The organism is Streptomyces sp. NPDC058000 (genome assembly GCF_042886435.1).
In the GTDB taxonomy this organism is placed as follows: Bacteria; Actinomycetota; Actinomycetes; order Streptomycetales; family Streptomycetaceae; genus Streptomyces.
The window spans coordinates 1-57671 of record NZ_JBHVQS010000051.1 but is presented as its reverse complement, the minus strand read 5'-3'; the positions used below and the strand labels follow the sequence as shown (position 1 = coordinate 57671).

Sequence of the window (57671 nt, the reverse complement as noted above, 5' to 3'; positions counted from 1 at the left end):
CCGGATGTCCTGAAGACGCAGGGCAACGCGTTTGTCCACATCGGCACCGATTTCGCCAATGCATCGAAGAAGCTTCAGAGCGACCTTGAGCACCAGGGGAGCCCTTGGAAGGACTGCGACTTCGGCGACATCTTCGAGACGATCTACACCCCCGTCCGAGACGGCATGTTCAAGTCGATGGACTCCCTCGCCGAGCGCCTCGAAGGCATCGGTCACAAGCTGGACACCATGGCCCGCCAGTACAGCCAGTCCGACGAGCAGGGCGTCCACACCATCAGCGCGGCCGGTAGCGCGCAGATCTGACGCACCCCCGCTTCCCTCTCCTTCACTTTCTCCACCCACCAGTAATCGACTACCACCGCGCGGGGGACGATCACCGTGTCATTGACACTGCCAAGCGAGGTCAGCTGGGTGCTGAACCTCCTCGGCTACAACTGGCCGGGCGCCGACGAGGACAAACTCCACGAATGCGCCCAGGTCTGGCGCAACTTCGCCGAATCGGTGAACCAGGCGCAAGAGCAAGGCTCTCTGGCGGCCAACCAGGTCGTCTCCGCCAACAACGGTGACGCCATCGAGGGCTTCACCAAGGAGTGGGGCTCCTACGGTGGCGGCGGCGCCGGCGGCAGCAGCGGGGACCACTATCTCCGCGACGCCGCGATGGCCGCCGAGGTCATCGCCGACGCGTTCGACGCGGCAGCCATCGCCGTACTCGCCGGCAAGATCGCGGTCATCGTCCAGCTCGTCATGCTGGCCGCCGAAATCATCGCGGCCCAGGCGGCCGCGCCCTTCACCTTCGGCGCGTCCGAACTCGCCGCGGCCGGCGCGACTCAGGCGACCCGCCTGATCGTTCGGCAGATCCTCGACAAGATCAAGCGCGAGGTCATGCAGGCGGCGACCAAGGCCATGGAGCACGCCACCATGGACGCCATCAAGAAGCTGGCGAAGAAGGCGATCTCCAAGGAGACCCGCAAGGTCGTCACCGACTACGCCAAGCAGCAGATCAAGGAAACGGTCAAGGACACCGTCAAGGAAAAGGTCGTCGACGCGGCCAAGACGAAGGCCAAAGAAGCCGCCACGGAGATGGGCCAGAACATCGCCGAGCAGGGCATCGAAACCCACTTCGGCGAACGCGACGGCATCAAGCTCGACGAAACCGCCGACATCGCCAAGGAGAAGGCCAGCGATTACGTCAAAGGCGTCAAGAAGGGCGCCGAAGAACTCACCGATCCCTCGACCTACGCCAAGCACGCCGCCAACGACCTCACCAGTCGCGGCGTGGACGCGGCGCAGAAGGGCGTCGACAGCAAGACCGGCAATTACGCCAGCAACCACCAGGGCGCCACGGACGGCGTCAAGGGCGCCATCAAGGAAAAGGCCGGCAAGAGCATCGAGGACGTCTTCGGCTGATCCCCGACCTTGATGGGCCTTTATGGCCTTCTCCTCCAGAGCCGCTGCACTCCGACCGCCCAGGCCGGAAGCGCAGCGGCTCTTTCGTTGGCTCTCTCGCTGCGGCGCTGGCCAACTCCGACCGTTTGCCACGGACTTCCGCTGGCGCCCTCTCGCCTCCTCACCTCCTCGACGTATCCGCCCCGGCGACATACTCCGCCCAGACGGTCTTGCCCGGACCGCCGGCCGACCGCGGAACCACGCCCCAGCCGGCTGCCAGGCATCCAACGATCAGCAGCCCGCGCCCGCTCTCCGCGAGCCCGCTGCCCTGCTCCGCCCCCGCCCCGGTTACTCCGCCCGAGGTGACCGTGGACAGCCTCTCGCTACGGGTATCGGACACCTCGACGCGGAAGCGGAGAGTGCCGCCCGCCCCGGACACCGTCAGCCGCAGCGCGAAATCCCGTCCCGGGACATGGCCGTGCCGTACGGCGTTGGCGGCGAGTTCACCGACGATGGCGGTGACGGACTCATTGATCTCTCCGTCGTAGCCATACCCCCACTCGTCGAGGCGGTTCGACGACAGCCGGCGGGCCAGCCGGGCACCGCGCGGTGTGGAGGTGAATCGCATCGCGAACTCGCCGTTTCCGGCGTGGGTTTCGCGGATTCGGGAAGATGCCCCGGAAGAGCGGACTGTGCTGTTCATGGGCCCAACCCTCGCGTCACCGACGTACCTTTGACGAGGAGTGATGCGCTGACCACCGTGCGTTGTACGTTTCTGGGAAGCGCGGGTACGCGACGGAGGCAACGGACATGGACGTCGACGGCCAGCAGACGGACGACGATGAGCAGGCTGAGCACGAGCCCGAGTCGGGCATCCTGAAGGTGTTCGGGCGCCAGCTCAAGCGCCTACGGGAATGGGCGGGCATGGAACGCGCCGAATTCGGCGCGAGGACGGGCTACTCCCCGTCCACCATCGCCTCCTACGAGCAGGGGCGGCGCATCCCCCCACCCGAGTTCATCGACCAGGCGGACGGGGTCCTAGGGGCGCACGGCGTACTCATTGAAATGAAGGAGGAGGTTGCGCGCGCCCAGTACCCGGCGTTCTTCCGGGACGCGGCACGGTTGGAGGCCAAGGCGGTCGAGTTGCATGTGTACGCGACTCAGGCCGTACCCGGGCTGTTGCAGACGGAGGAGTACGCACGGGCGGTGTTCGGGATGATGAGGCCGCCCCTGGACGAAGGGCCCCTCGAACAGCGTGTGGCAGGACGCCTCGCGCGGCAGGAGATCTTCGCCCGCCGTCCGACGCCCCTGTTCAGCTTTGTGATCGACGAGTCCGTCCTGTTGCGCCCCATTGGGGGACGGGACGTACTCCGCGGCCAGTTGGAGCAGATTCTGCTCATCGGTCAGATGAGTACGGTCGAGATCCAAGTCATGCCGCTCAGCCGAGAAGAGAACTCCGGGCTGGCCGGCCCCTTCACCTTGATCGAGACCAAGGAGGAACGCAGGATCGCGTACGTGGAAGTGCAGAACGTGAGCCGCCTTCGCACAGACCGGGATGCGGTCCGAGCTCTTGAGAACAAGTACGGGGTCCTTCGCGCTCAGGCCCTCCCCCCCAGAGAATCACTGACCTATATCAAGAAGGTGCTGGAAGCGACATGAACGTCGATACGACCATGCAGGACCCGTACCAGCTGGCCTGGGTCAAGAGCAGCTACAGCAGCGAAGAAGGCGGTGAATGCGTCGAGTTCGCAACTGGTGCCTCCACTGTGTACATCCGCGACTCGAAAGACATCACACGGTCCGCGGTGACAGCGCCCCCTTCCGCCTGGACCGCATTCGTCGATTTCGCCATAACTCACGCATCCTGACGGACGCGGCCGGTGCTCTACCCCTCTGAGAACGCAGGGCAGAGCCCTGCCCGCACCAGGTGGGACAGCCTGAACGCTCGCTTCTCTCGAACGAATTGGGGTCCGCAGCCCGAAGGCTGCGGACCCCAATCCATTTCCGCTTGCTCTACGTCAGAGCCTTACTGGCCAGGCGGCTGCGTGGGCGGCCCCTGCGGGTAGGAGCCGGGCGCACCAGGCTGCTGCTGGTACGGCGCCTGCTGGTTCGGCATAAAGCCGCCGGGACCGCCCGGCCCACCGAAGCCACCCGGAGGCGGGCCGTTACGGCGCTTCTTCTTGGCCACCATCACCACGATCAGGACGATGACGACGAGGGCGAGCACGCCCACAAGAATGAGGAAGGGGACAATGCTCTTGTGGCTCTGGATCTTAAGGTTGGCGTTATTGCCGCCGTCCGCGTTGCTGGGGTCGGCGGACGAGCCAGACGAGCCACCGCTCAGCGCGGGGAACGGACCGTCCTTGGAGCCGGCAGGAATGTCCTTGGTCAGGGCACTGAGCGGGTTGATGGAGCCGTAGCCGTAGTGCTGGTCCGGAAGCGACACGCCCTGCTGGTCCGACGGAAGGCTGGCCGTCTTGATCAGACGGTTCGCGATCTGACCGGCAGAAAGGTCCGGGTACTTGGCACGGAGAAGGGCGGCGGCAGCAGAGACGTAGGCGGTGGAGTCAGAAGTACCGTCGGCCCGGCGATACTTGCCATTGACATCCACAACGGAGCTTGCCGACCTGATATTCACGCCCGGGGCAATCAGCTTGAGGTACGGCCCGAAGTTTGACTTTTTCCAGACCTCTCCATGGTCGTCCGAGGCTCCCACCGCAAGAACGCCTGGCAACCCTGCTGGGATTGGAGGAGTACTGACACCGTCGTTACCTGAGCCAGCGACTAGAAGCACATCGTGCTTACGCGCGTAGTCAACCGCCTGTTGTTCTTGCGGCGAAGCACTCGATTCGCCAGTGACAAACGACATGTTCACCACCTTGGCGCCTTGGTCGACGGCATACCTCAGCGCTTGGGCGAAGTTATCCCCTCCCACACCAACCTGACCAGCGTCGCCCGGAACGGCAACAGGCAAGATCTTTGCATCTGGGGCGAGCCCCTTGACACCGTCGACTCCACCCGCCCCATGTCCATGACCAGCGATAATCGACGCCATCGCTGTGCCGTGGTCTGCGTTATCGCCAGTCCCCTGGTCCGCGGGACTACCACCCACGATGAAGTTCTTGCCCGGGAGGACATTGCCCACGAGGTCCGGGTGACTCCCATATACCGGGCTGTCAAGAACGGCGACGGTAACGCCCTTACCCGTTGAAACCTTCCAGATCGACTCAGCGTCGAACTGTTGCAACGGCCACTGGTCGTTTCTCATCGCGTCTGCCGAAGCAACCGGCGCGGTGCCGAAGAGCAGCGCCCCCGCCACTACCGCGCCGCCCACCGCACGTAGCGTCCGCGTGAAGCTCATGCCATTACACCTTCCTCACAGGTTGGGGCCCGCAGCCCGAGAGCTGCGGGCCCCAAGCGTGTCTGCCGATCGCTTGTCCGGCCGGTCCTACTCGATGACCCGGGGAGCCACATTACGCTCCGGCGTCCAGGTCTCCTCGTCCTCCACAAGATAATCGGGACGGTTTCCGTCCTGCCCCTTGCCCTCGCCCTTGCCGCCCTGGGCACCATGGGCGCCGCCCATCATGCCTGCCGGGCGGCGTCCACCGGAGTTGGTGCCAGCCGCGGTTCCCCCGCGGCTGCGGTGCAGACCGGAGCCACCCTGAGCTCCACCGCTGGCTTTACCACCGGTCTTCCCGATGATTCCGCCCTTCTGCCGAGCTTGCGGACCACCGGCGCCGCCGGCCCCCTTTGCGGCCCCGCCCTTGCCTGCGCCAGCGCCGTGGGCGCCGCCCATACCGGGCATACCGGCGCGGCCGGAGCGAGATCCAGCACCAGCGGCACCCGCCCCCCCGGCTCCCGGCTTCACGCCTCCTGCTCCACGGCCACCCATGCCTGCTCCGCCGGTCATACCGCCAGGCATGCCACTAAGGCCGCCGCCTGTACCACCGCCGCTAGGCATGTGGAGGCTGGCGCCACCACCACCGGGAAGGCCGCCCGTGCCGCCGCCGGGCATCTTGAGCCCGGGACCGCCGGAGCCACCACCCTGGACACCCTCCAGACCAGTCGTCACATCGGGCATCTTGGGCTTCATCACACCCATTCCGCCATTAATGCCCGGCTGGTCCGGCATTTTGGGAGTCTCAGGCATCTTGGGGGCGGCCTTCATACCCCGCGTGGGGATCTTGAGGCTGCCCCCGCCCCCGCCGCCGCCTCCCGGACCATGGCCCATACCCATGGGCATGGGCATGCCACCTAGATCCTTCTGCTCGGAGTGATCGTCACGCCTACCGTCGATTCGCTGGCGCCCCGCCCCCGGCCCCGCCTTCAAACTCGCCGCCTGCCCCCGGTAAGACGTACCGAGAGTCTCCATGGCCACCGCAGCCTGAAGCCGATGCTTCTGGTGGCCCGTCAAGTTGTCCTTGTTCGCCTCAAGGACTCCGGCGGTGCTGGCACCCTTCTTCAGCAAGTCGTTCAGATCGTCGTCGTCGATGGAGTCATCCCAGGGCATATGACTCCAGACGTTATCGTCCCAGTTCCAGCCGTCCTGGACCGGACTCACCTTGTCGATGGCGTCCTGAAGACTCTTGGCTGTCTGGCCCATGACCTGCGCCGTCTGAAGGGCGTAAGGCGCTCCGTTCTGGAAGTTCTGGACGACTTCCTGGGCCTTCTTCTGGAAGCGCTCGGCCGCTGTACCGTGCCAGGATTCCATCACCTTGTTCACCGCGTCGGTGAACCGCTTCTGAATTCCGCCCTGGCCGTCCTCCCCGACCAAATCGTCGTGCAGACCTTGCCAGTTGGCCGCAACGTCCTTGACCGTCCGGACGCTGGCACCGTCCAGCATCTTCTTCAGTCCGTTGAAATCGTTCAGATTGAACTTGGTGTAGAAACTGGTGTCGTGGTACCCGCCACCAGTCGGCGCGCCGCCCGTGTTTCCGCTCACTCCTCGTCCCCCTTCTCCTTCACCTAACCGTCAACGCCGTCACTGCTGTTGTCAATGATGCATCTTGTTGCGCTGCTCGGCGTCGTCGTAGGCTTCCTTCGTCTTCTTGGACTTCTTACCGAACTCGTCGATCAGGTCCGTGATCTTCTTGACGATCTTTTCCTGGATGTACTGCTGCATCTCGGTATGAGCGTCGTGCAGCTCATTCAGCTCTTTGAACGAGTTCCCCAGTGACTTGTCCGGCAAGTACGTCTGGTTCTTGGCCCGGTTGTTGGGCCCGCCCATGTCCTTCAGGATCTGGTTGAGTTCCTTGACCAGTTGGTCGAGGGCGTCCAGGTCAACGCCGTATTGCTCATTAGCCATGCTTGGCCTCCCCGTGTGATGTCATTCCGGTCTTACGGCGCCAGTCGCGCAGAGCGATCGACGAGCCCACGACCGCGCCGACGGCGAGGAGTCCGCCGCCGACGATGTAGATGCCGATGCGAGCCTGTCGTTCCTCGGACGATTCGCCGAGGGTGAGGACGGCCGGCTGGATGTTGGAGCCGTCGGCCACTCCGGAGAATTTATCCGGAGTGGGTTCGGCGGTCGGACGGGTGTCGTCCTTGAGGGCGGCAACCGGGTCGATCACGCCCCAACCGATGTTGTCGTCACGGCCCCTGCGGACCCGGTCGGCGGTCTGCTCCAGGTGCCAGATGACCTCGCGGGGCGTCCACTTGTCCTTGCCGTCCTTGTGCTTGGCGACCAGGAGGGCCGCGGCTCCGGCGGCGTACGGGGCGGCGAAGCTGGTGCCCTGGTCGACGCAGTTGCCGCCGAGGGGGACGGTCGAGACCATGTCGACGCCGGGTGCGGCGATGTTGACGAAGGATCCCGGCTGGGAGAAGGGGGCGCGTTCGTCATTGCGGTCCGAGGCGGCGACGGCCAGGACGTTGTCGTAGCTCTCGCTGAACGCGGCGGGGTAGATGTTCTTCTCCTCGCCGCTGGCGCCGCTGTTGCCGGCGGCGGCGACGATCAGGACGTTGTGGGCCTTGGCGTTCTTGACCGCCTGCTCAAGCGTGGACAGCAGTTGCTTGTTGGCCGCCGTGCCCTGCGAGATGTTGATGATGTCCACGTTGGCCGCGACCGCGTCGTTGATCGCCTGGGCGAGGGTTTCGGCGGTGCCGGCCTTCTCGTCGCTGGTCTGCTGGAACGGGACGACCTTGGCCTCGGGGGCGAGGCCGTAGAAACCGGACGTCGAGCTGCGGTGGGCCGCGATGATGCCGGCGACCTTGGTGCCGTGACCGACCTTGTCCTGGGTGGGCTTGCCGCCGACGTAGCTCTTGCCGGGGCCCTCGATGGCGCCCTGGAGCTGCTTGTTGCCCGCGTCGATGCCGGTGTCGATGACGGCGACCCGGATGCCCTGTCCCTGCCCGCTCGCCCACATCTGGTTGGTGAGCAGGCGCTGGAGGGACCAGGGGGTCTCTTTGATGTCGTCGGTGCCGAACTTGCACTCACCGCTCTGCAGCGGAGTGTTCTCGTCCGCTACCGCCGGCGCGGCGGCGGCACTCGACAGACCGACGATGCAGGCCGCCGTGACCAGAGCACCCGTCGCGCGGCGGCGGTGCCCGGTTCGTAGACCAATGGCGCGAGATCCCACGGGTTTTCTGCTCTCCATTGTGTTTGGGAGGGGGCGGGTTGAAGCGGGACGAGAGGTTGCAGGAAGGGGGGCGAGAGACGGCGGTGGCGGCGGGTTTGGAACGTCGCGGGTGAGGAAGTGGTGACGGTGGGAGGAGAGATGGTGAAGACCTCACCGGAGCGCGCGGCCGGACGGCAGAAGGGCGAGCGCACTGGTGCAGCGCGCTCGCCCTCATTGACCACTGCGCGAGCCATCGGGGGCTGCTCAGCCGTGTGCCGTCCTGCCGTGCCTACTCGCGCGATGCGAGGTCGGCCCTACTGCCAGATGCTGGCGTTCTTGCTCTCAGTGCTCTGGTAGTTCTGGGCAGCCGTGTCCAGCGCCTTGGCGATGGACTCAAGCGTCTGCTGCAGGTGCGCGGCACGCTGGTCCCACTCGCGCTGGCGGGCCTGGTAGCCCTCCTGCGCTGCGCCTTCCCAGCTCGCCGCGACCTTCTTGACTCCCGACTCAAGGTCGTCGAGCTGCTGGCGGATGTTGTTGGCAGTCTGACGTACGTCGGAACTTGCCTGGCTGATCGTGTGGAAATTGACCAGGATCTGGCCGGACATGGGGTCTCCTCAGGAGTTGATGCTGGCTAGTCGAATCACGTGCCGTGGTGGCGGACCGGACCTGTCCGGCTGACCGGACCGCGGCGGGTGGGCGAATGCGCCGGGTCAGCGGCGCGGCCCCATCATCCGAACGGGGAAGCCTGGGCGGTGACGTGCGAGATCGACTGGGCCTGCTCTTCTTCGGAGGACTGGTAGTTCCCCGTGGTCTGGTCGACCGCTTCCTTGATCTCAGCCAGCAGCTGGTTGATCCGGGTGCCGTCCTCGTTCACCTGCGACTGCAGCTGGTGGTACGAGGAGGCCGCCTGGCCCTTCCACCCCGAGGTGATGGTGTCGACGACCGTGTTCAGACGCTGGAGTTCGCCCTGGATCGCCTGGTTGACCGAGTCGATTTTGCCGCTGAACGCGACCATCTCCTCGTGAGTGAGTGTGAACTGACCAGCCATGGTCAACGTCCCCCATGAGACTCGTACGTCGGCCGCGCGGTGCCGGTGAAGGCTGTGCGCGGATGGCGTCTCCTGCTGACGCCTCCTGCCACATTACCTACTCCACACGCCTGTTCCCAACAGGGGGACGGCTGTTGTGACGGGATCACAACAATGTCAACTGGGCCTCGGGAAACCGCCGTTCATCAGAAACGGTCAGATGGGGCGATTTCAGTCAACCGGTAGTGAAGATTCCGGGGAGGGGTAATGGCTCTGGGGCCGGCGACGGGCGGTGCTCGGAGGGCGGCGGGCGAGGGGTGGTCGGCGTCCTTCCCGGGCAGGAGGGGCGGAGCGCACCGAGGCCGCGCCGGGAACCCGTGAAACGAGTCCCGGCGCGGCCTCCTGCGGTGCGTGCGCCGCTACCAGCGGCCTCCCTGAGCCGTCAGGAAGCCTGCGGCTTGGATGCGCTCGCCACGTCCAGCTGCGGCCCCGCGGAGAGCAGCTTGGACCACGACGCCAGGATGAGCGGCGGGTGCGCGTCGCCGTAGCCGAGGTGGATCTGCGCCTGGTCCTGCTCCTGCTTGTCGCTGCCGGCCTTGTTGGCGGAGTCGTTGTTCCGCGGGATCGAGTAGCGCAGGCCGGTGTCGGTGACCAGGAAGAGGCTGCCGGAGTTCGCCTTGGGGGTGGCGACCTCCTGGTAGAGCAGGCCGCTGCCGGGGGTGACATAGGTGGTGGAGCCGGGGGCGATCTTGGCCGGGTAGTCCTTGCCGACCCAGGTGGTCATGTCCGGGAGGCCGTTGGGGAAGCCGAGCTTGTCGGTACCCGGGTACTTGCTGTTGGTCCCCTTGTAGACGCTGCAGGAGACGCCGTTCGAGGTGGGGGTGGACAGGCCGCCGGTCTGCGAACCGTGCGCGAAGTCGTTGGCCGCGTTGACCGTCTCCTTGGGCCACGGGTTGTCCACGTCCGTGTTCGCGACCTTGCCGTAGAAGGTGACCGGGTGGTTGGTGGCGTCCAGCTTGGGGCTCACGCTGCCGGTGGCGACGTTCACCGGCAGCAGTGCCTTGCCGGGGACGCCGTTCACCTTGTCCGCGTTGTCACCCTGCTCCAGGAGGTTGGCCACGAAGCTCGTGACCTGCTCGACGCCGTCCTGCCGGACCACGTACTTCACGCCGTCGCCGACCTGAAGGATCGCGCCGACCTTCCGCGCCTCGACGGGAATCGCCGAGTTGGAGACCGGGGCGCCGGCGCCGGCCACCTTCGGCATGCTGATCGCGTACGGGCTCTTGATCAGCGTGCCCATGAAGTCCGCTGACACCTTCTGCGGTTCGGCCTGGGAGCCGAAGATGATGCGGCGCAGAGCCCGGTCGGCCTCGGTGTCGACGTGCTTGGTGTTGGCCTGCGCCTCCATGGCGGCCTGCGCCTCGTCGGCGATCATCTGGAACGCGAAGCCGCTCTGGTCCACCAGCCACTTCACGCCGTCCGGGTCCTCGACGTACAGCGCCTGGTGGAGGTCGAGCTTGCCCTGCTTGGTGTCGTCGATCTTGTCCCGGTCCTTGCCCGCGAGGACGAACACCGCCTGCTGCGCCTTGGTGTTGACACCGCTGCCGGGGCGGTCGCACACCGCCCAGGTCTTGGCCTTGTCGACGTCGGAGGAGTTGGGCAGCCGGTCCGGGGCGTAGGGAATGCCGATCGCCGCGCCGCGCGAGATCTTTCCGCTGTCCAGCTCCGATTCCTTGACCTTGAGGACCTGGAACTTCTTCGGGTCGAGAAGGAGCTTGGCCGAAGCCAGATTCAGAACGGGATGCAGCAGCTTCTGCTTTGTCCCGTTCGCGTCCTTGCTCGGCAGTACCACATAGCGGGTGGTGGATTCATCGCCGACAAGGACATTTGCCCCCACGGTGTCCCATCCCGGCGGGGCGACCGGCTTGAGAATGCCGCAGGCCCCGAATCCCACGAGCACCACGACCCCCATCACCACACTGGGCAACACTGCCTTCAGCGGCTTGGGCGCGCTTTCGATGGAGCCATTCGGCAGTGGCTTCAGAAATGCCGCATTCGTACGCTTTCGAGCAAACGAATACGCATTCAGCTCGTCCCGACGTGATGCCATTGTTGCTTTCTCTCCCCGCCTGTTGGATCCACATCGACCGCCCCCGGCACTCACGCCGTAGCGCCCTCTACTATGCCGTGTATCGATCGAGCCGTACGGTACGGGTGCCACCTTCCAACGCACCAGTCTCAACGGCGGCCGATACGCCTAGAGGCACCACCACCAGTAGAGGAGCAGGCCGGGGGATGTCCAGCGCCACCAGGGCTCGACGCCGCAATGGGCGGCAACAGCAGCAACAGCCTTCCGCTGCACCGCAATCCGCGGGAAATGGGGGCCAAAACGGCACAGCTCCGGGCAGCAGAGGAAATGGCGGTCGGGCCGCGGCCGGACCGGTATCGCCCCGACTGCGCCAACAGGCCGGGACCATCGGCGGCGTCCGGGTCCAACAGCTGGCCATCATCGAACTCGCCGCGGCACTGGTCCTGGTGGGCCTGTCGATGCATCACCCGGTGGCGCTGACCGTGGCCGTGGTGGTGGCGGTCGTCCTGGTCATCTTCGCGCTCGGCCGGCGCCGGAAGATTCCGCTCCCCGAGTGGATCATCACCGTGCGTGCGATGAACCGCCGAGGCAAGACCGCCAGTGACAACCTCACCGCCACCCAGGGCGTCGACCCCGCCTTCGCCCCGGTGGTGGAGTGCGACCCGGCGCTGCGCACCTACGAGTACACCGACGGCGAGCAGCGCACCATCGGCTTCGTCGGCGACGGCACGTTCCTGACCGCGATCGTCCAGGTGGACGCCCGCGACGAACCGCTGCGGCCGCAGCGCGGCAGCCACATGGTCCCGTTGGAGCTGCTGCACACCGCTCTGGACATCGAGGACATCCACCTGGAGTCCGTGCAGTTCGTCCAGTACACCCAGCCCGCCCCGGCGCCGCACCTGCCCGAACAGGCCGTCGCGGCCCGCTCCTACGCGCCGCTCCAGGCCCAGTCGCAGACCCCCGCGGTGCAGCTGACCTGGATCGCGCTGAAGCTGGACCCGGAGCTGTGCGCGGAGGCGATCGAGGCCCGCGGCGGCGGCATGGACGGCGCCCAGCGCTCCCTGCTGCGCGCCGCCGACCAGCTCGTCAGCCGCCTCACCGCGCACGGCGTGCGCGCCAAGGTCCTCGACGAGCGCGAGGTGGTGGCCGCGGTCGGCACCGCGGTGTGCGTCAGCCCGCGGGCCGCGAACGGCGCGATGGGCCGGGACGGCCGGGTCGCCCGCCGCACCCAGGAGACCACCCGGGCGATGCGCTGCGACGACCGCTGGCACACCACGTACTGGATCGGCCGGTGGCCCCAACTCGGCCGTGGTGGCGCCCCGTTGGCCGCCATCACCCAGCTGCTGACCAGCACCCGGGCGATGGCCAGCACCTTCGCGCTGACCGCGACGCACGGCGGCGGCCGGCTGCCGGCCATCTCCGGCTACATCCGACTGTCGACCCGTAGCGACAACGAACTCGACGCCGCGCAGAATGAGTTGGAGCGCCGCTCCGGCTCCGCCAAGGTCGGGCTGGTCCGGCTCGACCGCGAGCAGCTGCCCGGCCTGCTGGCCACGCTTCCCCTCGGAGGTACCCGCTGATGGGCACTCCCACGTATCAGCCCCGTGTCAACGTCAGCAGCGACGGCTGGCGCACCCCGACGAACCAGGGCATCTCCGGCGGCCGGCTCTCGCACCAGCCGCGTCCGGACGAGGACCAGTCCGAGTCGACGGGGCCGAAGCCGCGGCCCGGTTTCGGGCTGCGCGGCCCGCGGCGCAACCCGCACGTCTTGACGGCCGACGCGCTCGCCGCGCTGACCCTGCCGGTCGGCGACGACGGCGTCATCATCGGCATCGACCCGCAGAACCAGCCGGCCGTGCTGAGCATGGTGCGCCCCGCGCCGATGGAGATCACGCTGGTCGGCAGCATGTGGATGGCGCAGGTGCTGGCGCTGCGGACGGTCGCCACCGGCGCCCGGGTCGCGGTGGAGAGCGCCCGGCCGCCGGCCTGGGGCCAGATGGCGCAGGCCGCCGGCGGCGGTCAGCAGTGCGTCTCGGTCTTCGACGTGCGCCAGATCGCGCCGCAGGGACCGTCGGTTTCCAGCCCCGTACTGGTCGTCCGCGACATGGGTGCGCGCCCGCCGCGCAACCAGCTCGCGCCGAGCCCCTGGCAGACCGTGTTGACGGTGTTGCCGTTCCTCGGGCCGCGCTCGCCGCAGATGCTCAGCCGGTCGGACCTGGTCGGCCTCCAGCGGCTGTCGCCCGAAGAGGCGGAGGTTGTGACGCGGATCATGCGCCTGCCGGACAATGTCGGTGCGGTGCTGCCGACGCTGAGCGACAACGCCATGCTGTGGTGCCGGCGGGACGGTGACCACCAGTTCGTCATGACCCAGCCCACCGAGGCGGAGACCAACCTGCTGGGTGGGCCGCGCCGCATGGACTGACCGCTCCCACCGGCCGGTTGTCCGCGGGCACCGTGTGCGCCTGCTGCACGACCGGCCACCGGGCACGAGCTACGGGCGCATCCACGGGGTGCGCCCGTAGGCGTGCCGACCGGGCTTGAAGACGACATGGCATCGACTGCCGTTATGGGCCGACTGTTGATTAGGCTGTGGGGAGAGCCGCAGGAGCACCTCACGTCGGCAGTGCACGACGGCAGTCGATTACGGGGATGGAGACTTAGCAGTGGTGGCGCAACCCCGGGTGGCGTGCTCCGACTTCCGTTACATCCGATCGATCCGCCTGTATCCGGTCCTGCCGTTCAGGTGCGTTGCAGTAGACCAGGAGGCACAGTGAAAGACCAGGAGGCTTTCCGCCCGGACGGGAACGATCCTGACGACGATCAGTCTGAGTTCGACCTGACCGGCGAGTTCAAGATCGATTTCGCGGCTCCGGCCTGGTACGGCAGCAACGACACCAGTGGCGGCCCGGGCGCCGCGGCCTCCTCCGCGACGCCGCCCGCCGGTGCCCAGCCCACGGGTCCGCCGCCACCGACTGGTCAGCCGCTGCCCGGGCCGGCCCAGGGCGCGCCCGTCCCCGACGTTCCGCAGCAGGATGCGCCCGGTTCGGCCGCGGCTCCCGGGTTCCCGACGCTGCGACCGCACGACGCGGGCGGCGACGCCCCGGCCGCCGCACCTGAGGGACCGTCAGCTCCCGTCGCCGGCAACGACGGCGCCAACGTCCGCGCCGGCGACGGTCCGGACCCCTCGGCCTCCCTCTGGGACGACGACGAGGACGACGCGGAGCCGGCAGCGGCGGACCCGGCGCCCGAGCCGCAGACCGCCGCGGCACCGCAGCCGGAGGCCGCACCCGCCGCCCCCGCGGACGGCGCCGTAGCGCCCGAGGGACAGCCCGCGCCGGCTCCCGGGCCGGAGACCTCCGCCGCGGCCGTGGCAGCCGCCGCAGCGGCCGCACAGCCCGTTGCGCAGCCCGTCCAGGGGCAGCCGCCGGCCCAGCAGCCGCCGCAGGGGGCGCCCGTCCAGGGGGTGCCGCAGCAGGGCGTCGCCCCGCAGGGCATGCCGCCGCAGCAGGGGATGCCGCAGGGCGCTCCGCAGCCGGGCGCGCCGTGGCCCGGTGCGGACGGTCAGCAGCAGGGGATGCCCGCGCAGGGTGCCCCGGCACAGGGTGGACTCCCGCCGCTGCCGCCGGAGTTCCAGCCTGCCGATCCGCGCATGGCACAGGCGCAGGCCGGCCAGCAGCCGCCGGCCGCTCCGCAACAGCCGCAGGCTCAGCCCCAGCCTCAAGCGCAGCCCCAGCCGCAGGCACCTCAGGCGCCTCAGCAGGGCTACCCGCAGCAGCAGGCCCAGCAGCCGCAGCAGCCCCAACAGAGTGGCTACCCGCAACAGCAGCAGGGCGCCCCGGCACAGCAGCAGGGCGGCTACGGCTACCCGCAGCCCGCCTACGGCTACCCCCAGCAGGTGCAGCAGCAGGGTCAGCAGCCGCAGCAGCCGGCCCAGCAACAGCCCAACGCCCAGCCGCAGCAGCCCGCTTACGGCTATCCGCAGCAGGGCTACCCGCAGCAGCAGGCCCAGCCCGGTTACCCGCAGCAGGCCCAGCAGCAAGTACCGCCGCAGGCCCAGCAGCAGGCCCCACAGCCGGCCCAGCCGGGTCAGCAGGCCCAGCCGGGCCAGCAGCCGCTCCCCGGCCAGCAGTTCGGCGACCCCAATGCGGCGGCCAACTACGCCCAGTACTCCCAGCCGGGCCAGCAGCAGCCGCAGCGGGCCACCCCCGGCGCACCGCTCGGCTACAGCGCCGCGGTCGAGCTGACCTCCGACCGACTGCTGCGCAACCAGCCCAAGAAGCGCAAGCCGGGCGCCAACGCCCAGCCGTCCAAGTTCAAGTTGGGCGCGAAGAAGGAACTGGAGGAGCGCCAGCGCAAGCTGGAGCTGATCCGCACACCGGTGATGTCCTGCTACCGGATCGCGGTGATCAGCCTCAAGGGCGGCGTCGGCAAGACCACGACGACCACCGCGCTGGGCGCCACCCTGGCCTCCGAGCGGCAGGACAAGATCCTGGCGATCGACGCCAACCCGGACGCCGGCACGCTCGGCCGACGGGTCCGTCGCGAGACCGGGGCGACCATCCGCGACCTGGTGCAGGCGATCCCGCACCTGCACAGCTACATGGACATCCGCCGGTTCACCTCGCAGGCCCCCTCGGGTCTGGAGATCCTCGCCAACGACGTCGACCCGGCCGTCTCGACGACCTTCAACGACGAGGACTACCGGCGGGCGATCGACATCCTCGGCAAGCAGTACCCGGTCATCCTCACCGACTCGGGCACCGGTCTGCTCTACAGCGCAATGCGCGGAGTCCTCGACCTCGCCGACCAGTTGATCATCATCTCCACCCCGTCGGTGGACGGTGCGAGCAGCGCCAGCACCACCCTGGACTGGCTCTCCGCGCACGGCTACGCCGACCTGGTGCAGCGCGGCATCACGGTCATCTCCGGGGTCCGCGAGACCGGCAAGATGATCAAGATCGAGGACATCGTGTCGCACTTCGAGACCCGCTGCCGCGGTGTCGTCGTGGTGCCGTTCGACGAACACCTCGCCGCCGGTGCCGAGGTCGACCTCGACATGATGCGGCCGAAGACCCGCGAGGCGTACTTCAACCTCTCCGCCCTGGTAGCCGAGGACTTCGCGCGTCAGCAGCAGGCCCAGGGGATGTACGCGCAGGGGCAGATGGGTCAGCAGCAGATGGGCGGCGACCCGTACGCCCAGCAGCAGTACGCCCAGCAGGCCCAGCAGCAGGCCCCGCAGCAGCAGGCCCAGCCGCCGGCCGGCTATCCGCCGCAGCAGGGTGGCTGGTCCCAGCAGCCCGCCGCCCAGCCGCCGGCCGGCTGGCAGCAACAGCCCGCTCCGGACGCGCCGTTGCCGGAACAGGGTGGCTGGACCCAGCAGCCGCCGCCGCAGTGAGCGGGGCATGAGCAAAGGGGCGGGGCCCGGCAGTCAGCTGCCGGGCCCCGCCCCTTCGTGCGCCGTGTGCGGGCGCGTTATGCGTTATGCGTTATGCCAGATCGGAATCGGCGATCAGCCCGCGCGCCTGCTTCACGTCGACCGCCATCCGCTCCAACAGCGCGTCCAGCGTGGCGAACTTCTCCTGGCCGCGGATGTAGGCGAGGAAGTCCACCGCGACGTGCAGCCCGTACAGGTCGAGCCCGACCCGGTCGATGGCGTACGCCTCCACCGTCCGTACCTTGCCGTCGAACTGCGGGTTGGTGCCGACCGAGATCGCCGCCGGCATCGGCTCGCCCTCGACGTGCAGCAGCCCCGCGTAGACCCCGTCGGCCGGGATCGCGGTGTGCGGCAGGGTCTCCACATTGGCGGTGGGGAAGCCCATTTCGCGGCCGCGTTGCGCGCCGCGGACGACCACGCCCTCGACCCGGTGCGGCCGCCCCAGTACCTCCCGGGCACCCGCCACGTCGCCCTCGGCGACCAGCCGACGGACGAGCGTGGACGAGAACGGCTCGCCGCCGCCCGCGGTGCCCCGCTCGAAGAGGTCGATGACCTCCACCGTGTAGTCGTAGGTCCGGCCCAGCTCGGCGAGGCTCTCGACGGTGCCCTTGGCCTTGTGGCCGAAGCGGAAGTTCGGGCCCTCCACGACGACCTGCGCGTGCAACTTGTCGACCAGCACCTTCACCACGAAGTCGGCGGGCGCCAGCTGGGAGAACTCCTTGGTGAACGGGAGGACCAGCACCGCGTCCACCCCCAGCTCGGCCATCAGCTCGGCCCGGCGGTGGTGCGGGGCCAGCAGCGGCGGATGGGTGCCGGGGCGGACCACCTCGCTCGGGTGCGGGTCGAAGGTGACGACCACGGCCGGAATCCCCAGCTCGCGGGCGCGGGCCACCGCCCGACCGATGATCAATTGGTGGCCGCGGTGCACTCCGTCATACGAGCCGATGGTGACGACGCTGCGTCCCCAACCCTCGGGGATGTCCTCCAAGCCACGCCAGCGCTGCACTCTGCCCGCTCCTCGCCCGAACTCTTGTCCGTCCACTGCGCCATTTCGGCATGACGCAGGTCTAAGACTGCCATGCCGCGAGCGCAGCTTCGCGCGAAGGGTCGCCTGGCCGCTGTTGCATCGGCCACCCTGCGGGGCCGTCCGACCACCGGCCGGTCGCCGCCCCGGCGCCCGGCGGGTCCGGCACCGGCGGCCGGCCCCACCGCCAAGGGCCGCTCCCCCGGCGCGCCACGGCCCGCCGCAGCGCCGCCGGCTCGTCCTCGGCCAGCGCGTCCAGCAGCTCCGTCGCCCGGGGGTGCGCGGTACCGGCCAGCGTCTCGACGAGGGCGTCCAGCGCCCGGGTGCGGTGGGTGTGCAGCAGGGCCTGCGCGGCGTCCGCGACGGTGATCACGCGGGGCGCGGTGGGCGCCGTCAGGAGCGGGCGGGTGTCGTCGAACCAGCCGCACAGCAGCGGCTGGATCCGCTCGGGGTCGGCCTTGAGCAGCTCCGCCACGAGGTCGAGGAACCGCCCGGGGCGGAGATCCTCGGCGTCCGGGCGGAACGCTTCTGCGCCCCCTTCGTACGGCCCTCCGGGACCGTCGGCCCACGGCCGGGCGTCCACCCACCCGTCGTCCGCCCCGCCCCCCGCACCGCCGTCGGCGGCGTGGACCCGGACCCGCGGCGGTGGGGCGAAGGCCCGCGGCGGGCGCCCGCCCGGTGCGGCCGCCCGTGGCCCGTCGGCCGGCAGCAGACGGCGCAGCAGCTCCAGCCGGTCCGCCGCCGCCAGCGCCAGGCACCGCCAGAACACCGGTCCGAACGCCGCCGACCCGGCGCCCGCGAAGCCACCGGCCGCGACCGACCGCTCGGTGATCCGGTCGGCGAGCAGCCGCAGCACGCCCAGGTACGGCGTCGCGTCCGGCACCCCCAGCAGGACCCCGCTCAGCCGGCCGGCCGCCGCCCCGCCGGAGCCCGCCGCGGGAGCGGTCGCGGCGCACACCAACTCCCGCCATTCCGCCGGCAGTTGATCGCCCCCATCGGCCTCGCCGACCGCACCGACCGCACTGCGCGCACCCCCACCGGGACTTCCGTACGCACCCCGGTACGCGCCCCCGCACACGCCCCCGTCAACCGCCCCGAACGCATCCCCGCACGCCTCCCTGTCGACGTCCAGCACCACCATCCGCGAACCTCCCCGCCCGTTACCGTCCGTGCTCATCGGCGACGACGGTAGACAGACAGTGATCTTCGCGACAGGGTGCACGGCGAACGCGCCCCCGTGCACGCCGTGATTCACTCCGAGCGCCTGCTCGGAGGGGTGAATCACCGCAGCGCACGGGACAGAGACTCAGCGAGGGGGATGGTGGACCGCGGGCCGAACGCTCCGCGCCCGTCCGCACGGCCCGCGTTCCACCACCTCCCCCTCCGACTGCCGACGCCGGGCCCGGCCCGTCCAGACCGGGGCCGGGAGTTCGCCGACCGGGCCTGGGGCCGGTCCGGTGGATCAGGGTCGGACAGCCCCTAGGCGAAGACCGCCAGGCTCTTGGCCCGCCCGCCCTGGTTCTCCACCAGCGCCAGGAACGTCCCGTCCGGCCCGAAGGCCGCCACCGGGCCGTCGCCCTCGAAGAGCGGCATCGGGACCCGCGCGCCGTTGAGCAGCAGCCGGGACTGCGCCTCCGGGACGTCCCAGCGGGTGAACGCGGCGTCCGCGGCGTCCCCGAGCGGCATGACCGGCAGGCCACCGCCCTCGGGGTCGTCCACCGCCGCCTGGAGCTGCTCCAGCGTCCGCGCCTGGTCGAGCTTGTACGGGCCGACACGGGTGCGCCGCAGCGCCGTCAGATGGCCACCGACGCCGAGCCCGGCGCCCAGGTCACGGGCGAGGGCGCGGATGTAGGTACCGGAGGAGCAGACCACGGAGACCAGCACGTCGGTCACCGGGGTGCCGTCCGCGGCCTCGGCCTCGTGCGCGGAGTGCACCACGAACGAGGAGACGGTCACCGGCCGGGCCGGGATCTCCACGTCCTCGCCGTCCCGGACCCGCTTGTAGGAGCGCTTACCGTCGATCTTGATCGCGCTGACCTTCGACGGGATCTGCATGATCGCGCCGGAGAGCTCGGCGACCCCGGCGTCGATGTCCGCGCGGGCGATGCCGTGCGCCGCCTTGGACACCAGGATCTCGCCCTCGGCGTCATCGGTGACGGTGGTCTGCCCGAGCCGCACCGTGCCGACGTACTCCTTCTCCGTCAGCGCGAGGTGGCCCAGCAGCTTGGTGGCCCGCTCCAGGCCGAGGACCAGGACACCGGTCGCCATCGGGTCGAGGGTGCCGGCGTGCCCGACCCGGCGGGTACGGGCCATCCCGCGCATCTTCGCCACGATGTCGTGCGAAGTGAAACCGGACGGCTTGTCGACGATGACCAGGCCGCCCGGCTTGTTGCTCTGCCGCTTCATTCTGTCGCTGCGTCCTCGTCGTCCTCGTCGGCACCCGGCTTGCGGTACGGGTCCGCTTCCCCGGCGTACTTGGCGCCCGAAGAGACCTCGCGCACCTGGGCGTCCGAGGCCCGGGCCCGGTCGAGCAGGTCCTCGATCGTCTGGGCGTTCTCCGGCAGGGCGTCCGCGACGAACGTCAGCGTCGGCGTGAACTTGGTGCCGGCCGCCGCACCGACCGCGGACCGGAGCACGCCCTTGGCGCTCTCCAGCCCGGCGGCGGCGCTGGCCCGGTCCTCGTCGTCGCCGTAGACCGTGTAGAAGACCGTCGCCTCCCGTAGGTCGCCGGTGACCCGGGTGTCGGTGATGGTCACGTGCGTGCCGAGCCGCGGGTCCTTGACGCCACGCTGCAACTTCTGGGCGACCACCTCTCGGATGAGGTCCGCCAGCTTCTTCGCCCGCGCATTGTCGGCCACTGGTCCGTCTCCTTCTTGTCTTTCACGATTGTGCTTCCACCGGCGATGACCTGCCCCCGTCACTCGGGCCAGTCGTCGTCGCCGTGCAGCTGCCGGTGTACGGACAGCAGCTCTACTTCGGGCCGTGCGGCGACCAGGCGCTCACAACGGTCCATGACGTCCGTCAGGTGTCCGGCGTCCCCGGACACCACCGCCAGGCCGATACGGGCCCTGCGGTACAGGTCCTGGTCCCCCACCTCCGCGACGCTCACCGCGAATTTGCGGTGCAGCTCGGCGACGATCGGGCGGACGACGGAGCGCTTCTCCTTCAGCGACCGTACGTCGCCGAGAAGCAGGTCGAAGGACAGCGTCCCTACGTACATGCAAGACGGGTCAAGCCACCCGTGGGGCCTTAGGGGTACCTCCCGGCGTCGGCCGGGGGCGTACGTGCCATTTCGAACCGTACACGGAACGACCGGGGCCGATCGACGGAAATTCCCGCCGACCGGCCCCTCCCGCCCGTCGCCCGGCCACCACTCCTGGTGGACCGCGCTACGCACGGGCTGTCACACGCGCGTCAGCCGCGCGGCTTCTCCCGCATCTCGTACGTCGCGATGACGTCGTCGATCTTGATGTCGTTGAAGTTCCCGAGGTTGATACCGCCCTCGAAGCCTTCGCGGATCTCGGTGACGTCGTCCTTGAAGCGACGCAGGCCCACGATGGTGAGGTCCTCCGCGATGACCTTGCCGTCGCGGACGACGCGCGCCTTGGTGTTGCGCTTGACCTCGCCGGAGCGGATGAGCACACCCGCGATGTTGCCGAGCTTGGACGAACGGAAGATCTCGCGGATCTCGGCCGTACCGAGCTCGACCTCCTCGTACTCCGGCTTGAGCATGCCCTTGAGGGCCGCCTCGATCTCCTCGATCGCCTGGTAGATGACCGAGTAGTACCGGACGTCGACGCCCTCGCGCTCGGCCATCTGCGTGGCGCGGCCCTCGGCCCGCACGTTGAAGCCGATGACGATCGCGTCGGAGCCGGTCGCCAGGTTGATGTCCGACTCGGTGACCGCACCCACACCGCGGTGCAGGATGCGGATCTCGACCTCTTCGCCGACGTCGAGCTGGAGCAGCGAGGACTCGAGAGCCTCCACCGAACCGGACGCGTCGCCCTTGATGATGATGTTGAGATCCTGCACCAGACCGGCCTTGAGCACCTTGTCGAGGTCCTCGAGGGACACCCGGCGGGTGCGCTTGGCGAAGGCGGCGTTGCGTTCGCGCGCAGCGCGCTTCTCAGCGATCTGGCGTGCCGTGCGGTCCTCGTCGACGACGAGGAAGTTGTCGCCGGCGCCCGGGACGTTGGTCAGACCCAGGACCAGGACGGGGGTCGACGGACCCGCTTCCTCGACGTTGTTGCCCTTGTCGTCGAGCATGGCGCGGACCCGGCCGTACGCGTCGCCGGCGACCATCGTGTCGCCGACCCGCAGGGTGCCGCGCTGAACGAGGACGGTGGCCACGGCGCCGCGGCCGCGGTCGAGGTGGGCCTCGATCGCGATGCCCTGCGCGTCCTGCTCCGCATTGGCGCGCAGGTCGAGCGAGGCGTCCGCGGTGAGGACCACGGCCTCCAGCAGGGAGTCGATGTTCAGACCCTGCTTGGCGGAGATGTCGACGAACATGGTGTCGCCGCCGTACTCCTCGGCCACCAGGCCGTACTCGGTCAGCTGACCGCGCACCTTCGTCGGGTCGGCGCCCTCGACGTCGATCTTGTTGACCGCGACCACGATCGGCACGTCGGCCGCCTTGGCGTGGTTCAGGGCCTCGATCGTCTGCGGCATGACACCGTCGTTGGCCGCCACCACGAGGATCGCGATGTCGGTCGACTTCGCACCACGGGCACGCATGGCGGTGAACGCCTCGTGACCCGGGGTGTCGATGAAGGTGATGCGGCGCTCTTCCTCGTTGACATCGGTCGCGACCTGGTAGGCACCGATGTGCTGGGTGATGCCACCGGCCTCGCCCGCGACCACGTTGGTCTTGCGGATCGCGTCCAGCAGGCGGGTCTTACCGTGGTCGACGTGACCCATGACGGTCACCACCGGCGGACGGGAGACGAGCATCTCCTCGCCGCCCTCGTTCTCGCCGAACTCGATGTCGAAGGACTCCAGGAGCTCCCGGTCCTCCTCCTCCGGGCTGACGATCTCGACGATGTAGTTCATCTCGTCGGCGAGCAGCTGCAGCGTCTCGTCGGAGACCGACTGGGTCGCGGTGACCATCTCGCCGAGGTTCAGCATGACCTGGACCAGCGACGCCGGGTTGGCGTTGATCTTCTCCGCGAAGTCGGTCAGCGAGGCACCGCGCGACAGGCGAACCGTCGCACCGTTGCCGCGCGGCAGCATGATGCCGCCGACCGACGGGGCCTGCATGGCCTCGTACTCCTGACGGCGCTGCCGCTTCGACTTGCGGCCACGACGCGCCGGACCGCCGGGACGGCCGAACGCACCCTGCGTGCCACCACGGGCGCCGGGACCACCCGGACGACCACCGAAGCCGGGACGACCGGCGAAGCCGCCGCCACCGCCACCGGGACCGCCGCCACCGGGACGACCGGCGAAACCACCGCCACCGCCACCGGGACGACCGCCACCGCCGCCGCCACCGGGACGACCGGCGAAGCCGCCGCCACCGCCACCGGGACGACCGCCACCGGCACCGGGACGACCGGCACCACCGGGACCGCGACCGCCGCCGCCGGGGCCCGGACGCGGGCCGGCAGCCGGACGCTGCGGCATCATGCCCGGGTTCGGGCGGTTACCGCCGCCGGGACGCGGACCGGCACCGCCGGGCGCCGCACCCTGCGGACGGGGCATCGCACCGGGGGTCGGACGCGGACCGCCGCCCTGGCCCTGCGGCCGGGGACCACCCTGGCCGCCGCCCTGCGGGCGCGGACCGGGCTGGCCGGGACGCGGGGCGCCACCGGGACGCGGGGCCTGCGGACGGGCCATGCCCGTGGAGCCACCGGAGGTGAAGGGGTTGTTGCCCGGACGCGGACCGGCCGGACGGGAGCCGCCGGGACGCGGCGCCTGCCCACCAGGACGCGGGGCGTTGCCACGCTGCTGGCCCTGGCCGGACGACGGACGACCACCGGGACGCGGGCCCGGGGCGGCACCCGGGCGGGTGCTCTGCGGTGCGGCGGCCGCCGGCGACGGCGGGGCCTGGAACTCCGGCTGCGCGGGCGCGGCCGGAGCGGGCTTGGGCGCCGCGGGGCGCGCCGGGGCCGGACGCGGACCCGGGGTGGGGCCACCGGCAGGCTTGGAGGCCGCGGGGGCCACCGGGGTAACAGGTGCCTCCGGGGTAACAGGTGCCACCGGGGCAACGGGTGCCGCCGGGGCAACAGGTGCCTCCGGGGCGGCCGGAGCCGCGGGGCCCGGCTTGGGGGCGCCCGGCTTCGGGGCAGCCGGACGCGCCGCCTGCGCCGGAGTGGGCGCGGACGGCTTCGCGGGGGCCGACTTGCGCGGCGCCGCGGGCTTGCCGGCGGTACGGCCACCGCCGCTGCCCGCCTGGAAAGCGTCGGTCAGCTTGCGAACAACCGGCGCCTCGATCGTCGAGGACGCCGAACGGACGAATTCACCAAGTTCTTGGAGCTTGGCCATGACGACCTTGCTCTCAACACCGAACTCCTTGGCGAGTTCGTAAACCCGGACCTTAGCCACTTCGCTCCTTCTAGGTCCGGGTGTCCACCGGACCGTCGCTACTTCATGGGCGTACTCATCGCGTACTCATCGAGTGCTCATCGCAATCTCGACCTACTTCCGACTCGCGAGGTACCTGACCGCACGGTGTTCCGTGCGCTGTGCGTTTCTTGCCTGTGCGTTATTGCCATGGCTGCTGCTCAACGCGCGCCCCCTTCGACGAACCGGCGCAACTCCGCCGTCTCGAACGGGCCGCGGCCCCGGTAGGCCCGGGGGAACGCCCGGCGGCGAACCGCCAGGTCGACGCAGACCAGTGTCCGGTGCACATAAGCACCCCGGCCGGGCAGCGTACCGCGAGGATCGGGGACGCACTCGCCCTCGATCACCACGATGCGCAGCAAATCGCCCTTGGCCGCTCGCTCCCGGCAACCCAGACAAGTGCGCTCAGGGCATGCGCGGGCATGCGTCCGGCCAGACACTGCTTAAGTCTACCTCCCCACGGCCACTCCACCCCGACGGGGTAAAGCCGGATCCGTTGCTCAGAATTCCCTGCGGGGCGCCGCGGCACCACTTCTTTTCGTCGTCCGCCGCGGCCACCCGTCGCGCTGGCTCAGCCCTGCGCCGTCGCGTGCTCGGTGTCGGGGCGGATGTCGATCCGCCAGCCGGTGAGCCGCGCCGCGAGCCGGGCGTTCTGCCCTTCCTTGCCGATGGCCAGCGACAGCTGGTAATCGGGCACGGTCACCCGGGCGGAGCGCGCCGACAGGTCCACGACCTCGACCTTGCTGACCCGGGCCGGGGACAGCGCGTTCGCCACCAGCTCGGCCGGGTCGTCCGACCAGTCCACGATGTCGATCTTCTCGCCGTTGAGCTCGGCCATCACAGCCCGCACCCGGCCGCCCATCGGCCCGATGCACGCGCCCTTGGGGTTCAGCCCCGACCGCATCGACCGCACCGCGATCTTCGTGCGGTGGCCGGCCTCGCGGGCGATGGCGGCGATCTCCACCGACCCGTCGGCGATCTCCGGCACCTCCATGGCGAACAGCTTCTTCACCAGATTGGGGTGGGTGCGCGAGAGGGTGACCGAGGGGCCGCGGACACCCTTGACGACGCGGACGACGTACGACCGCAGCCGGGTGCCGTGCGTGTACTCCTCGCCCGGGACCTGCTCCTGCACCGGCAGGATGGCCTCCAGCCTGCCGATGTCGACCAGGACGTTCTTGGGGTCCTTGCCCTGCTGGACGACGCCGGTGACGACGTCGCCCTCCCGCCCGGCGTACTCACCGAACGTGATCTCCTCCTCGGCGTCCCGCAGCCGCTGCAGGATGACCTGCTTGGCGGTGGTCGCCGCGATCCGCCCGAAACCGGACGGGGTGTCGTCGAACTCGCGCGGCTCGGCACCCTCCTCCAGGTCTTCCGGATCCTCCTTCGCCCACACCGTCACATGCCCGGTGCTGCGGTCCAGCTCCACCCGCGCCCGGCGGCGGCTGCCCTCGGTGCGGTGGTACGCGATGAGGAGGGCCGACTCGATCGCCTCGACCAGCAGGTCGAACGAGATCTCCTTCTCCCGCACCAGACCCCGCAGGGCACTCATGTCGATGTCCACGGCTACGCCTCCTCCTTGTTCTCGTCGTGCTCGTCGTACTCGTTGTGCTCGTCGTACTCGTTGTGCTCGTCGTGCTCGTCGTGCTCGTCTGTGTGCGCGTCCTGCGACGCCTCGCCCTTGGCGGCGCGGGCGGGCTTGGGGTTGAACTCCAGCTCGACCCGCGCCTTGGCGATCTCCTCGAACGCGACCCGGCGGGCCGTCGGCTTGCGGCCCTTGACGCCCGGAACCTCCAGGTCCAGGCCGGTGTCGTCGGTGGCGACGATCCGTGCCACCAGGTCACCGCCCTCGTGGAGGCGGGCCTTGATCAGGCGGCCGACGGCGCGGCGGTAGTGCCGCGACTCGGTCAGCGGCCGGTCGGCACCGGGCGAGGTCACCTCAAGGGTGTACGGGGCGCCGCCCATCGCGTCGGTGTCGTCCAGGACCATGGACGCCTCGCGGCTCAGCTCGGCACATTCGTCCAATTGGACGCCCGCGTCGGAATCGACCACGATCCTCAGCACCCGGCTCTTGCCGGCCGGGGTCACCTCGATCTCTTCCAGATCCAGGTCTCGCGCGGCGACGAGCGGTTCAAGCAGTCCGCGCAGCCTCTCGCTCTGGGTGGTGCTCATCCGGGTGACTCCTCGGCCGCGTGTGCTGTTGTGGGTAGGTCGCGTGTCGGGTCAAAGCCTATCGGTTCCGGCGGGGTACTGACGATTCGGTGGGTCGCCATGGATACGCTCGCCTGCGGTGATCACGACGGAAGACCCCGGGAAGTGCAACGTGCCGAAAGTGGCGCTCACACGCAGAACGACCCTGCTGGCCGGCGCCGCCCTGGGGGGTGCGGCACTGCTCGCCGGATGCGCCGAAAGCGCCCGGCCCGCCCCGGACGCACCCGAGCACTCGGCGGCCGCGGAACGGCTGCGGGCACGGGCCGCCCAGGACAGCACGGCGCTGCTCGCGCGGTACGACGCGACACTCGCGGCACATCCGGCGCTGGGGACGCGGCTGCGGCCACTCCGGGCCGAAGTCGCCCGCCACGCCGAGGCGTTCACCGCCGACCCGCCGTCCGCCGGCGCCTCCGCTCCTGCCTCAGCGCCGCCGGCCGGCGCGGCGCGGGGGGCCGACGCGCCCCGCGTACCGGCCGATGAGCGGGCCGCCCGTACGGCGCTCGCCGATGCGGAACGCACGCTCGCGGACGCCCGTACGGCGGCTCTGGTGTCCGCGCCGGCCGAACTGGCCCGGCTGCTCGCCTCGGTCGCGGCGGCCGGGGCGGCCCATGCGTACCTCCTGACGGAGGCCGGGTGAGGCGGACGCCGCCGAACCCGTGCCCTGTGGTGCGCAGGGCGATGACGTACGGCGCGGAGCCAACGGCGAGGCGCCCCAGTAGAGGGAGAAGGAACGGAGCATGACGACGACGGGCGCACCGCGTGACGGGGGTCGCGACCGCGACGAGTTGACGGCGACGCAGGCCGCGCTGGCGGCGGAGCACGCCGCGGTGTACGGGTACGGCGTGGTCGGCGGGCGGATCGGGGCCGGGCGACGCACGGAGGCACAGGCCGCGTACGACGCGCATCGGTCCCGGCGGGACGCGCTGCGGCGTGCCGTGCGGGACCTCGGCGGCACACCGCAGGCCGCGGCCGCCGGCTACGCGCTGCCGTTCCCGGTGCCGGACGCGGCCGCCGCGGTGCGGCTGGCCGCGGAGTTGGAGGACCGGGTGGCGGCCGTCTACGCGGACCTCGTCCGGGCCGCCGGTGGTACGCACCGCAAGGAGGCGGCGGCGGCGCTGCGCGAGGCGGCGGTGCGGGCGGTCCGCTGGCGGGGCAGCGGCGTAGCCTTCCCTGGGCTCGTGGAGCGGGCCGCGGCGCCCGCCCCGTCGGGTGCCGCGGGCACCGACTCCGACGCGCTGTGACGACCGGCCGCCGCGGCGGCCACTCCCCCACGAAAAGGACAGCTCAGGCATGGCAACGGCACCCATCGAACCGCCGCAACGATTGGTGAGCGCGCTCAGCGGCGATCAGGAGGGTCCCGTACGGGCCTGGCTGGCGGCGCTGCCGGAACTGGTCCAACAGCGGCTGGACGCCTGGGAGTTGACGCTGGATCGGGTGCACGCACCGGGTGGCCGCAGCAGCCTCGTGGCGTTCGTGCGGCAGCAGGACGGGACGCCGGCGGCGTTGAAGTTCCCGGTGCCGGGGCGGGCCGCCGCGCAGGAGGCGGCGGCGCTGCGGGTGTGGGACGGCTGGGGTGCGGTGCAACTGCTGCGGGCCGACGAGGCGAGCGGTGCACTGCTGCTGGAGCGGTTGCAGGGATCGGTGTCGCTGCGCTCGCTGCCGGAGGCCAAGGCGCTGCTGGAGGCGGCCGGCACGGTGCGCCGGCTGTGGGTGGCGCCGCCGGCGGGGCATCCGTTCGCCACGGTGGCGGAGCGGACCGCGGCGGACGCGGAGCGGCTCCGGGCGGCCGGGGAACCGGCGGGTGCCGGACCACTGCTGGACGAGGCGCTGGAGCTGGGGCGGTCGCTGCCGGCCGGGGCGGCGGAGGATTTCGTGCTGCACGGGGCGTTCCGGCAGGGGAAGGTACTGGCCGGCGAGCGCGCGCCGTGGCTGACGGTGGGGCCGTCGCCGCTGGTCGGCGAGCGGGCGTACGACCTGGCGCGGCTGGTGTTGGACCGGTTCGAGGATCTGCTCGCCGGGTCGGGCGCGGCCGCGGCGGCCCGGCGGCGGGTGGCGAAGCTGGCCGACTCGCTGGATGTGGACCGGGAGCGGCTGCGCGGCTGGTCGCTGTACCGGGCGGTGCGCGCCGGGGTGCGGGAGTCGGTGTCGGGTGACCGGCGGCGGGGCGAGTCGCTGCTGGAGTTCGCGACCTACGTGTAGCGGGCGGGTACGGCGACGGGCCGGTCGGGGCGGGTGCCCCGGCCGGCCCGTCGCCGTATGCGGTCAGGCGCTGAGGCGCGCGACGGCCTCCGCGACCGTCAGCTCCTCGCGCTCGCCGGTGCGGCGGTCCTTGACCTCGACGACGCCCTCGCCGGCGCGGCGGCCGGCGACGACGATGGTCGGCACGCCGATCAGCTCCGCGTCGGTGAACTTCACGCCGGGCGAGACGCCGGGCCGGTCGTCGACCAGGACCCGCAGGCCGGCGGCGGCGAGCTGGTCGCTGACCTCCAGGGCGAGTTCGGTCTGCTTGGCCTTGCCGGCCGCGACGACGTGGACGTCGGCGGGGGCCATCTCACGGGGCCAGCACAGGCCCTTGTCGTCGGCGTGCTGCTCGGCCAGCGCGGCGACGGCCCGCGAGACGCCGATGCCGTACGAGCCCATGGTGACGCGGACCGGCTTGCCGTTCTGGCCGAGCACGTCGAGCTGGAAGGCGTCGGCGTACTTGCGGCCCAGCTGGAAGATGTGGCCGATCTCGATGGCGCGGTCCAGCTTCAGGCCGGTGCCGCAGTTCGGGCAGGGGTCGCCCTCCTGCACCACGACCGCGTCGACGTACGCGTCGACCTCGAAGTCGCGGCCGGCGACGACGTTCTTGGCGTGCACGCCTTCCTTGTTGGCGCCGGTGATCCAGGCGGTGCCGGGGGCGATGCGGGGGTCGGCGAGGTACGTCACCTTCTCCAGGCCCTGCGGGCCGACGTAGCCGCGGACGAGGTCGTCGCGGCCCACGAAGTCCTCGGCGGTCACCAGCTCGACGGCGGCCGGGGCGAAGTGCGCCTCGACCTTGTCCATGTCGACCTCGCGGTCACCGGGCACGCCCACGGCCACGATCTCGCCGCCGACCTTGACCAGGAGGTTCTTGAGGGTGGCGGAGGCCGGCACGCCGAGGTGCGCGGCGAGCGTCTCGATGGTCGGGGTGTCCGGCGTCGGGACCTCTTCCAGCGCGGGCACGTCGGCGGCGTCCACCGGCTTCAGGGCGTAGGTGATCGCCTCGGTGTTGGCCGCGTAGTCGCAGCTCGGGCAGTCGGCGAAGGTGTCCTCGCCGGCCGCGGCCGGGGCGAGGAACTCCTCGGACTTGGAGCCGCCCATGGCGCCGGCGGTGGCGGCGCAGATGCGGTAGTCGAGGCCCAGGCGCTCGAAGATCCGCTGGTACGCGGCGCGGTGCAGCGCGTACGACTCGGCGAGACCCTCGTCGGCGGTGTCGAAGGAGTACGAGTCCTTCATCTGGAACTCGCGGCCGCGCAGGATGCCGGCGCGCGGGCGGGCCTCGTCGCGGTACTTGGTCTGGATCTGGTAGAGGATCACCGGCAGGTCCTTGTAGGACGTGCACTGGTCCTTCACCAGCTGGGTGAAGATCTCCTCGTGGGTGGGGCCGAGGAGGTAGTCGCCTCCCCTGCGGTCCTTCAGGCGGAACAGCTCGGCGCCGTACTCCTCCCAGCGGCCGGTCGCCTCGTAGGGCTCCCTCGGCAGGAGGGCGGGCAGCAGGACCTCCTGGCCGCCGATGGCGTCCATCTCCTCGCGCACGATCCGCTCGACGTTGGCGAGGACCTTCTTGCCGAGCGGCAGCCAGGACCAGACACCGGCGGCGGTGCGGCGCACGAAACCGGCGCGCACCAGGAGCTTGTGGCTGAGCACCTCGGCGTCGGCCGGGTCGTCGCGCAATGTCTTGAACATCAACCGGGACATGCGCTGGACCTGTGCGGCGTTGGCCATGGGAGTTTCTCCTGCGTAAGAAAGGTGACTCCCTGGAGGTTAGCCGCAGGGGTGTGGCGCACGGAAATGCGTATCCGCTGCGCGGGGCTGCTTCCCGCCTTGGCGGGTTCGCCGCCGTGGGGGTTGTTGCTGTTGCGCCTGCGGCGCCGGCCGCTGCGCGGGGCTGTGCGGACCCGTCCCCTCCCGTTGCTGGAAGGGAAGAGAAGGAGCGTGGTCAGGGGCGCTTCAGGGGGAGGGGGGCGCCCATGACCGCGTAGGGGGTCGGGGCGCTCGGAAACAGCACCCGGCGGGCGATGTCCTGGTAGCCGAGGGAACGGTACAGGCCGCGGGCCGGGCTTTCGGTGTCGATGGCGGAGAGGATGCTGCGGGGTTCGGCGGCCCCGTCGGTGATCCGAGTGATCAGGCCGCGGCCGATGCCGCGGTTCTGGTAGGCGGGGTGGACGTGCAGTTCGGTGATGACGAAGGAGTCGTCGAGCCAGTGGTCCAGGCCCTGGCTGCGCAGGTAGGGCTCGACGACGGTGGACCACCAGTGGGCGCGGTCGTTGGGCATGCCGTAGACGAAGCCGACGAGTCGGCCGGCGGGGGTGGTGGCGCCGAGGGCGCGGGCGCCGGGGCAGCCGAAGTGACGCAGCACGATGTGGCGGCGAACTGCGATCTCGTCGTCGCTGAGTCCGAAGGCGAGGGCTTGTACGGCGAGCGCGTCGTCCACGCGGGCAGCGAGATCGAGCGGGCCGACCGCGACGTCATCCATGGTCGGAGCGTACAAGGCGGCGGGTCAGAAAAGTACGCTCATGAATGCGCCGACTTCCTCGAAGCCCACCCGGCGGTAGGCGGCGCGGGCGGCGGTGTTGAAGTCGTTGACGTAGAGGCTGACGACGGGGGCGACGTCGCTGAGGGCATAGCGGAGGACCGCGGCCATGCCGGATTCGGACAGGCCCTTGCCGCGGTGAGCGGGGGCGACCCAGACGCCCTGGATCTGGCAGGCGTGCGGGGTGGCGGCGCCGATCTCGGCCTTGAAGACGACCTTGCCGTCCTCGATGCGGGCGAACGAGCGGCCGGCGCCGACGAGTTCGGCGACCCGTGCCTGGTAGAGGAGTCCGCCGTCGCCGGCGAGCGGGGAGATGCCGACCTCTTCGGTGAACATGGCCACGCACGCGGGCATGATCAGGTCGAGTTCGTCCTTGCGGATCCGCCGGACGTACGGGTCGGGGGCGATCTCGGTGGACGGGGTGCGGGCGACCATCAGCGGCTGGTGCGCGCGGATCTCGCGGGCCGGGCCCCAGTGGGGTTCCAGCAGTGACCAGAGAACGGCGGTGGGGCCGGCCGGGCCGACGATGGAGGAGCAGCGGCGGCCCTGGCGGCGGGCGCGTTCGGCGAAGCCGCGGACGGCTTCGGGGGTGGCGCAGACGGGGACGAGGTTGGCCCCGGCGTAGCAGAGGGACTCCAGTCGGCCGCCGACGTACCAGCCCCACATCTCGCCGCCCAGCCGCCAGGGGTCGAGGCCGGCGACCTGGACCCGGGCGGCGACGAAGGCGTTGGCGACCGGGTCGCGGTCCAGGACCACGAGTGCCGCGTCGAGCTCTCCCGGTTCGAGGACCTTGATGGTGGTGGTCGTCAGCACGTGTGGGGAAGCCTCACCGTTGCGGGGCCTGGGAGGCCAGGCGGAGCGGGTCCTGGCACTGTACCTCCACGGGCCGGGGAGCACCCCGGGCTCCTGGGGGCGACGGACTCGAGCCCCGCGGCCCGGGAGGGCGGCGGGGCTCGGACGGGGTGCGGCGCTGGTCAGCCGGCGGCGGTGACGACCGGCTCGCCGGAGGCGACGCCGTCGGCCTCCATCTGCGCGGCGATCTTCAGGGCCTCTTCGATGAGGGTCTCGACGATCTTGGACTCGGGGACGGTCTTGATGACCTCGCCCTTGACGAAGATCTGGCCCTTGCCGTTGCCGGAGGCGACGCCGAGGTCGGCCTCGCGGGCCTCGCCGGGGCCGTTGACGACGCACCCCATGACGGCGACCCGGAGCGGGACCTCCATACCCTCCAGGCCCGCGGTGACCTCGTCGGCGAGCTTGTAGACGTCGACCTGGGCGCGGCCGCAGGACGGGCAGGAGACGATCTCCAGGCGGCGGGGGCGGAGGTTGAGGGACTCCAGGATCTGGATGCCGACCTTGACCTCCTCCACGGGCGGGGCGGAGAGCGAGACCCGGATGGTGTCGCCGATGCCCTCGCTGAGCAGCGCGCCGAAGGCGACCGCGGACTTGATGGTGCCCTGGAAGGCGGGGCCGGCCTCGGTGACGCCGAGGTGGAGGGGGTAGTCGGACTGGGCGGCGAGCTGGCGGTAGGCGTTGACCATCACGACCGGGTCGTTGTGCTTGACCGAGATCTTGATGTCGCGGAAGCCGTGCTCCTCGAAGAGGGACGCCTCCCACAGGGCGGACTCGACCAGGGCCTCGGGGGTGGCCTTGCCGTACTTCTGGAGCAGGCGCCGGTCGAGGGAGCCGGCGTTGACGCCGATCCGGATCGGGGTGCCGGCGTCGGAGGCCGCCTTGGCGATCTCCTTGACCTTGTCGTCGAACTGCTTGATGTTGCCCGGGTTGACCCGGACCGCGGCGCAGCCGGCGTCGATGGCGGCGAAGACGTACTTCGGCTGGAAGTGGATGTCCGCGATCACCGGGATCTGCGACTTCCTCGCGATCACCGAGAGCGCGTCGGCGTCGTCCTGGGTGGGGCAGGCGACCCGGACGATCTGGCAGCCGGAGGCGGTCAGCTCGGCGATCTGCTGGAGCGTGGCGCCGATGTCGGAGGTCCGGGTGGTCGTCATCGACTGCACCGAGACCGGTGCGTCTCCGCCCACGGCGACCGTACCGACCTGGATCTTGCGGCTGACCCGGCGGTCGGCGAGCTTGGTCGGGACGTCCGGCATTCCCAGTGCGATGGCAGTCATCTGGCGAGCAACCCCAAGGTATGGATCAAGGCCCGGATTCGGCGGGCTCCGGTCATCGAGCCTACGGCACCCGGGTTGCCGGAGGCACATCGAACCCTGAGGCCCCACGAAAGGGGGCGGCCGGGCACGCCCATACGGTCGCGGCGTGCCCGGCCGGGGTTTTCGCGGCTTATGTCAGCTTCACCGGGTTCACCACGTCGGCGACCAGCACCAGCAGGGTGAAGCAGACGAAGATCCCGGCGACGACGTAGGCGATCGGCATGAGCTTGGCCACGTCGAAGGGGCCGGGGTCGGGGCGCCGGACGACCTTGGCGAAGGCGCGCCGCAGCGACTCCCACAGAGCGCCGGCGATATGGCCGCCGTCCAGCGGCAGCAGCGGCAGCATGTTGAACAGGAACAGCGAGAGGTTGAAGCCGGCGACCAGGAAGAGCATGGTCGCCACCCGCTGCTCCGGCGGGATGTGCAGGGAGAAGACCTCGCCGCCGACCCGGGCCGCGCCGACCACGCCCATCGGGGAGTCCTGCTTGCGCTCGGCGCCGTTGAAGGCCGCGTTCCACAGGTCCGGGATCTTGCCGGGGAGGTTTATCAGCGACGCGGCGCCCTGCTGGACCATGTTGCCCATGCGGTCGACGGACTGGCCGAAGGACTGCTGGACGATGCCGCTGGCCGGGGTGAAGCCGAGGAATCCGGCGGTGACGAACTGGCCGGGGACGTAGCCGCCGTGGCCGTCGGTCTTGGCGACCCTGTTCTCGATGAGGTCGGCGTGCAGCGTCTGCCGGGCGCCGTGCCGCTCGACGACGAGCGTGGCCGGCCCGGTGGTCCTGCGGATCTGGTCCTGGAGGGTGCCCCAGTCGGGGACGGCCCGGCCGTTGAAGGAGACGATCCTGTCGCCGGCGCGCAGGCCGGCGGCCTTGGCCGGGGAGTCCTTGGCACCGGCCGAGCACTTGTCGGTCTGCGCGGAGGCCGCGATGACACAGTCGGAGACCGAGCTGACCTGGGTGGTCTGGGTGTTGATGCCGAAGCCCATCAGCACGCTCATGAAGATCACCACGGCCAGGACCAGGTTCATGAACGGCCCGGCGAACATCACGATCACGCGCTTCCAGGGCTTGCGCGTGTAGAACAGCCGGTGCTCGTCGCCGGGCTGGAGCTCCTCGAAGGCCGCCGAGCGGGCGTCCTCGATCATGCCGCGGAACGGCGAGGTGGAGCGGGCCTGGAGCTTCCCGTCGTCGCCGGGCGGGAACATGCCGATCATCCGGATGTAGCCGCCCAGCGGGATCGCCTTGACGCCGTACTCGGTGTCGCCCTTCTTCCGGGAGAAGATCGTCGGCCCGAAGCCCACCATGTACTGCGGCACGCGGATGCCGAACATCTTGGCCGTGGTGAGGTGGCCGAGCTCGTGCCAGGCGATGGAGAACAGCAGGCCGACAACGAAGACGACTATGCCGAGAATGGTCATCCAGGTCGTCATGCGCGAGCCTCCGAGGGGGTGCGTGCCGCCGCGGCGGCCAGTTCGCGGGCGCGGGCGCGCGCCCAGGTCTCGGCCTGCAGGACGTCCGCAACGGTCAGGGAGGTTCCGTCGCCGGGCGTGCTGCCGGGGCGGGCTCCGTCCTGGCTCTGCTTCTTCACCACTCCGGATGCCAGCCCTTCGTCGACCACTGCGGCGACCGTATCCACAATCCCTGTGAACGGCAGCCCGCCGGTGAGGAACGCCGCCACGCACTCCTCGTTCGCGGCGTTGAAGACGGCCGGGGCGGTGCCGCCCAGTTCGCCGACCCGGCAGGCCAGCGGCACGGACGGGAAGGCGTCCTGGTCGAGCGGGAAGAACTCCCAGGTCTGGGCGGTCCTCCAGTCGATGCCGGGCGCCGCGTCGGGGACCCGCTCGGGCCAGCCGAGGCCCAGCGCGATCGGCATCCGCATGTCGGGCGGGCTGGCCTGGGCGAGGGTGGAGCCGTCGGTGAATTCCACCATCGAGTGGACGTAGGACTGCGGGTGGACGGCGACCTCGATGCGGTCGAAGGGGACGTCGAAGAGCAGGTGCGCCTCGATGACCTCCAGGCCCTTGTTGACCAGGGTCGCGGAGTTGATGGTGACGACCGGGCCCATGGACCAGGTGGGGTGGGCCAGCGCCTGCTCGGGGGTGACGCCGGCCAGCTCGCGCCGGGTGCGGCCGCGGAACGGGCCGCCGGAGGCGGTGACCACCAGCTTGCGGACCTCGGCGCGGGTGCCGCCGGTCAGCGCCTGGAAGAGCGCGGAGTGCTCGGAGTCGACGGGGATGATCTGGCCGGGCTTGGCGACGGCCTTGACCAGGGGGCCGCCGACGATCAGCGACTCCTTGTTGGCCAGGGCCAGCACCCGGCCGGCCTTCAGGGCGGCGAGGGTGGGGGCGAGGCCGATGGAGCCGGTGATGCCGTTGAGGACGGTGTGGCACCCCGATGGGCCGCCGGCGGCGAGCTCGGTGGCCGCGTCGGGGCCGGCCAGGATCTCCGGCAGCGGCTCGCCCGCGCCGTAGTGCGCGGCCAGCGCCTCGCGGAGCGCGGGCACCGTGTCCTCGCGCGCCACCGCCACCGCGGTGACCCTCAGCTGGTGCGCCTGCTCGGCGAGCAGCTCGACCCGGCCGCCGGACGCGGCGAGCGCGGTGACCCGGAAGCGGCCGGGGTTGCGCAACACGATGTCGATGGCCTGGGTGCCGATCGAACCGGTCGAACCGAGGATCACGATCTCCCGGGGGCTTGCCGGGTCGCCGGCGGCAGAGTCACCGGTGGCCGGCTCGAAGCGCAGGTGCGGGTGGGCGAGGCTGTCCGTCATGTGGTCCATTGTGGCCGGTCGGTGCGGTGCCCCGGCCACCGAGGGCGCCCGCACCCCGTACGGGCGACGCGTGGGCCGTCCGTACGAGGCGGCCGGGGTTTACCGGTAGGGGCGGCGGGCGTTGTCCTTGGTGCTCCGGCCGGGGGTGGCGTCGGCGATCCAGGCGCCGTCCCCGCTGGGGTCGACGATGCCCTCTTCCAGCCAGGTGTAGCGGCCGCCGAGGACCCCGGAGACGACCTTGCGGTCCAGTTCGTCGGTGTTGGTCCACAGCCGGTGGAACAGTTCCTCGACGCGGATCCGGGCCTGCCGGCAGAAGGCGTCGGCGAGCTGGTGCGCCTCCTGGCCGTGGTCGCCGGTGAGCCGCAGGTGCTCGGCCCGGACGCAGGCCGCGCTCATCGCGAACAGTTCCGCGCCGATGTCGACGATCCGGCCGAGGAAGCCCTGCTTGGTCTCCATCTTTCCCTGCCAGCGGGACATCGCGTAGAACGTGGACCGGGCGAGCTTGCGCGAGGTCCGCTCGACGTACCGCAGGTGGCCCGCGAGTTCGCCGAACTCCTGGTAGGTGCGCGGGAGTTGGCCGGGGCCGGCGACGAGCTTGGGCAGCCAGCGGGCGTAGAAGCCGCCGGCCTTGGCGGCCGCCCTGCCCTTGTCGGCCAGGGTCTTGTCGGGGTCGATCAGGTCGCCGGCGACCGACAGGTGGGCGTCCACCGCCTCGCGGGCGATCAGCAGGTGCATGATCTCCGTGGAGCCCTCGAAGATCCGGTTGATCCGCATGTCCCGCAGCATCTGTTCGGCGGGTACCGCGCGTTCGCCGCGGGCGGCGAGCGAGTCGGCGGTCTCGAAGCCGCGACCGCCGCGGATCTGGACCAGTTCGTCGGCCATCCGCCAGCCCATCTCGGAGCCGTAGAGCTTGGCGAGGGCGGCCTCGATGCGGATGTCGTTGCGGTTCTCGTCGGCCATCTGGGACGCGAGGTCGACGACCGCCTCCAGGGCGAAGGTGGTCGCGGCGATGAAGGAGATCTTGGCGCCGACCGCCTCGTGCTTGGCGATCGGGCGGCCCCACTGCTCGCGGGCGCCGGACCACTCGCGGGCGATCTTCAGGCACCACTTGCCGGTGCCGGCGCACATCGCGGGCAGCGAGAGCCGGCCGGTGTTGAGCGTGGTCAGGGCGATCTTCAGGCCGGCGCCCTCGGGGCCGATGCGGTTGGCGGCCGGCACCCGCACGTCGTGGAAGCGGGTGACGCCGTTCTCCAGGCCGCGCAGGCCCATGAAGGCGTTGCGGTTCTCGACGGTGATGCCGGGCGAGTCGGCCTCGACGACGAAGGCGGTGATGCCGCCCTTGTGGCCCTCGGAGGCCGGCACCCGGGCCATCACCACCAGCAGGTCGGCGACCACGCCGTTGGTGGTCCACAGCTTCACGCCGTCGAGGACGTAGCTGTCGCCGTCGGGGACCGCGGCGGTCGCCAGCCGGGCCGGGTCGGAGCCCACGTCGGGCTCGGTGAGCAGGAACGCCGAGATGTCCGTACGGGCCAGCCGCGGCAGGAACGTCTCCTTCTGCTCCTGGGTGCCGAAGAGCTTCAGCGGCTGCGGTACGCCGATCGACTGATGCGCGGAGAGCAGCGCGCCGATCGCCGGGCTGGCCGAGCCGACCAGGGCGAGGGCGCGGTTGTAGTAGACCTGGGTGAGTCCGAGGCCGCCGTACTTCGGGTCGATCTTCATGCCGAGGGCGCCCAGTTCCTTGAGCCCGCGGACGGTCTCGTCCGGGATCCGGCCCTCCCGTTCGATCCGGGCACCGTCGACCTGCGTCTCGCAGAACTCCCGCAGCGTGGCGAGGAACTTCTCCCCGCGCCGGACGTCGTCCACCGCGGGGGTGGGGTGCGGATGGATGAGGTCGAGCCGGAAGCGCCCCAGGAACAGCTCCTTGGCGAAGCTGGGCTTGTGCCAGTCCTGCTCACGGGCCGCCTCGGCGACCCGGCGGGCTTCGCGCTCGGAAACGTTGCGGATGGACGGAGCGGTCATCAGGAGCTCACCTCGCCGCGGATCGGGAGTTCCGCCGGCGGGCCGGTCGGCCGCCGGACAGTGCTACTTGTGACAAGTACCCGATCCGCGCGGGTTGCACCAGCGGAGCGGAGCCCGCGGGCGGGTCCCCGACACCGGTGGGGCGAGCGGCCCCGACGGCACCACCGCGCCGGGATCCGGTGGCCGTACGACGGGCTACGGACGGCGCCGTACCGGCCCTTGGGGGGTGCCGCATACCGCGCTGGTTGTACACGCGGGGCGGCCTTCCCCCCTTACGGCACGGCCCCGTATCCGCCTCGGTCAGGAGGAACCGGGGCGGAACGGGGCCGTAGCGTCGGAAGTCCGGCCTGGCGGGGGGCAGTGCCGGAAAAAGGGGGACGCGGCGCGCTCCGGAAACAGGGTGCCGGAGCGCGCCGCGCGGAGGGGGCCGGCGCCGGGGGGTGCGCCGGCCGGGGCCTGACGGGCGGTACGGCCCAAGGGATGGCCGTCGCTGTCCACCGAGCCAGGCCGGACCGGAGGGGGTGCGGGGTGGGCCGACGAGCCCGGCCCACCCGGTTCCGGGATTTCCCGGGGCCTACAGGTCCAGTCCGGTGAGGACCAGGACCCGCTCGTAGGTGTAGTCGTCCATGGCGTAGCGGACGCCCTCGCGACCGACGCCGGACTGCTTGACGCCGCCGTAGGGCATCTGGTCGGCGCGGTAGGACGGCACGTCGCCGACGACCACGCCGCCGACCTCCAGCGCGCGGTGGGCGCGGAAGGCGGTCTTGGCGTCGTGCGTGAACACGCCGGCCTGGAGGCCGAACTTGGAGTCGTTGACGGCTGCGAACGCCGCGTCAACCCCGTCGACCTTCTGGAGGGTGAGCACCGGGCCGAAGACCTCTTCGGTGGCGAGGGTCGCGCCGGCCGGCACGTCCTCCAGCACGGTCGGCGCGTAGGAGGCGCCGTCGCGCTTGCCGCCGGCGAGGAGCTTGGCGCCGCGCTCGACGGCGTCGTTCACCCAGGACTCCACGCGCTGGGCGGCGGCCTCGCTGACCAGCGGGCCGACCTCGGTGGCCGGGTCCGTCGGGTCGCCGGTGACCTGGGCCTCGACGGCCGCGACCACCTTCGGCACCAGCCGGTCGTAGACCGAGGCGTCGGCGATGACCCGCTGCACCGAGATGCAGGACTGGCCGCCCTGGTAGTTGGAGAAGGTGGCGATGCGCTGCGCCGCCCAGTCCAGGTCCTGCTCGGAGGACCAGTCGGGCAGGACGACGGCCGCGCCGTTGCCGCCCAGCTCCAGGGTGCAGTGCTTGCGCGGCACCGAGTCGAGGATGGCGTAGCCGACCGTGTCGGAGCCGGTGAAGGAGATGACCGGCAGCCGCTCGTCCTGGACCAGCGCCTCCATGCGGTCGTTGGGGACCGGGAGGATCGACCAGGAGCCGGCGGGCAGGTCGGTGCCGGCCAGCAGCTCACCGATGATCAGGCCGGAGAGCGGGGTGGCCGGGGCCGGCTTGAGGATGATCGGGACGCCGGCGGCGATGGCTGGGGCGATCTTGTGGGCGCAGAGGTTCAGCGGGAAGTTGAACGGCGCGATGCCCAGGACCGTGCCGCGCGGGAAGCGGCGGGTCAGCGCGAGCCGGCCGGCGCCGCCCGCGTCGGTGTCCAGGCGCTGCGCCTCGCCGCCGTTGAAGCGGCGGGCCTCCTCGGCCGCGAAGCGGAACACGGAGATGGCGCGGCCGACCTCGCCGCGGGCCCACTTGATGGGCTTGCCGTTCTCCGCGGAGATCAGCTGGGCGATCTCCTCGGTGCGCTCCACCAGCCCGCGCACCACGTGGTCCAGGGCGGCGGCCCGCACGTGGGCGGGGGTCACGGCCAGTTCGTCCTGGACCGCGACGGAGGCGGCGACGGCCTCCTCGACCTGGGCCTCGGTGGGAACGCTCACCGTGCCGACGACACGTCCGTCCCAGGGGGAGGTGACATCGAAGGTGGTCTCGCCGGTGGCCTCACGGCCGGCGAGCCAGAAGGCAGTGGGGGCTGCAGCAGTGTTCGGCACAGTGGATCCCGGCCCTTCAGTGATGGTGGGTGGTGCACGCGCAGCTCTGGGAGCGGCTTGGCGTCGGACTCTGGAGCCCACCGTAGGGGTGCGACGGCCTCCTGGCGCTTGTCCGAAGCGGCGTAATCCACCAGGTCGCCTCTCCGCGGTGGAGTCCACGGGACTGCTCCTGCCGCCCCGGGGCCCGGGCCACGGTCCCCGGTCCGCGCCCCGAACCCGGCCCGCCCGGGACCCGCCCGGCCCGGGTGCTCCGCCCGCCCTACTCCCCCACCTGCGCCGACGTCGCCTTCAACGCCAGCCACAGCTCCATCCGGACGTCCGCATCGTCCAGCGAGCGGCCCAGGATCTCCTCCACCCGCCGCATCCGGTAGCGCAGGGTGTGGCGGTGAACGCCCAGGTCGGCGGCGGCCGCGTCCCACTGGCCGTGTCGGGCCAGCCAGGCGCGCAGGGAGGCCACCAGGTCGCCGCGCCCGGTCGCGTCGTGCTCGCGCAACGCCCGCAGCAGCCCGTCGGCGAACGCCCGTACCGCGTCGTCCGCGAGCAGCGGCAGGACCGAGCCGGCCGCCACGTCCTCGTGCTCCACCAGGGCGCGGCCGCGGCGGCGGGCGACGGAGAGCGCCTGTTCGGCCTGGCGGTAGGCGTTGGCGGCGGCCATCGGGCCGGTGGGTGCGGAGAGGCCGACGGCCAGCCCCTCGCCCTCCCGGCCGGCGCCGGCCCGGCCGTTCCGGCCGCGCGGACGGGCCTGGGTGCCGAGGCGGGCCTCGGTCGCGGCGGCGAACGCGGCGCCGGCGTCCGCGGCCGCCCCGCCGTCCGCGACCAGCACGATCAGCCGGCCGACGTCCGGTACGGCGAGCACCGCCTCGCCGGTACGGGCGGCGGCGGACTCCATGGCGTCGGCGAGCGCGTCCAGGACGGGCGCGATGGCGGCGCCCGACGGCGACGGGGGACGTCCCTGTTCGAACGAAGCGGAGGGCTTGGGGGAGGACGCCTGGTCGTCGGCGGGCACCGGCTCGGCCACCAGCATCCGGAACGGGGCGTCCAACAGCCCTCCGTAGAGCCGCCCGGCCACCGCCCGGGCGTGGTCCGGTTCGCCGGCCAGCAGCATCTTCAGGACCGCGGCGCCCAGTCGCTGCTCGGCGTCCTGGAGCGCCCGGGACCGCTCGGTGGTCAGGGTCAGCAGCGCGACCGCGGAGTGCACCGCGTACCGCTCGGCGGTGCCGAGCGGCGCACCGGTCCCCACGGCGAGCACCCCGCGGGCCCGCCGCCCGGTGCCCAGCGACTGGAGCTCCACCCGGTCGTCGCCGTCGGTGTCGCTGACGACGGAACTGGCCGGCGCCGGCCGCTCCCGTAGCCGCGCCACGTCCTCGGCGAGCCGGGCCGCCCGCCGCGCCGCCCACTCGGGGGCGGCCGCCACCACCGCTCCCGAGGCGTCGTAGAGCGCCGCCCAGCCGTCCAGGTGCGCCGCGAGCCGGGCCAGCAGCTCGGCCGGCCCCTCGGCGCCGAGCGCCGCCCGGGTCAGCTCGCGCTGCGCCTCGAAGCCGGCGGTCACCGCGCGGTACTGGTCGGCCGCCACGGCCGCCGACACCGCCTTGCTGATCGCGATGAACGGCGTCCGGCGCGGCACCCCCAGCAGCGGCAGGTGCTGCCGCCGGGCCGCGTCGACCAGCGCCTCGGGCACCTCTTCGTAATTCACCCCGACCGCGAACCCCAGCCCGACCACGCCGGCCTCGGCGACCCGCCGCACGTAACGGTCCGCGGTCTCGGGGTCCTCCGCATCCAGCTTGAGCGCGGTGATCAGCAGCAGCTCGCCGCCCTCCATATAGGGCACCGGGTCGATCAGCTCGCTGGCGTGCGCCCACCGCACCGGGACGTCCAGCCGGTCCTCGCCCGCGAGCACGGTCAGCTTGAGCGCGGTGTGGTTGACCAGGGAGGCGAGGGTGTGCGGCATGAGACCTTCGATGGCTCCGGCGGACGGCACGACCGCGACCGACGGCCGAGTCACCCTGCCGGCCCCCGCCGACTCCCGCCGATCACCTGCGCCGCCCGTATGAACGGCTGGCATGTGCGCCGCCCTGTATGAACGGCTGGTGTCGATTCTGCCTCAACGGAGGGTTTCGGGGACACTCCCGGGCGGGGGCATTCGGGGCGGGAGCCGGATCCGGGCCGCGTCGCCACCCGGCCGGCACCGCCGGGCGGTCCGCCGATGACGTCTCTCGCCTCCTTCTCCCCCACCCCCCGCACCCCCGCCTGGACCGATCACGGCCGCGGCGGTGGTGCGGGACGCCAGAGCGCGGGACGTCAGAGGCAGGGCATCAGGAGCCGGGCATCAGGGGCGGAGGTCGATGAGGACGGGTGGGGCGTGCTCACCCGCGACCGTGGTCACCGACAGCACCGCGTGGCCGGCCGGCAGCGCATTCGCGAGGTCGGAGGCGGACCAGCGTTCGCGTTCGACGGTGCGGACGGTGATGGCCTTCGAGGTCGCGGCCTTGCCGGTGACCAACTGGCGGACGAGGTGGAACGCCTTCATCCCGGCACCGTGCGCAATGATCTGACGGTCCGTCACATCACGGGTCTCCACCCATTCCTTGCCCCACACCTCGGCGAACGGCGCCCCGTCCCAGGGCGTGACGCCGGCAAACGCCATCCGGCAACCGACCGAGCCGAGCAGCGCACTGCGCAGCGCTTCGGGGACGTCGTCCAGCGAGCGCAGCGTCAGCACCGCCCCCGCATTGGCCGAGCGGAGGCGCTGGAGACCGCGCAACGCCTCCGCGGTGACGGTGTGCGCGGCCTCGTCGAGGACCAGGCAGGCGAACAGCGAGCGGTCGGCACGGGCCACCGCGCACTCCGTGAACTGCGCCAGGACCAGCCGGGCGAGGATCCGGGACGCCTCGGCGTGACCGCGTTCGGGAAGCTCGATGCGGACCCGGAGGGGGTGGTCCAGGGCGCGCAGCGAGACCTGCCGGGTGGCCCCCGTCGGATCGAAGAAGCCGGCGAAGGCGGGGCGGTCGAGGAGCGCGATACGGTCCGCGAGGAGGAGGGCGACATCGCCGGGGCGCTCCGACTGACGGGCGCGGGCGTCAAGTTCGCGCAGCAGGGTGTGACCGCCGGCCGCTTCCAGGGCGGTGCGCAGTGCGGCCACCGCCTGCGGCACACCGTCCAGCAGCTCACGCAGCTCGGGCACGGTCGGGAACCGGTCGTGGGCGGCGCGGAACGGGCCGAGCAACTGGGCCAGGGCAGTCGCCGCGCGCCGGCTGTCGCCGCCGGGAAGCTGCTCGGCGAGGTCACCGACCAGGGCCTCGGCCAGGATGCCGGCCGCCTCGTCGGGGTCGGTGGTGCCCCCGTAGAGGTCGAGGTCACACTCCGGGTCGGGACGGCCGATCTGCACCACCACGTCGAACGCGTCGTCGGGCCCGAGGGCGGAACCGGCCGGGCCGACGGCGACGACCGCGCACTGCCCGGCCAGCGCCTGCAGGCACATCGCCTCCACCACCGGGCGGACGAGCCGGGTGGTCTTACCGCTCCCGGCGGGCCCGACGGCCAGTAGCGAGGTGCCCAGCACCCTGGGCTCCAACGCACAGCCACTACCGCGGTGCTGGTACGGATTGCGCGGGTGGTCGGCGGCGGTGCCGATCCGGACCTGATGGGCGAGCAGGTCGTGCTGGGCGGTGCGGCCGGCCAGGTCGCGCTGCCCGGAGGGGTGGGCGCAGGCGGCGGCGCCGTGCCGCAGGACGGTGTCGGTGAAGGAGGCCAGGGAGTTCCGGCCGGCCCGCACCGAACGCCAGGCACGCCCGATGCGCGCCACGTCGACGTCGTTCATCGCGCCCGTGCGGGCCTCGGCAGCGAGCCGGTCGGCGGCGTCCGGGGCGCCGTAGGCACGGAGTTCGGGCCACTGCGCCGGGTCGGTGGCCGGGGCGGGCTTGGCGGCGGGGGCGCGGTCGCGGAGGTGGCGGCGCAGGGGCGTGACGAACCGGCGGATCAGCTCGGGCCAGCGACCGAGGCGGCCGAAGATGACGGCAATGAGGACCAGCACCAGCCCGTCGTAAATGTAGGACGCCCAGACGAAGGCCAACTTGTCGCCGCCGGCCGCCCGCCAGGAGTCCGGGGTGAGCAGCAGCAGCGGCCAACTCCAGTAGGAGCCGAGATACCCGTTCCACAACAGGGACCACAGCAACCACCCGCACAGGAACGAGATCACCGCTCCGCTGATCAGCTGCCGCAGGGGGACGCGTTCCGGCTCCTTCTCCGCTCGCGGTCGGTGCCCGTACGTCCAGATCCCCGGCGCCGCGGCCGGCCGTGGCGCGCGCAGCCAGCCCAGCAGGGCCGGCGGCGCCCCGGCGGCGCTTGCGGCGGGAGGTGGGGTGGCGGGCATGGCCGGCGGCGCGGTGGGCCGCGGCGGGGTGTGCGGTGCGGCCGGGCGCGGCACCGCCGGGGGGTCGGGGCGCCGTTCCCCGGGCGGCGGGGGTGCGGCGGTGTGCTGTGCGTCCTGCGTGCCCTCGGTGTCCATCCGGTGCCCCTTGTCCCCCTTGAGACGTGGCCTGCCGCGTCGGTTCGCCGGCCTGCCGTTGTCATGCCCGCGCTGGCGCGCCCTCGCCGGGCGTGCCGCCGCTCAATTTACTGGCCGCGCCCCGTGGCTATGTCCGGTGCGGACAACGCAACACGCACACTTCTCCCGAACGGAACATGCCAGACCTGGCCCAGCGCCCCTAACCTGCGAGAACAAGACCTCTGCACGTACCTCTGTACGTCCGTGTTCCACCCCCAGGAGACTGCCATGACCGAACTGTCCGGAGGCCCCGCCCTCCCCCAGGAGCGTCGCGTCGTCACCGCGATCCCCGGCCCCAAGTCCCAGGAGCTGTGGGCCCGCAAGCAGGAGACCGTGGCCGCCGGCGTCGGCGCGGTGCTGCCCGTCTTCGTCAAGCGCGCGGGCGGCGGTGTCCTGGAGGACGTGGACGGCAACTCCCTGATCGACTTCGGCTCCGGTATCGCGGTGACCTCGGTCGGCAACAGCGCGGAGGCCGTGGTCCGCCGGGCCGTCGCGCAGCTCGCGGACTTCACCCACACCTGTGCCATGGTCACGCCGTACGAGACGTACGTCGAGGTCTGTGAGCAGCTGGCCGAGCTGACGCCGGGCGACCACGCGAAGAAGTCGGCGCTGTTCAACTCGGGTGCCGAGGCGGTGGAGAACGCCGTCAAGATCGCGCGTGCGTACACCAAGCGCCAGGCGGTCGTCGTGTTCGACCACGGCTACCACGGCCGGACGAACCTGACGATGGCGCTGACCGCGAAGAACATGCCGTACAAGCACGGCTTCGGCCCGTTCGCGCCCGAGGTCTACCGCGTGCCGCTGGCCTACCCCTACCGCTGGCTGACCGGCCCGGAGAACTGCGCGCAGGAGGCCGCCGACCAGGTCATCACGCAGATCACCAAGCAGATCGGCGCGGAGAACGTCGCGGCGATCATCATCGAGCCGGTGCTCGGCGAGGGCGGCTTCATCGAGCCGGCCAAGGGCTTCCTCCCGGCCGTCGCGAACTTCGCGAAGGAAAACGGCATCGTCTTCGTCGCCGACGAGATCCAGTCCGGCTTCTGCCGTACCGGTCAGTGGTTCGCGTGTGAGGACGAGGGCGTCGTCCCGGACCTCATCACGACCGCCAAGGGCATCGCGGGCGGTCTGCCGCTGGCGGCCGTCACCGGCCGCGCCGAGATCATGGACGCCGCGCACGCGGGCGGCCTGGGCGGCACCTACGGCGGTAACCCGGTGGCCTGTGCCGCCGCGCTCGGCTCGATCGAGACCATGCGCGAGCTGGACCTGAACGCGAAGGCCAAGCGCATCGAGGAGGTCATGAAGGGCCGCCTCACCGCGATGCAGGAGAAGTTCGACATCATCGGCGAGGTCCGCGGCCGCGGCGCGATGATCGCGATCGAGCTGGTCAAGTCCGGTTCCAAGGACCCGAACCCGGAGGTCACCGGGGCGCTCGCCAAGGCGTGCCACCAGGAGGGCCTGCTGGTGCTGACGACCGGCACGTTCGGCAACGTGCTGCGCTTCCTGCCGCCGCTGGTCATCGGCGAGGACCTGCTGAACGAGGGTCTGGACATCCTTGAGGCGGCGTTCGGCGCGCTCTGAGCGGTCGCGTCGCACAGACGCCTCCGAGCGGGACCTTCCGGGCGCGGCCCGGGGCACGGTACGGGCCGTGTCCCGGGCCGCGCCCCGTTCGACGTCACCGTCACAGCGGGGTCGGGGCGGCGGCCAACGGGAGTGCAGGGGGCGCGTGAAGAAGATGTGCGGGGGCAATGGCGGGCGCGTGATGCGGCTTACGGCGCGCACTTCCGGTGCCGTACGGTTTCTGCAGATGAGAGAAACACCTCGCCCGCAGGGGACTGCGGGTGATGCCCGGTCGGCGCTTCCCCAGCTTCGACCTGGCCGTGCCCTCGCGCACACCACCGGGACCCCTGGTACAGGGGTCCTCGGGAATCCTCACCGATCGGATGTCCGCACGCCCCAGACCCCCCGGGGCGTGCGGGACACCGGTCCTCGCGGCCGCTCCGGAACTACCCCCCCCTGTTCCGGAGCGGCCGCATTTTTTTATTTTGCGGCGTTTGCTGTGTTTGATGCGTTTCACGTGTTTGCGGCGCGTGGGAAGTTGGGGCTGCCAAGGGCGTTGGGGGTGTTGAGAGTGTTTCGTCTGATGGGGCGGTGGCGCGTCGGCCGGTTGTCTGGTGCGCGTGATGCCGATAGCGCCGGGGGCGCTGGTGGCTCTCCTAGCCCCTCTGGCTCCTCTGATTCCCCTCGTTACGGTCGTGTGCGGTCGGCTCGGTGGTGCGGGCTCGTGGCGCTGTGCAGTGCGCTGCTCTTCGGGCTGGTCACCTGGCAGGTGGCGGCCCGCGGCGCGGTGCGCGGGCTCGACGAGCGGCTGGGCCGCGGAGTGGCGGCGAGCGCCGTTCCCGGACCGGTCGCCCAGTTCTTCGCCGATCTCGGCAATACGGCGGTGGCGCTGCCGGTGTTGCTGGTGGCTGCGGGGTGGGCGGTGTGGCGGCTGCGGCGAGGGGTGCGGGGTGCGCCGGGCGCACCGGGTCGGGCGTGGTTGCCGTCGGTCGCCGCGTTGGGGGCCCTGGCCGCCGTGCCGGCGCTCGTCGTCCCGTTCAAGGTCTGGCTGGACCGGCCGGGGCCGCCCCGGATGGCCGGGTCGCACGAGGGGTTCTATCCGTCGGGCCACGGGGCGACGGCGGCCGTCGCGTACGGATTGGTGGCGCTGCTGCTGACCCGGGCGTACGCGGCGCGCAGGGGTGGCCGGACGGTGCAGCGGCCGAGCGGCCGGAAAACGGCCGCGGCCCCCGGCACGTGGGCGGTCGCGGCGGGGACCGGACTGCTCAATGCGGGGGTCGGGCTGGGGCTGGTGCGGCAGGGGTACCACTGGCCGTTGGACGTGCTCGGTGGCTGGTGCCTGGCGGGGGTGCTGCTGCCACTGTGGTGCCTGGTGTGCGACCGGTGGGGCGGGCCGGCCGGCGGCCACCGAACGCGGTCCGGGCGCGGGGACTAAGGCTGGGGCTGGGGCTGGCCGACCATGCCCTGGCCGCGACCCAACGCCCTACGCCCTACGAAAGTTACCTGACGTTACGTCAGTTCAATGCCCTGCAAGGGCAGTTACGGCACGTTGATGGGGTTGACGAAGGTGCCGGGGCGGGTGGCGCCGGACTGGTCCAGGATGGCGCCGCCGAAGGGCCACTGGAGCTGGAAGTGCTTCTTCTCGTTCGGCGGGGTGATCAGCACCTGGCCGGGCTCGACCTTCTTGTCGTCCGCGCGGGTGGTGGGCAGCAGGGTGATGGTGAACGAGGTGTGCGCGTTCGGCTTCAGCACCTTCGGCTCCGGCTTCTTCGCCGAGCGGCGCAGGTCCCAGGTGGTGCCGTCGGTGCCCTTGATCTGGACGCCCGGGAAGCCGGAGATGGTGCAGGGAGTGCCGCTGATGTTCTTCAGCCACACCGCGGCGGTCTGCTGCTGGTCGCTCTTCATGTCCGGCACGCCGCCGCCCTCCGAACCCCAGCCGGCCTGCAGCCCGTCGGTGGTGCAGCGGCCGAGCCGGTCGCCGGCCTGACCCTTCTGGCCGGCGTGCGAGGACGCGGTGGCGGCGCCGCCCGAACCACCCGTGGAGCCGCCGCCCGAACCGCCGGCGGAGCCGCCGGAGCCCTGGGGGCCGGCGGCCGGGGCGCCGGCGGTGGCGCTGTTGGCCGGGCCGGCGCCGGCGGCACCGGCGGAACCGCCGTTGCAGGCGGTGAGGCCGAGCGCGGAAGCGGCGATCAGGCCGGCGACGGCGGCGCTGCGGCCCCGGCGGAGCGTGCTGCGGTGCGACAAGGTGTCCCCCTCGTAGTCAGGTGCGCGTTCGGTCGTTCGGCCGTCCGTTCGCGAGCATGAATCTGTCATGGACAGTTAATGATCCACTAATGCCTGACTAACACCGTGCGGGTCCGGACCATCGGGTTCGGGCCGGCGTGCTCACCGCCCCCGGTCGGGGGCCGCCACCGCCGCATGCAGCGCCAACTCCAGCGCGACCGGGTCGGTGAGCGTCCCGGAGCCGTCCGGCGGAACCAGCCAGCGGACGCCGCCGGTCGCCCGGCCGGGATAGGGCACCACGATCCAGGTGCCGGGGCCGGCGGCGCGGACGCCGGTGCCCAGCCAGCGGGCGGTGGTCCCGGGCGGGACGAAGAAGCCGGTGCGGGTCTCCCGGAAGTCGGACAGGACCGGCCCGGGGCGCTCCCGGCCGCGGGCCAGCACCTCCAGCGCCGGGCGGCCGAGGGCGCCCTTGACGATCAGGACGTCCCAGCACCGGCCGGCCTCCAACAGCGCCACCCCGAGCGGATCGTGCTCCCATGCGCGGCGGCAGGCGTCGGGTTCCGGTGCGGCAGACACCAGCCAGTCCACTGCGGCGTTCGCCCCCGTGGTGGTCATTACTTCCCCTCCCCCTTTTTTTCCGGCCCGGGCGGGCCGTGTTCCCCAGGGGAGAAGGGAGTACCGGGTGATCCTTACGCGGGTCGGCGGAGGATTTTCCGCACAGCGGGCGCGGCGTCCGGGGACGCGCGAGGGGCGGGCGGCCGCGCGGGCCACCCGCCCCGGACGGGCGTCGGAAGGATCAGCCGGTCAGCTGTCGAAGCCCAGACCGACCTTGTCCATGGCCTTGAGCCACAGATTGCGCCGGCCGCCGTTCTCGTCGGCACGGGTCATCGACCACTGGGTGATGCCGATGCCCAGCGAACGCACCGGCTCCGGTGGGAACGGCAGCGGCTTGCTCCGCACCATCTCCAGTTCGGTCCGCTCGGTGCGCTCCCCCGACAGCAGGTCCAGCATCACCTCCGCGCCGAAGCGGGTGGCGCCGACGCCGAGCCCGGTGTAGCCGAGCGCGTACGCCGCCCGGCCGCCGTGGGCGGTGCCGAAGAACGCCGAGAAACGGGAGCAGGTGTCGATCGCGCCGCCCCAGGTGTGGGTGAAGCGGAGGCCCTCCAACTGCGGGAAGCAGGTGAAGAAGTGCTGGGCGAGCTTGCGGTAGGTGTCCGGGTGGTGGTCGTACTCGGCCCGGACGCCGCCGCCGTAGCGGTAGATGATGTCGTAGCCGCCCCACAGGATGCGGTTGTCGGCGGTGATGCGGAAGTAGTGGAAGTGGTTGGCGCTGTCGCTCAGGCCCGGCCGGTTCTTCCAGCCGATGGCGGCGAGCTGCTCGGCGCTGAGCGGCTCCGTCATCAGGGCGTAGTCGTAGACCGGCGCGACGAACGGGCGGACCCGCTTGACCAGCGACGGGAAGGCGTTGGTGGCCAGCGCCGCATGCTGGGCGAAGACCCGGCCGTACGGGGTGCGGACCGCGATGCCCGCGCCGCGCGAGGACAGCTCGGTGCCGGGGGTGTGCTCGTAGATGCGGACGCCCAGGGAGCGGCAGGCCCGCTTCAGGCCCCAGGCGAGCTTGGCCGGGTGCACCATGGCGACGCCGGTGCGGTCCCACAGGCCGGCGAGGAAGGTGGGCGAGTCGACCTCGGCGCGCACCGCGTCCCGGTCGAGGAACTCCTGGCCGGCCAGGCCCAGTTGCTCGGCCTCGTCGGCCATCTCGCGGAGCTCGGCGACCTGGTGCGGGGCGGTGGCGACGTCGATCTCGCCGGTGCGCTCGAAGTCGCAGTCGAGGGCGTAGCGGGCGACCGCGTCCTCGATGGCGTCGAGGTTGCGGGCGCCCAGCTCCTCCAGCTTGGTGAGTTCGCCGGGCCAACGGGACAGTCCGTTGCCCAGGCCGTGGGTGAGTGAGGCGGCGCAGAAGCCGCCGTTGCGACCGGAGGCGGCCCAGCCGATCTCCTGGCCCTCGATGAGGACGACATCGCGTTGCGGGTCGCGCTCCTTGGCGATCAGCGCGGTCCACAGTCCGGAGTACCCCCCGCCGACGACCAGCAGGTCGCAGTGGTCGTCGCCGACGAGTGCCGGTTCGGCGGCCGGCCGGGCCGGGTCCTCCAGCCAGTACGGCGTGAGGGCGGCGTCGGCCAGCGCGTGGACGGGGGAGGCCCCGGATGTCTTGGGCATGGCAGCTCGTGCCATGGTTCTCAGCTCCTCTAGCTGCGCTTGCTGCGGTTGCTGTGCTTGCGTCGAGACCCGGCCAGTTGGCCGGCAAGCACGCACAGGACGGCGACCAGGAACATCGCCGTACCGATGACATTGATTTGAACGGGTGTGCCCCGCTGTGCCGATCCCCAGACGAACATGGGGAAGGTCACGGTGGAGCCGGCGTTGAAGTTGGTGATGATGAAGTCGTCGAAGGAGAGCGCGAAGGACAGCAGGGCGCCGGCCGCGATGCCGGGCGCGGCGATCGGCAGCGTCACCCGCAGGAAGGTCTGCGCCGGGGAGGCGTAGAGGTCCTGGGCGGCCTGTTCCAGCCGCGGGTCCATGCTCATCACCCGGGCCTTGACGGCGGTGACGACGAAGCTCAGGCAGAACATGATGTGCGCGATCAGGATCGTCCAGAAGCCGAACTGGATGCCCATGTTGAGGAAGAGGGTGGCCAGGGAGGCGGCCATGACGACCTCGGGCATCGCCATCGGCAGGAAGATCAGGGTGTTGACGGCCGCGCGGGCCCGGAAGCGGTAGCGGGCCAGCGCGAACGCGATCATGGTGCCGAGGACGGTGGCGCCCACGGTGGCCCAGACCGCTATCTCCAGGCTCAGCCCGAGCGAGCCGCACATGTCGGCGACGCCGCACGGATCGGTCCAGGCGTCGGTGGAGAACCGCGTCCACTGGTAGTTGAAGCGCCCGTTGGGCTTGTTGAAGGAGAAGACCATCACCACGATGTTCGGCAGGATCAGGTAGGCCAGCGTGGCCAGTCCTGCCAGGGTGACGAGGTTGCGGCGCAGCCAGCGCAGTGGCTTGCCGGAGGTGCGCCGGGGGGCCGGCGCACCGGCCGGGGCCGTGGTTGCGGCCGGGTCCTTCGCGGGGGTGTCGGTTGCCGCCATCAGACCAGATCCTCCGTCCCGGACTTGCGGATGTAGATCGTGACCATGGCGAGGATGGCCGCCATGAGGATGAAGGAGAGCGCGGCGGCGGTCGGGTAGTCCAGGACCCGCAGGAACTGCGACTGGATGACGTTGCCGATCATCTTCTGGTCGGTGGAGCCCAGCAGTTCGGCGTTGATGTAGTCGCCGGCGGCCGGGATGAAGGTCAGCAGGGTGCCGGCGACGACGCCGGGCATGGACAGTGGGAAGGTGACCCGGCGGAAGGTGGTGGCCGGGCGGGCGTAGAGGTCGCCGGCGGCCTCGTGCAGCCGCGGGTCGATCCGCTCCAGCGAGGTGTACAGCGGCAGGACCATGAACGGCAGGAAGTTGTAGGTCAGACCGCAGACCACGGCCAGCGGGGTGGCCAGCACCCGGTGCCCTTCGGTGATGCCCAGGGCGCTGGTGACGTCCAGGAGGTGCAGTGCGTTGAGCGCGCCGACCACCGGGCCGCCGTCGGCCAGGATCGTCTTCCAGGCCAGGGTGCGGATCAGGAAGCTGGTGAAGAACGGGGCGATGACCAGGATCATCACGATGTTCCGCCACCGGCCGGCCTTGAAGGCGATCAGGTACGCCAACGGGTAGCCGAGCAGCAGGCAGAGCGCGGTGGCGACCGCCGCGTAGCCGACCGAGCGCACGAACTGCGACCAGTATTCGGCCAGCGCGTCCCAGTAGGTGGCGAGGTGCCAGGTGACCTTGAAGCCCTCTTCGAGGGAGCCGGTCTGGAGGGAGGTCGACGCCTGGTAGACGAGCGGGGCGGCGAAGAAGACGATCAGCCAGAGGATGCCGGGGAGCAGCAGCCAGTAGGGGACCAGCCGCTTGCGGGTCGGGGTCTTCCGTAGCGGCGGTGCGTCGTCGTCGGCCTGCGCCTCCGGTGGTGCGGGGGCTTCGGTGGCGGTCACGCGGCCTCCTCGTCGAGGTCCGCGCCGGCGTCGTCCACTGTGCCGGCGAGCAGGGACTGCGCCGCGTCGAGGCCGAACGTGTGCTCCGGCTCCCAGTGCAGGACGATGTCCGCGCCGGGGACCAGACGGCCGTCCCGCCCGATGTTCTGCTCGTAGACGGAGATCTCGCCGATGCCGGGGACGTCGACGACGTACTGGGTGGAGACGCCGATGAAGCTGGCGATCTTGACGCGGCCGGCCATCCGGTTGTGGCCCTCGGGGACCGACCCGGCGTCGTCGGCGTGCGCCAGGGCGACCTTCTCGGGGCGGAAGCCGACCAGCACCTGCCCGCCCTTGCGGGCCGGGGTGCTACATCGGCTGGTGGGCAGCCGGAGCGTGGCGCCGCCGACCGTCAGGACGAGTTCCGGGCCGCCCGCCTCGGTGACCTCGGCCGCGATGAGGTTGGAGGTGCCCAGGAAGTTGGCGACGAAGGTGGTGGCGGGGTTCTCGTACAACTCGGCGGGAGCGCCGAGCTGTTCGACCCGGCCGCCGTTCATCACGGCCACGGTGTCGGCCATCGTCATGGCCTCCTCCTGGTCGTGGGTGACGTGCACGAAGGTGATGCCGACCTCGGTCTGGATGCGCTTGAGCTCCAGCTGCATCTGGCGGCGCAGCTTGAGGTCGAGGGCGCCCAGCGGCTCGTCCAGCAGCAGCACCTCGGGGTGGTTGATCAGTGCCCGGGCGACCGCGACCCGCTGCTGCTGGCCGCCGGAGAGCTGCTGCGGCTTGCGGCGCGCCATCGGGCCGAGCTGGACCAGGTCGAGCATCTCCTCGACCTGCTTCTTGACGGACTTGATGCCGCGACGGCGCAGGCCGAAGGCGACGTTCTCGTAGACGTCCAGGTGCGGGAAGAGCGCGTAGTTCTGGAAGACCGTGTTGACCTGGCGCTTGTAGGGCGGCAGGGCGGTGACGTCCTGGCCGGAGAGCGCGACCGTCCCGGTGGTGGGCTCCTCCAGGCCGGCGATCATGCGCAGGGTGGTGGTCTTGCCGCAGCCGGAGGCGCCCAGCAGGGCGAAGAAGGACCCGGCGGGAATGGTGAGGTCGAGCGGGTGGACGGCGGTGAAGGAGCCGTACGTTTTGCTGATCCGGTGCAGGCGGACGTCGCCGCCGCTGCTCTGGGGGGTCGCGGTAGTGGTCATATGGGTCGTCCCGTGGGTCGGAAGGGGGCAGAACGGCTCGGGCGGGTCCGGTGTGCGGCCGGACGCCGTCGGAAGGCCGGCTCAGGCGCCGGTGAGGTCGGAGAACTTGCGGTTGAACACCCGGTTCTCCTGGGGGGTCAGTGCGCGGAAGGAGTGGGACCGGGCGACCATCTCCTGGTCCGGCAGGATCAGCGGGTTCTCCGCCAACTTCCGGTCGATCCTGGCGAGTTCCTCGCGTACCCCGTCGACGGGGCAGGCGTAGTTGATGTACGCGGCGAGCCGGGCCGCGACCTTCGGCTCGTAGAAGTAGTCGATGAGCCGTTCGGCGTTCCCCTTGTGGCGGGCTTTGCTGGGCACCATCAGGTTGTCGGTGGACGTCATGTAGCCGGCCTTGGGGACGGCGTAGCGGATGTCGGGGTTGTCGCTCTGTAGTTGGACGATGTCGCCGGCCCAGGCGACGCACGCGGCGAGGTCGCCCTTGTCCAGGTCGCCTGTGTAGTCGTTGCCGGTGAAGCGGCGGATCTGCTGGGTGTCGACGCCCTTCTGGAGCCGGGCGAGCGCGGCGTCGTAGTCGTCGGCGGTGACGTCCTCGGGCCTTTTGCCCATGTCGAGCAGGGTCAGCCCGACGGTGTCGCGCATCTCGGACAGGAAGCCGACCCGCCCCTTGAGCCGCGGGTCCTCCAGCAGCTGGCTGATCGAGTCGACGGTCCGGCCGCCGGTGGCCTTGACGTTGTACGCGATGAGCGCGGGGATGCCCTGCCAGACGTAGGAGTGCTTGCGGCCCGGGTCCCAGGCGGGGTTGCGGAACTGTGCCGACAGGTTGGCCCGGGCGTGCGGCAGGCGGTCCGCGTCGAGCGGCTGGATCCAGCCGAGGGAGATCATCCGGGCGCACATCCAGTCGGTGAGCACGATCAGGTCGCGGCCGGTGTCCTGCCCGCCTGCGAGCTGTGCCTGGATCTTGCCGAAGAACTCGTCGTTGTCGTTGATGTCCTCGGTGTACGTCACGGCGATGCCGGTGCGCCGCTGGAAGGCGTCCAGCGTGGGGTGGCGCCTGCCGTCGTCGCTGACGTCCATGTACGCGGTCCAGTTGGAGAAGTTCAGGCGCTTCTCCGACCCGGAGCGGTCCGCGGTCAGCGCGGCGTCGGTGCGGCCGGCGGGGGCGATCCCGCAGGCCGACAGGGCCGCGGTACCGCCGACCGCGGCCGCCAGGGCACCACCGGCGCGCAGCAGCGAGCGGCGGGTCATGGCGAGCCGCCCGGTGGTGAGGCTGCGGCGCATGGCGGTGACCTCGTCCGCGGACAGCGGGACCAGGGGGGCCGGGGGGCCGGGCTGCTCGTGGTGCTCCATGCGCGGTGGCCTTTCCAGGGGGTGTGCCCGGCGTGCGGCCGGTGTGGCGGTGGTGCGCTGCCCTGCGCTGCCCCGGCCGCGGGCGGTGCGGCGCAGGCGGCCGGGGCGTCCCGTCGGACGGGGTCAGGCCCGGTCCCCGAAGATCGTCCGGTGCCAGTCCTTCCTGGCCACCCCGGTGATGTCATACATGACGTGCTTGACCTGCGTGTACTCCTCGAAGGAGTACGCCGACATGTCCTTGCCGAAGCCGGACGCCTTGGCGCCGCCGTGCGGCATCTCGCTGATGATCGGGATGTGGTCGTTGACCCAGACGCAGCCGGCCTTGATCTCGCGGGTGGCCCGGCCGGTGCGGTAGACGTCCCGGCTCCAGGCGGACGCGGCCAGCCCGTAGGGGGTGTCGTTGGCGAGCGCGAGGCCCTCGTCGTCGCTGTCGAAGGGCAGCACGACCAGCACCGGACCGAAGATCTCGGACTGGACGATCTCGCTGTCCTGTGCGGCCCCGGTGATCAGCGTCGGCCGGTAGTACGCCCCCTTGGCCAGCTCCCCCTGGGGTGCCTCGCCGCCGGTGACGACGGTGGCGTAGCCCCGGGCCCGCTCGACGAAACCGGCCACCCGGTCCCGCTGGGTGTGCGAGATGAGCGGTCCGAGGTCGGTGTCCGGGTCGAACGGGTCGCCCGGCCGTACGGTCGCCATCAGGTCCGCCACGCCGCTGACGAACGCGTCGTAGAGCGGCCGCTGGACGTAGGCGCGGGTGGCGGCGGTGCAGTCCTGGCCGGTGTTGATCAGGGCGCCGGCGACCGCACCGTGCACGGCGGCTTCCAGGTCGGCGTCGTCGAAGACCACGAACGGGGCCTTGCCGCCGAGTTCCAGGTGGAGCCGCTTGACGGTCCCGGTCGCGATCTCGGCGACCCGCTTGCCGACGGCGGTGGAGCCGGTGAAGGAGGTCATGGCGACGTCGGGGTGGCCGACCAGGCGCTCACCGGCGTCCCGGCCGGCGCCGGAGACGATGTTGAGGACGCCGTCCGGGAGCCCGGCGCGCTGCGCGGCCTGCGCGAACAGCAACGAGGTCAGCGGGGTGATCTCGGCGGGCTTCAGGACGATGGTGTTGCCCGCGGCGATGGCCGGCAGGACCTTCCAGGCGGCCATCTGGAGCGGATAGTTCCAGGGCGCGATGGAACCGACCACGCCGACCGGTTCGCGGCGGATCACGGAGGTGTGGTCGCCGCTGTATTCCCCGGCCGCCTTGCCCTCCAGATGGCGGGCGGCGCCGGCGAAGAACGCGGCGTTGTCGATGGTGCCCGGAACGTCGAACTCTTTGCTGAGCTTGATTGGCTTTCCACAGTTCAGGGATTCGGCGGCGGCGAGGTCTTCGGCGTCCTCGGCGAGCGCCGCCGCGAAGCGGTGCAGGGTGTCGGACCGCTCGCCGGGCGTGGCCCGCGCCCAGCCCGGAAGGGCCTGCGCGGCGGCCGCCACCGCGGCGTCCACGTCACCGGTACCTGCGAGTTCGTACCGCAGGACGGTCTCACCGGTGGCCGGGTCGACGACGTCCTGAGTACGGCCGGAGGTGCCGCTCCGCAGACTCCCGGCGATGAATTGCGCCCCTTCGGCGAATCGCTCGGTCACTTCGAATCGCTGGTCCATGGTGCTCTCCTCCGCCGGGCGCCGGGGCCGCTCAGCGGCACTGCCAGGCGTAGCTATTTCCGGAATCGATGGCCGATCCTGACAGAGCTGAAGGCGACCAACAAGTGATTCCGTTGTTGCCTTTTGGTTACGCAACGAATTCTGCGAATTCGGTGGCGTAAAACCCCGACACGTTGTCAGTGCCCGCTGACAGAATCCCGGCATGATGCACAACACCCCGACGACCAGCACCGGTCGCCCCGCGGACGGGCCCCGCTCGGTCGAGGAGCTGATCGAACTCACCGCCACCGGCCGGCGGGTCAAGTACGTCCACTTCTGGGGCCATCGTCCACCCCGCGACGGCGGCGTCGGGGCGAGCTGTTTCAGCCAGTGGTGGCTCGCGCCCTTCACCGTCGACGGCGTCCGGTACGCCACCGCCGAGCACTGGATGATGGCCGGCAAGGCCCGGCTCTTCGGTGACGCGGAAGCGGAGCGGCGGGCGATCGCCGCCTCGCACCCCAAGCAGGCCAAGGACGCCGGGCGGACGGTCCGCGGCTTCACCGAGGAGGTCTGGCGGCAGCACCGCTTCGACCTGGTCGTCGAGGGCAGCCGGCACAAATTCGGTCAGCACCCGGAGCTGCGGGAGTTCCTGCTGAACACCGGCTCCCGCGTCCTGGTGGAGGCCAGCCCCCTGGACCGGATATGGGGCATCGGCCTCGCCGCCGACGACGACCGCGCCGCGGCCCCGGCCCGCTGGCGCGGGCTGAACCTCCTGGGCTTCGCCCTCATGGCGGCCCGGCAGCAACTGTCCGAGGAGGACCACACCGAGGCCGACCGGGGATGACGAACGGGGGCGGGGGCGGGCAGGTGTGACGGACGGGTGCGGCAGGCGGTAGTGCGTGGTGCCGCTCCACCGGGGACGGCAGTCGGCTGCACACCCCGGGGACACCTATGGGGCGGACGCATAGGGGGACGCCTAGATGAATGAGTCCGATGTTCGTGCTGGCCGCGACCATGACGAAGGGCGCCCGTTGGCTCGTGTGTGACTACCAGCCTGGACGCCCTTCTTAC

The 57671-nt window shown here is 71.2% G+C and carries 48 protein-coding genes (1 of these 48 running past the window's edge); 13 read left to right on the top strand and 35 right to left on the bottom strand.

The features are described 5' to 3' along the window. A protein-coding gene (locus ACFVT2_RS33500; protein ID WP_390024102.1) for a WXG100 family type VII secretion target crosses the window boundary here: on the top strand, positions 1 to 303 show its 3' portion. The gene continues 24 nt to the left of window position 1, outside the view; 303 of the gene's 327 nt are visible here — the last part of the coding sequence; the start codon falls outside the window, past its left edge; it ends in the stop codon at positions 301 to 303. 75 nt (positions 304 to 378) lie between these two features. Then, complete coding sequence (locus tag ACFVT2_RS33495) at positions 379 to 1407, top strand: PE-PGRS family protein (RefSeq protein ID WP_390024101.1); 1029 nt, start codon at positions 379 to 381, stop codon at positions 1405 to 1407. 160 nt (positions 1408 to 1567) lie between these two features. Here the strand turns inward: ACFVT2_RS33495 and ACFVT2_RS33490 are convergent, their stop codons facing one another. After that, positions 1568 to 2014, bottom strand: a complete 447-nt coding sequence (locus ACFVT2_RS33490; protein WP_390024099.1) for an ATP-binding protein — start codon at positions 2012 to 2014, stop codon at positions 1568 to 1570. 182 nt (positions 2015 to 2196) lie between these two features. Between ACFVT2_RS33490 and ACFVT2_RS33485 the strand changes: the two genes are divergently transcribed. Together ACFVT2_RS33485 and ACFVT2_RS33480 are read left to right on the top strand one after the other, a co-directional pair. After that, complete coding sequence (locus tag ACFVT2_RS33485) at positions 2197 to 3045, top strand: helix-turn-helix domain-containing protein (protein WP_390024097.1); 849 nt, start codon at positions 2197 to 2199, stop codon at positions 3043 to 3045. Continuing rightward, positions 3042 to 3254, top strand: a complete 213-nt coding sequence (locus tag ACFVT2_RS33480) for a DUF397 domain-containing protein (RefSeq protein WP_390024095.1) — start codon at positions 3042 to 3044, stop codon at positions 3252 to 3254. The genes ACFVT2_RS33485 and ACFVT2_RS33480 overlap by 4 nt, the downstream gene beginning before the upstream one ends. 158 nt (positions 3255 to 3412) lie before the next feature. Here the strand turns inward: ACFVT2_RS33480 and ACFVT2_RS33475 are convergent, their stop codons facing one another. From ACFVT2_RS33475 to ACFVT2_RS33445, 7 genes are all read right to left on the bottom strand, one after another. Continuing rightward, complete coding sequence (locus tag ACFVT2_RS33475) at positions 3413 to 4747, bottom strand: S8 family serine peptidase (protein ID WP_390024093.1); 1335 nt, start codon at positions 4745 to 4747, stop codon at positions 3413 to 3415. An 87-nt stretch (positions 4748 to 4834) separates the two neighbouring features. Next, positions 4835 to 6328 carry a WXG100 family type VII secretion target gene (locus ACFVT2_RS33470; protein ID WP_390024091.1) on the bottom strand — a complete coding sequence of 498 codons (1494 nt, stop codon included), beginning with the start codon at positions 6326 to 6328 and terminating at the stop codon, positions 4835 to 4837. Positions 6329 to 6379: 51 nt separating this feature from the next. Beyond that, positions 6380 to 6691 carry a hypothetical protein gene (locus tag ACFVT2_RS33465; protein ID WP_390024089.1) on the bottom strand — a complete coding sequence of 104 codons (312 nt, stop codon included), beginning with the start codon at positions 6689 to 6691 and terminating at the stop codon, positions 6380 to 6382. Beyond that, the gene (gene mycP, locus ACFVT2_RS33460) at positions 6684 to 7961 is read right to left on the bottom strand and encodes a type VII secretion-associated serine protease mycosin (protein ID WP_390024087.1); all 1278 of its coding nucleotides are present in this window, start codon (positions 7959 to 7961) and stop codon (positions 6684 to 6686) included. The genes ACFVT2_RS33465 and mycP overlap by 8 nt, the downstream gene beginning before the upstream one ends. 293 nt (positions 7962 to 8254) lie before the next feature. After that, positions 8255 to 8545, bottom strand: a complete 291-nt coding sequence (locus ACFVT2_RS33455; RefSeq protein ID WP_390024085.1) for a WXG100 family type VII secretion target — start codon at positions 8543 to 8545, stop codon at positions 8255 to 8257. A 122-nt stretch (positions 8546 to 8667) separates the two neighbouring features. Then, positions 8668 to 8988 carry a WXG100 family type VII secretion target gene (locus tag ACFVT2_RS33450; RefSeq protein ID WP_390024083.1) on the bottom strand — a complete coding sequence of 107 codons (321 nt, stop codon included), beginning with the start codon at positions 8986 to 8988 and terminating at the stop codon, positions 8668 to 8670. A 421-nt stretch (positions 8989 to 9409) separates the two neighbouring features. Further along, positions 9410 to 11077 (bottom strand): type VII secretion protein EccB, encoded by a 1668-nt coding sequence (locus ACFVT2_RS33445; RefSeq protein WP_390024081.1) that lies wholly within the window; start codon positions 11075 to 11077, stop codon positions 9410 to 9412. Between the two features lie 185 nt (positions 11078 to 11262). Between ACFVT2_RS33445 and eccE the strand changes: the two genes are divergently transcribed. The 3 genes from eccE to ACFVT2_RS33430 all read left to right on the top strand — a co-directional run bounded on the left by eccE (position 11263) and on the right by ACFVT2_RS33430 (position 16451). Continuing rightward, positions 11263 to 12636 carry a type VII secretion protein EccE gene (gene eccE, locus ACFVT2_RS33440; protein WP_390024079.1) on the top strand — a complete coding sequence of 458 codons (1374 nt, stop codon included), beginning with the start codon at positions 11263 to 11265 and terminating at the stop codon, positions 12634 to 12636. Further along, the gene (locus ACFVT2_RS33435; protein ID WP_390024077.1) at positions 12636 to 13478 is read left to right on the top strand and encodes a hypothetical protein; all 843 of its coding nucleotides are present in this window, start codon (positions 12636 to 12638) and stop codon (positions 13476 to 13478) included. The genes eccE and ACFVT2_RS33435 overlap by 1 nt, the downstream gene beginning before the upstream one ends. 348 nt (positions 13479 to 13826) lie before the next feature. Further along, positions 13827 to 16451, top strand: coding sequence for an SCO5717 family growth-regulating ATPase (locus ACFVT2_RS33430; RefSeq protein WP_390024075.1), 2625 nt, complete (start codon positions 13827 to 13829; stop codon positions 16449 to 16451). Between the two features lie 91 nt (positions 16452 to 16542). On the opposite strand, the gene ACFVT2_RS33425 is transcribed toward ACFVT2_RS33430, so the two are convergent. The 9 genes from ACFVT2_RS33425 to rimP all read right to left on the bottom strand — a co-directional run bounded on the left by ACFVT2_RS33425 (position 16543) and on the right by rimP (position 26247). Continuing rightward, entirely contained in the window at positions 16543 to 17496 is a 954-nt protein-coding gene (locus tag ACFVT2_RS33425) for a bifunctional riboflavin kinase/FAD synthetase (protein ID WP_390024073.1), read from the bottom strand. A 61-nt stretch (positions 17497 to 17557) separates the two neighbouring features. Continuing rightward, entirely contained in the window at positions 17558 to 18691 is a 1134-nt protein-coding gene (locus ACFVT2_RS33420; RefSeq protein WP_390024071.1) for a hypothetical protein, read from the bottom strand. Between the two features lie 302 nt (positions 18692 to 18993). Continuing rightward, on the bottom strand, positions 18994 to 19920 hold the full coding sequence (gene truB / locus ACFVT2_RS33415; protein ID WP_390024070.1) for a tRNA pseudouridine(55) synthase TruB: 927 nt from the start codon (positions 19918 to 19920) through the stop codon (positions 18994 to 18996). Continuing rightward, the gene (rbfA, locus tag ACFVT2_RS33410) at positions 19917 to 20372 is read right to left on the bottom strand and encodes a 30S ribosome-binding factor RbfA (RefSeq protein ID WP_390024068.1); all 456 of its coding nucleotides are present in this window, start codon (positions 20370 to 20372) and stop codon (positions 19917 to 19919) included. Before rbfA ends, truB begins: the two co-directional genes overlap by 4 nt. Before the next feature lie 59 nt (positions 20373 to 20431). Then, positions 20432 to 20734 carry a DUF503 domain-containing protein gene (locus ACFVT2_RS33405; protein WP_390024066.1) on the bottom strand — a complete coding sequence of 101 codons (303 nt, stop codon included), beginning with the start codon at positions 20732 to 20734 and terminating at the stop codon, positions 20432 to 20434. 194 nt (positions 20735 to 20928) lie between these two features. Then, positions 20929 to 24057, bottom strand: coding sequence for a translation initiation factor IF-2 (gene infB, locus ACFVT2_RS33400; protein WP_390024064.1), 3129 nt, complete (start codon positions 24055 to 24057; stop codon positions 20929 to 20931). 179 nt (positions 24058 to 24236) lie between these two features. Then, positions 24237 to 24515, bottom strand: coding sequence for a YlxR family protein (locus ACFVT2_RS33395; protein WP_390024062.1), 279 nt, complete (start codon positions 24513 to 24515; stop codon positions 24237 to 24239). A gap of 131 nt (positions 24516 to 24646) precedes the next feature. Further along, positions 24647 to 25639, bottom strand: coding sequence for a transcription termination factor NusA (gene nusA / locus ACFVT2_RS33390; protein WP_390024060.1), 993 nt, complete (start codon positions 25637 to 25639; stop codon positions 24647 to 24649). 2 nt (positions 25640 to 25641) lie between these two features. Beyond that, positions 25642 to 26247, bottom strand: a complete 606-nt coding sequence (rimP, locus tag ACFVT2_RS33385) for a ribosome maturation factor RimP (RefSeq protein ID WP_390024058.1) — start codon at positions 26245 to 26247, stop codon at positions 25642 to 25644. A gap of 160 nt (positions 26248 to 26407) precedes the next feature. Between rimP and ACFVT2_RS33380 the strand changes: the two genes are divergently transcribed. From ACFVT2_RS33380 to ACFVT2_RS33370, 3 genes are all read left to right on the top strand, one after another. Continuing rightward, complete coding sequence (locus tag ACFVT2_RS33380; protein WP_390024116.1) at positions 26408 to 26923, top strand: hypothetical protein; 516 nt, start codon at positions 26408 to 26410, stop codon at positions 26921 to 26923. Between the two features lie 100 nt (positions 26924 to 27023). Next, positions 27024 to 27527, top strand: a complete 504-nt coding sequence (locus tag ACFVT2_RS33375) for a ferritin-like domain-containing protein (RefSeq protein WP_390024056.1) — start codon at positions 27024 to 27026, stop codon at positions 27525 to 27527. Positions 27528 to 27576: 49 nt separating this feature from the next. Next, complete coding sequence (locus ACFVT2_RS33370; RefSeq protein WP_390024054.1) at positions 27577 to 28485, top strand: aminoglycoside phosphotransferase family protein; 909 nt, start codon at positions 27577 to 27579, stop codon at positions 28483 to 28485. A gap of 63 nt (positions 28486 to 28548) precedes the next feature. Here the strand turns inward: ACFVT2_RS33370 and ACFVT2_RS33365 are convergent, their stop codons facing one another. The 10 genes from ACFVT2_RS33365 to ACFVT2_RS33320 all read right to left on the bottom strand — a co-directional run bounded on the left by ACFVT2_RS33365 (position 28549) and on the right by ACFVT2_RS33320 (position 44555). After that, a complete protein-coding gene (locus ACFVT2_RS33365; RefSeq protein WP_390024052.1) occupies positions 28549 to 30252 on the bottom strand; it encodes a proline--tRNA ligase in 1704 nt (567 codons plus the stop codon). 214 nt (positions 30253 to 30466) lie between these two features. Next, positions 30467 to 31003: a GNAT family N-acetyltransferase gene (locus ACFVT2_RS33360; RefSeq protein WP_390024050.1), complete on the bottom strand. Its 537-nt coding sequence runs from the start codon at positions 31001 to 31003 to the stop codon at positions 30467 to 30469. A 24-nt stretch (positions 31004 to 31027) separates the two neighbouring features. Next, positions 31028 to 31873 (bottom strand): GNAT family N-acetyltransferase, encoded by an 846-nt coding sequence (locus ACFVT2_RS33355; protein WP_390024048.1) that lies wholly within the window; start codon positions 31871 to 31873, stop codon positions 31028 to 31030. A 161-nt stretch (positions 31874 to 32034) separates the two neighbouring features. Then, positions 32035 to 33192, bottom strand: coding sequence for a flavodoxin-dependent (E)-4-hydroxy-3-methylbut-2-enyl-diphosphate synthase (ispG, locus tag ACFVT2_RS33350; protein ID WP_016570719.1), 1158 nt, complete (start codon positions 33190 to 33192; stop codon positions 32035 to 32037). Between the two features lie 169 nt (positions 33193 to 33361). Beyond that, the gene (locus ACFVT2_RS33345) at positions 33362 to 34663 is read right to left on the bottom strand and encodes a M50 family metallopeptidase (protein ID WP_390024045.1); all 1302 of its coding nucleotides are present in this window, start codon (positions 34661 to 34663) and stop codon (positions 33362 to 33364) included. Next, the gene (gene dxr / locus ACFVT2_RS33340) at positions 34660 to 36000 is read right to left on the bottom strand and encodes a 1-deoxy-D-xylulose-5-phosphate reductoisomerase (protein WP_390024043.1); all 1341 of its coding nucleotides are present in this window, start codon (positions 35998 to 36000) and stop codon (positions 34660 to 34662) included. Before dxr ends, ACFVT2_RS33345 begins: the two co-directional genes overlap by 4 nt. A 99-nt stretch (positions 36001 to 36099) precedes the next feature. Next, positions 36100 to 38019: an acyl-CoA dehydrogenase family protein gene (locus ACFVT2_RS33335; protein ID WP_390024041.1), complete on the bottom strand. Its 1920-nt coding sequence runs from the start codon at positions 38017 to 38019 to the stop codon at positions 36100 to 36102. 574 nt (positions 38020 to 38593) lie between these two features. Then, complete coding sequence (locus ACFVT2_RS33330) at positions 38594 to 40051, bottom strand: aldehyde dehydrogenase family protein (protein ID WP_390024039.1); 1458 nt, start codon at positions 40049 to 40051, stop codon at positions 38594 to 38596. A 259-nt stretch (positions 40052 to 40310) separates the two neighbouring features. Then, positions 40311 to 41999, bottom strand: coding sequence for a PucR family transcriptional regulator (locus ACFVT2_RS33325; RefSeq protein ID WP_390024037.1), 1689 nt, complete (start codon positions 41997 to 41999; stop codon positions 40311 to 40313). Between the two features lie 378 nt (positions 42000 to 42377). Further along, positions 42378 to 44555 (bottom strand): ATP-binding protein, encoded by a 2178-nt coding sequence (locus ACFVT2_RS33320; RefSeq protein ID WP_390024035.1) that lies wholly within the window; start codon positions 44553 to 44555, stop codon positions 42378 to 42380. Between the two features lie 267 nt (positions 44556 to 44822). Between ACFVT2_RS33320 and gabT the strand changes: the two genes are divergently transcribed. After that, entirely contained in the window at positions 44823 to 46172 is a 1350-nt protein-coding gene (gene gabT, locus ACFVT2_RS33315; RefSeq protein ID WP_390024033.1) for a 4-aminobutyrate--2-oxoglutarate transaminase, read from the top strand. A gap of 703 nt (positions 46173 to 46875) precedes the next feature. Next, positions 46876 to 47586, top strand: a complete 711-nt coding sequence (locus ACFVT2_RS33310) for a phosphatase PAP2 family protein (protein ID WP_390024031.1) — start codon at positions 46876 to 46878, stop codon at positions 47584 to 47586. Between the two features lie 104 nt (positions 47587 to 47690). Here ACFVT2_RS33310 and ACFVT2_RS33305 read toward each other — a convergent pair whose 3' ends face one another. The 8 genes from ACFVT2_RS33305 to ACFVT2_RS33270 all read right to left on the bottom strand — a co-directional run bounded on the left by ACFVT2_RS33305 (position 47691) and on the right by ACFVT2_RS33270 (position 56621). Then, positions 47691 to 48395: a DUF4232 domain-containing protein gene (locus ACFVT2_RS33305; RefSeq protein WP_390024029.1), complete on the bottom strand. Its 705-nt coding sequence runs from the start codon at positions 48393 to 48395 to the stop codon at positions 47691 to 47693. A 141-nt stretch (positions 48396 to 48536) separates the two neighbouring features. Beyond that, a complete protein-coding gene (locus ACFVT2_RS33300; protein WP_390024027.1) occupies positions 48537 to 48989 on the bottom strand; it encodes a hypothetical protein in 453 nt (150 codons plus the stop codon). Positions 48990 to 49178: 189 nt separating this feature from the next. Next, on the bottom strand, positions 49179 to 50594 hold the full coding sequence (locus ACFVT2_RS33295) for an NAD(P)/FAD-dependent oxidoreductase (RefSeq protein ID WP_390024114.1): 1416 nt from the start codon (positions 50592 to 50594) through the stop codon (positions 49179 to 49181). 29 nt (positions 50595 to 50623) lie between these two features. After that, on the bottom strand, positions 50624 to 51517 hold the full coding sequence (locus tag ACFVT2_RS33290) for an ABC transporter permease (protein WP_390024025.1): 894 nt from the start codon (positions 51515 to 51517) through the stop codon (positions 50624 to 50626). Beyond that, positions 51517 to 52455, bottom strand: coding sequence for an ABC transporter permease (locus tag ACFVT2_RS33285; protein ID WP_390024024.1), 939 nt, complete (start codon positions 52453 to 52455; stop codon positions 51517 to 51519). Before ACFVT2_RS33285 ends, ACFVT2_RS33290 begins: the two co-directional genes overlap by 1 nt. Then, positions 52452 to 53633 (bottom strand): ABC transporter ATP-binding protein, encoded by a 1182-nt coding sequence (locus ACFVT2_RS33280; protein WP_390024022.1) that lies wholly within the window; start codon positions 53631 to 53633, stop codon positions 52452 to 52454. The genes ACFVT2_RS33285 and ACFVT2_RS33280 overlap by 4 nt, the downstream gene beginning before the upstream one ends. Positions 53634 to 53714: 81 nt before the next feature. Continuing rightward, positions 53715 to 54980, bottom strand: coding sequence for a spermidine/putrescine ABC transporter substrate-binding protein (locus ACFVT2_RS33275; protein WP_390024020.1), 1266 nt, complete (start codon positions 54978 to 54980; stop codon positions 53715 to 53717). Positions 54981 to 55103: 123 nt separating this feature from the next. After that, positions 55104 to 56621, bottom strand: a complete 1518-nt coding sequence (locus tag ACFVT2_RS33270) for a gamma-aminobutyraldehyde dehydrogenase (RefSeq protein ID WP_390024018.1) — start codon at positions 56619 to 56621, stop codon at positions 55104 to 55106. Positions 56622 to 56823: 202 nt separating this feature from the next. Between ACFVT2_RS33270 and ACFVT2_RS33265 the strand changes: the two genes are divergently transcribed. Continuing rightward, positions 56824 to 57444, top strand: coding sequence for an NADAR family protein (locus ACFVT2_RS33265; RefSeq protein ID WP_390024016.1), 621 nt, complete (start codon positions 56824 to 56826; stop codon positions 57442 to 57444). Positions 57445 to 57671: the final 227 nt, after the last annotated feature.

What these genes read in the sequence shown, in the direction of transcription:
- ACFVT2_RS33490 (WP_390024099.1), bottom strand. Translation starts at nt 2,014, where the DNA reads ATGCGATTCACCTCCACACCGCGCGGTGCCCGGCTGGCCCGCCGGCTG.
- ACFVT2_RS33485 (WP_390024097.1), top strand. Translation starts at nt 2,197, where the DNA reads ATGGACGTCGACGGCCAGCAGACGGACGACGATGAGCAGGCTGAGCAC.
- ACFVT2_RS33480 (WP_390024095.1), top strand. Translation starts at nt 3,042, where the DNA reads ATGAACGTCGATACGACCATGCAGGACCCGTACCAGCTGGCCTGGGTC.
- ACFVT2_RS33475 (WP_390024093.1), bottom strand. Translation starts at nt 4,747, where the DNA reads ATGAGCTTCACGCGGACGCTACGTGCGGTGGGCGGCGCGGTAGTGGCG.
- ACFVT2_RS33465 (WP_390024089.1), bottom strand. Translation starts at nt 6,691, where the DNA reads ATGGCTAATGAGCAATACGGCGTTGACCTGGACGCCCTCGACCAACTG.
- ACFVT2_RS33455 (WP_390024085.1), bottom strand. Translation starts at nt 8,545, where the DNA reads ATGTCCGGCCAGATCCTGGTCAATTTCCACACGATCAGCCAGGCAAGT.
- ACFVT2_RS33450 (WP_390024083.1), bottom strand. Translation starts at nt 8,988, where the DNA reads ATGGCTGGTCAGTTCACACTCACTCACGAGGAGATGGTCGCGTTCAGC.
- ACFVT2_RS33445 (WP_390024081.1), bottom strand. Translation starts at nt 11,077, where the DNA reads ATGGCATCACGTCGGGACGAGCTGAATGCGTATTCGTTTGCTCGAAAG.
- eccE (WP_390024079.1), top strand. Translation starts at nt 11,263, where the DNA reads ATGTCCAGCGCCACCAGGGCTCGACGCCGCAATGGGCGGCAACAGCAG.
- ACFVT2_RS33435 (WP_390024077.1), top strand. Translation starts at nt 12,636, where the DNA reads ATGGGCACTCCCACGTATCAGCCCCGTGTCAACGTCAGCAGCGACGGC.
- ACFVT2_RS33420 (WP_390024071.1), bottom strand. Translation starts at nt 18,691, where the DNA reads ATGAGCACGGACGGTAACGGGCGGGGAGGTTCGCGGATGGTGGTGCTG.
- truB (WP_390024070.1), bottom strand. Translation starts at nt 19,920, where the DNA reads ATGAAGCGGCAGAGCAACAAGCCGGGCGGCCTGGTCATCGTCGACAAG.
- ACFVT2_RS33405 (WP_390024066.1), bottom strand. Translation starts at nt 20,734, where the DNA reads ATGTACGTAGGGACGCTGTCCTTCGACCTGCTTCTCGGCGACGTACGG.
- rimP (WP_390024058.1), bottom strand. Translation starts at nt 26,247, where the DNA reads ATGAGCACCACCCAGAGCGAGAGGCTGCGCGGACTGCTTGAACCGCTC.
- ACFVT2_RS33375 (WP_390024056.1), top strand. Translation starts at nt 27,024, where the DNA reads ATGACGACGACGGGCGCACCGCGTGACGGGGGTCGCGACCGCGACGAG.
- ACFVT2_RS33370 (WP_390024054.1), top strand. Translation starts at nt 27,577, where the DNA reads ATGGCAACGGCACCCATCGAACCGCCGCAACGATTGGTGAGCGCGCTC.
- ACFVT2_RS33365 (WP_390024052.1), bottom strand. Translation starts at nt 30,252, where the DNA reads ATGGCCAACGCCGCACAGGTCCAGCGCATGTCCCGGTTGATGTTCAAG.
- ACFVT2_RS33360 (WP_390024050.1), bottom strand. Translation starts at nt 31,003, where the DNA reads ATGGATGACGTCGCGGTCGGCCCGCTCGATCTCGCTGCCCGCGTGGAC.
- ispG (WP_016570719.1), bottom strand. Translation starts at nt 33,192, where the DNA reads ATGACTGCCATCGCACTGGGAATGCCGGACGTCCCGACCAAGCTCGCC.
- ACFVT2_RS33345 (WP_390024045.1), bottom strand. Translation starts at nt 34,663, where the DNA reads ATGACGACCTGGATGACCATTCTCGGCATAGTCGTCTTCGTTGTCGGC.
- dxr (WP_390024043.1), bottom strand. Translation starts at nt 36,000, where the DNA reads ATGACGGACAGCCTCGCCCACCCGCACCTGCGCTTCGAGCCGGCCACC.
- ACFVT2_RS33335 (WP_390024041.1), bottom strand. Translation starts at nt 38,019, where the DNA reads ATGACCGCTCCGTCCATCCGCAACGTTTCCGAGCGCGAAGCCCGCCGG.
- ACFVT2_RS33325 (WP_390024037.1), bottom strand. Translation starts at nt 41,999, where the DNA reads ATGCCGCACACCCTCGCCTCCCTGGTCAACCACACCGCGCTCAAGCTG.
- ACFVT2_RS33320 (WP_390024035.1), bottom strand. Translation starts at nt 44,555, where the DNA reads ATGGACACCGAGGGCACGCAGGACGCACAGCACACCGCCGCACCCCCG.
- gabT (WP_390024033.1), top strand. Translation starts at nt 44,823, where the DNA reads ATGACCGAACTGTCCGGAGGCCCCGCCCTCCCCCAGGAGCGTCGCGTC.
- ACFVT2_RS33300 (WP_390024027.1), bottom strand. Translation starts at nt 48,989, where the DNA reads ATGACCACCACGGGGGCGAACGCCGCAGTGGACTGGCTGGTGTCTGCC.
- ACFVT2_RS33295 (WP_390024114.1), bottom strand. Translation starts at nt 50,594, where the DNA reads ATGCCCAAGACATCCGGGGCCTCCCCCGTCCACGCGCTGGCCGACGCC.
- ACFVT2_RS33290 (WP_390024025.1), bottom strand. Translation starts at nt 51,517, where the DNA reads ATGGCGGCAACCGACACCCCCGCGAAGGACCCGGCCGCAACCACGGCC.
- ACFVT2_RS33280 (WP_390024022.1), bottom strand. Translation starts at nt 53,633, where the DNA reads ATGACCACTACCGCGACCCCCCAGAGCAGCGGCGGCGACGTCCGCCTG.
- ACFVT2_RS33275 (WP_390024020.1), bottom strand. Translation starts at nt 54,980, where the DNA reads ATGGAGCACCACGAGCAGCCCGGCCCCCCGGCCCCCCTGGTCCCGCTG.
- ACFVT2_RS33270 (WP_390024018.1), bottom strand. Translation starts at nt 56,621, where the DNA reads ATGGACCAGCGATTCGAAGTGACCGAGCGATTCGCCGAAGGGGCGCAA.
- ACFVT2_RS33265 (WP_390024016.1), top strand. Translation starts at nt 56,824, where the DNA reads ATGATGCACAACACCCCGACGACCAGCACCGGTCGCCCCGCGGACGGG.